The 56,307-nt window shown below is 65.8% G+C and carries 54 protein-coding genes and 3 pseudogenes (1 of these 57 only partly in view); 39 read left to right on the top strand and 18 right to left on the bottom strand.

The window, feature by feature from the left end; all coding sequences use genetic code 11:
- The 7 genes from gltX to ribH form a co-directional block, all read left to right on the top strand.
- On the top strand, positions 1-1,242 hold the 3' portion of the coding sequence (gene gltX, locus IFT55_RS15300) for a glutamate--tRNA ligase (protein ID WP_192093225.1). The gene continues 75 nt to the left of window position 1, outside the view; 1,242 of the gene's 1,317 nt are visible here — the last part of the coding sequence; its start codon lies beyond the left edge, outside the window; it ends in the stop codon at positions 1,240-1,242.
- 80 nt (positions 1,243-1,322) lie between these two features.
- Positions 1,323-2,003: an energy transducer TonB gene (locus IFT55_RS15305; RefSeq protein ID WP_192093226.1), complete on the top strand. Its 681-nt coding sequence runs from the start codon at positions 1,323-1,325 to the stop codon at positions 2,001-2,003.
- Positions 2,004-2,127: 124 nt separating this feature from the next.
- Entirely contained in the window at positions 2,128-2,427 is a 300-nt protein-coding gene (locus IFT55_RS15310; RefSeq protein WP_192093227.1) for a hypothetical protein, read from the top strand.
- A 26-nt stretch (positions 2,428-2,453) separates the two neighbouring features.
- Entirely contained in the window at positions 2,454-3,398 is a 945-nt protein-coding gene (gene ribD / locus IFT55_RS15315) for a bifunctional diaminohydroxyphosphoribosylaminopyrimidine deaminase/5-amino-6-(5-phosphoribosylamino)uracil reductase RibD (protein WP_192093286.1), read from the top strand.
- Between the two features lie 11 nt (positions 3,399-3,409).
- Positions 3,410-4,018 carry a riboflavin synthase gene (locus IFT55_RS15320; protein ID WP_192093228.1) on the top strand — a complete coding sequence of 203 codons (609 nt, stop codon included), beginning with the start codon at positions 3,410-3,412 and terminating at the stop codon, positions 4,016-4,018.
- Positions 3,954-5,138, top strand: coding sequence for a 3,4-dihydroxy-2-butanone-4-phosphate synthase (gene ribB, locus IFT55_RS15325; protein WP_192093229.1), 1,185 nt, complete (start codon positions 3,954-3,956; stop codon positions 5,136-5,138). Before IFT55_RS15320 ends, ribB begins: the two co-directional genes overlap by 65 nt.
- A complete protein-coding gene (gene ribH, locus IFT55_RS15330) occupies positions 5,138-5,560 on the top strand; it encodes a 6,7-dimethyl-8-ribityllumazine synthase (protein WP_192093287.1) in 423 nt (140 codons plus the stop codon). Before ribB ends, ribH begins: the two co-directional genes overlap by 1 nt.
- A gap of 31 nt (positions 5,561-5,591) precedes the next feature.
- Here the strand turns inward: ribH and IFT55_RS15335 are convergent, their stop codons facing one another.
- On the bottom strand, positions 5,592-6,209 hold the full coding sequence (locus tag IFT55_RS15335) for a YbhB/YbcL family Raf kinase inhibitor-like protein (protein WP_192093230.1): 618 nt from the start codon (positions 6,207-6,209) through the stop codon (positions 5,592-5,594).
- A 315-nt stretch (positions 6,210-6,524) separates the two neighbouring features.
- On the opposite strand from IFT55_RS15335, the gene IFT55_RS15340 reads away from it, so the two are divergent.
- Both IFT55_RS15340 and IFT55_RS15345 read left to right on the top strand, forming a co-directional pair.
- The gene (locus IFT55_RS15340; RefSeq protein WP_192093231.1) at positions 6,525-8,624 is read left to right on the top strand and encodes an EAL domain-containing protein; all 2,100 of its coding nucleotides are present in this window, start codon (positions 6,525-6,527) and stop codon (positions 8,622-8,624) included.
- A gap of 60 nt (positions 8,625-8,684) precedes the next feature.
- On the top strand, positions 8,685-9,797 hold the full coding sequence (locus IFT55_RS15345; protein ID WP_192093232.1) for an ATP-binding cassette domain-containing protein: 1,113 nt from the start codon (positions 8,685-8,687) through the stop codon (positions 9,795-9,797).
- On the opposite strand, the gene IFT55_RS15350 is transcribed toward IFT55_RS15345, so the two are convergent.
- The 3 genes from IFT55_RS15350 to IFT55_RS15360 are packed head-to-tail and all read right to left on the bottom strand — an operon-like array spanning position 9,758 to position 12,778.
- Positions 9,758-10,618, bottom strand: coding sequence for a carbohydrate ABC transporter permease (locus IFT55_RS15350; protein ID WP_192093233.1), 861 nt, complete (start codon positions 10,616-10,618; stop codon positions 9,758-9,760). The genes IFT55_RS15345 and IFT55_RS15350 overlap by 40 nt on opposite strands.
- A complete protein-coding gene (locus tag IFT55_RS15355) occupies positions 10,609-11,490 on the bottom strand; it encodes a carbohydrate ABC transporter permease (protein WP_192093234.1) in 882 nt (293 codons plus the stop codon). The genes IFT55_RS15350 and IFT55_RS15355 overlap by 10 nt, the downstream gene beginning before the upstream one ends.
- 19 nt (positions 11,491-11,509) lie before the next feature.
- Positions 11,510-12,778 carry an extracellular solute-binding protein gene (locus IFT55_RS15360; protein ID WP_192093235.1) on the bottom strand — a complete coding sequence of 423 codons (1,269 nt, stop codon included), beginning with the start codon at positions 12,776-12,778 and terminating at the stop codon, positions 11,510-11,512.
- A 100-nt stretch (positions 12,779-12,878) separates the two neighbouring features.
- Here IFT55_RS15360 and IFT55_RS15365 point away from each other — a divergent pair, with 100 nt between their 5' ends.
- From IFT55_RS15365 to IFT55_RS15375, 3 genes are read left to right on the top strand one after another with little or no spacing between them, the layout of a single operon-like run.
- Positions 12,879-15,764, top strand: a complete 2,886-nt coding sequence (locus IFT55_RS15365; protein ID WP_249403865.1) for a TonB-dependent receptor plug domain-containing protein — start codon at positions 12,879-12,881, stop codon at positions 15,762-15,764.
- A 41-nt stretch (positions 15,765-15,805) separates the two neighbouring features.
- Positions 15,806-16,537, top strand: a complete 732-nt coding sequence (locus tag IFT55_RS15370) for a glycosyltransferase family 2 protein (RefSeq protein WP_192093236.1) — start codon at positions 15,806-15,808, stop codon at positions 16,535-16,537.
- 5 nt (positions 16,538-16,542) lie between these two features.
- The gene (locus IFT55_RS15375; RefSeq protein WP_192093237.1) at positions 16,543-17,694 is read left to right on the top strand and encodes a DUF1624 domain-containing protein; all 1,152 of its coding nucleotides are present in this window, start codon (positions 16,543-16,545) and stop codon (positions 17,692-17,694) included.
- A 13-nt stretch (positions 17,695-17,707) separates the two neighbouring features.
- On the opposite strand, the gene IFT55_RS15380 is transcribed toward IFT55_RS15375, so the two are convergent.
- Both IFT55_RS15380 and IFT55_RS15385 read right to left on the bottom strand, forming a co-directional pair.
- Positions 17,708-18,076, bottom strand: coding sequence for an antitoxin Xre/MbcA/ParS toxin-binding domain-containing protein (locus IFT55_RS15380; RefSeq protein WP_192093238.1), 369 nt, complete (start codon positions 18,074-18,076; stop codon positions 17,708-17,710).
- On the bottom strand, positions 18,073-18,243 hold the full coding sequence (locus IFT55_RS15385) for a hypothetical protein (protein WP_192093239.1): 171 nt from the start codon (positions 18,241-18,243) through the stop codon (positions 18,073-18,075). The genes IFT55_RS15380 and IFT55_RS15385 overlap by 4 nt, the downstream gene beginning before the upstream one ends.
- A gap of 255 nt (positions 18,244-18,498) precedes the next feature.
- Between IFT55_RS15385 and IFT55_RS15390 the strand changes: the two genes are divergently transcribed.
- From IFT55_RS15390 to IFT55_RS15410, 5 genes are all read left to right on the top strand, one after another.
- On the top strand, positions 18,499-18,990 hold the full coding sequence (locus IFT55_RS15390; protein ID WP_192093240.1) for a hypothetical protein: 492 nt from the start codon (positions 18,499-18,501) through the stop codon (positions 18,988-18,990).
- A complete protein-coding gene (locus tag IFT55_RS15395) occupies positions 18,987-20,294 on the top strand; it encodes a DNA-packaging protein (protein ID WP_192093241.1) in 1,308 nt (435 codons plus the stop codon). Before IFT55_RS15390 ends, IFT55_RS15395 begins: the two co-directional genes overlap by 4 nt.
- Before the next feature lie 102 nt (positions 20,295-20,396).
- Positions 20,397-20,582, top strand: a complete 186-nt coding sequence (locus tag IFT55_RS15400) for a hypothetical protein (protein ID WP_192093242.1) — start codon at positions 20,397-20,399, stop codon at positions 20,580-20,582.
- Positions 20,575-21,051 (top strand): DUF2335 domain-containing protein, encoded by a 477-nt coding sequence (locus IFT55_RS15405; RefSeq protein WP_192093243.1) that lies wholly within the window; start codon positions 20,575-20,577, stop codon positions 21,049-21,051. The genes IFT55_RS15400 and IFT55_RS15405 overlap by 8 nt, the downstream gene beginning before the upstream one ends.
- Positions 21,052-21,247: 196 nt before the next feature.
- The gene (locus IFT55_RS15410) at positions 21,248-22,351 is read left to right on the top strand and encodes a phage portal protein (protein WP_192093289.1); all 1,104 of its coding nucleotides are present in this window, start codon (positions 21,248-21,250) and stop codon (positions 22,349-22,351) included.
- On the opposite strand, the gene IFT55_RS15415 is transcribed toward IFT55_RS15410, so the two are convergent.
- Positions 22,314-22,490, bottom strand: coding sequence for a hypothetical protein (locus tag IFT55_RS15415; RefSeq protein ID WP_192093244.1), 177 nt, complete (start codon positions 22,488-22,490; stop codon positions 22,314-22,316). The genes IFT55_RS15410 and IFT55_RS15415 overlap by 38 nt on opposite strands.
- Before the next feature lie 38 nt (positions 22,491-22,528).
- Here IFT55_RS15415 and IFT55_RS15420 point away from each other — a divergent pair, with 38 nt between their 5' ends.
- The 15 genes from IFT55_RS15420 to IFT55_RS15495 all read left to right on the top strand — a co-directional run bounded on the left by IFT55_RS15420 (position 22,529) and on the right by IFT55_RS15495 (position 34,229).
- The gene (locus IFT55_RS15420; protein ID WP_192093245.1) at positions 22,529-22,837 is read left to right on the top strand and encodes a DUF6127 family protein; all 309 of its coding nucleotides are present in this window, start codon (positions 22,529-22,531) and stop codon (positions 22,835-22,837) included.
- A complete protein-coding gene (locus IFT55_RS15425) occupies positions 22,825-23,202 on the top strand; it encodes an HK97 family phage prohead protease (protein WP_192093246.1) in 378 nt (125 codons plus the stop codon). Before IFT55_RS15420 ends, IFT55_RS15425 begins: the two co-directional genes overlap by 13 nt.
- Before the next feature lie 87 nt (positions 23,203-23,289).
- Positions 23,290-24,315 carry a phage major capsid protein gene (locus IFT55_RS15430; RefSeq protein WP_192093247.1) on the top strand — a complete coding sequence of 342 codons (1,026 nt, stop codon included), beginning with the start codon at positions 23,290-23,292 and terminating at the stop codon, positions 24,313-24,315.
- Positions 24,316-24,376: 61 nt separating this feature from the next.
- A complete protein-coding gene (locus tag IFT55_RS15435) occupies positions 24,377-24,871 on the top strand; it encodes a hypothetical protein (protein ID WP_192093248.1) in 495 nt (164 codons plus the stop codon).
- The gene (locus IFT55_RS15440) at positions 24,868-25,071 is read left to right on the top strand and encodes a hypothetical protein (RefSeq protein ID WP_192093249.1); all 204 of its coding nucleotides are present in this window, start codon (positions 24,868-24,870) and stop codon (positions 25,069-25,071) included. Before IFT55_RS15435 ends, IFT55_RS15440 begins: the two co-directional genes overlap by 4 nt.
- Positions 25,068-25,451: a DUF3168 domain-containing protein gene (locus IFT55_RS15445; protein WP_192093250.1), complete on the top strand. Its 384-nt coding sequence runs from the start codon at positions 25,068-25,070 to the stop codon at positions 25,449-25,451. Before IFT55_RS15440 ends, IFT55_RS15445 begins: the two co-directional genes overlap by 4 nt.
- Before the next feature lie 21 nt (positions 25,452-25,472).
- Complete coding sequence (locus IFT55_RS15450; RefSeq protein ID WP_192093251.1) at positions 25,473-25,880, top strand: phage tail tube protein; 408 nt, start codon at positions 25,473-25,475, stop codon at positions 25,878-25,880.
- Positions 25,877-26,194, top strand: a complete 318-nt coding sequence (locus tag IFT55_RS15455; RefSeq protein ID WP_192093252.1) for a gene transfer agent family protein — start codon at positions 25,877-25,879, stop codon at positions 26,192-26,194. Before IFT55_RS15450 ends, IFT55_RS15455 begins: the two co-directional genes overlap by 4 nt.
- Entirely contained in the window at positions 26,191-26,382 is a 192-nt protein-coding gene (locus IFT55_RS15460) for a phage tail assembly chaperone (RefSeq protein ID WP_192093253.1), read from the top strand. Before IFT55_RS15455 ends, IFT55_RS15460 begins: the two co-directional genes overlap by 4 nt.
- Positions 26,375-26,935, top strand: coding sequence for a tail tape measure protein (locus IFT55_RS15465; RefSeq protein WP_192093254.1), 561 nt, complete (start codon positions 26,375-26,377; stop codon positions 26,933-26,935). Before IFT55_RS15460 ends, IFT55_RS15465 begins: the two co-directional genes overlap by 8 nt.
- Before the next feature lies 1 nt (position 26,936).
- A complete protein-coding gene (locus tag IFT55_RS15470) occupies positions 26,937-29,222 on the top strand; it encodes a DUF2460 domain-containing protein (RefSeq protein WP_192093255.1) in 2,286 nt (761 codons plus the stop codon).
- Positions 29,219-30,004, top strand: coding sequence for a DUF2163 domain-containing protein (locus IFT55_RS15475; RefSeq protein WP_192093256.1), 786 nt, complete (start codon positions 29,219-29,221; stop codon positions 30,002-30,004). The genes IFT55_RS15470 and IFT55_RS15475 overlap by 4 nt, the downstream gene beginning before the upstream one ends.
- 378 nt (positions 30,005-30,382) lie before the next feature.
- Positions 30,383-32,494 carry a GTA baseplate fiber-binding domain-containing protein gene (locus tag IFT55_RS15485; protein WP_192093257.1) on the top strand — a complete coding sequence of 704 codons (2,112 nt, stop codon included), beginning with the start codon at positions 30,383-30,385 and terminating at the stop codon, positions 32,492-32,494.
- The gene (locus IFT55_RS15490; protein ID WP_192093258.1) at positions 32,491-32,991 is read left to right on the top strand and encodes a DUF2793 domain-containing protein; all 501 of its coding nucleotides are present in this window, start codon (positions 32,491-32,493) and stop codon (positions 32,989-32,991) included. Before IFT55_RS15485 ends, IFT55_RS15490 begins: the two co-directional genes overlap by 4 nt.
- Positions 32,992-33,098: 107 nt before the next feature.
- Positions 33,099-34,229 (top strand): OmpA family protein, encoded by a 1,131-nt coding sequence (locus IFT55_RS15495; protein WP_192093259.1) that lies wholly within the window; start codon positions 33,099-33,101, stop codon positions 34,227-34,229.
- Between the two features lie 309 nt (positions 34,230-34,538).
- On the opposite strand, the pseudogene IFT55_RS17800 reads toward IFT55_RS15495, so the two are convergent.
- Positions 34,539-35,246, bottom strand: a pseudogene (locus IFT55_RS17800) (IS6 family transposase); the annotation flags it as partial.
- A gap of 70 nt (positions 35,247-35,316) precedes the next feature.
- Entirely contained in the window at positions 35,317-36,351 is a 1,035-nt protein-coding gene (locus IFT55_RS15505) for a cellulase family glycosylhydrolase (RefSeq protein ID WP_192093260.1), read from the bottom strand.
- A gap of 390 nt (positions 36,352-36,741) precedes the next feature.
- Here IFT55_RS15505 and IFT55_RS15510 point away from each other — a divergent pair, with 390 nt between their 5' ends.
- Positions 36,742-37,752, top strand: a complete 1,011-nt coding sequence (locus IFT55_RS15510; protein ID WP_192093261.1) for a zinc-binding alcohol dehydrogenase family protein — start codon at positions 36,742-36,744, stop codon at positions 37,750-37,752.
- 210 nt (positions 37,753-37,962) lie between these two features.
- Here IFT55_RS15510 and IFT55_RS15515 read toward each other — a convergent pair whose 3' ends face one another.
- Positions 37,963-41,475, bottom strand: coding sequence for a malectin domain-containing carbohydrate-binding protein (locus IFT55_RS15515; RefSeq protein ID WP_192093262.1), 3,513 nt, complete (start codon positions 41,473-41,475; stop codon positions 37,963-37,965).
- Positions 41,476-41,522: 47 nt separating this feature from the next.
- Here IFT55_RS15515 and IFT55_RS15520 point away from each other — a divergent pair, with 47 nt between their 5' ends.
- A complete protein-coding gene (locus tag IFT55_RS15520; RefSeq protein WP_192093263.1) occupies positions 41,523-43,904 on the top strand; it encodes a glycoside hydrolase family 95 protein in 2,382 nt (793 codons plus the stop codon).
- Positions 43,905-43,924: 20 nt separating this feature from the next.
- Here the strand turns inward: IFT55_RS15520 and IFT55_RS15525 are convergent, their stop codons facing one another.
- Positions 43,925-45,226, bottom strand: coding sequence for an alpha/beta hydrolase family protein (locus IFT55_RS15525; RefSeq protein WP_197976491.1), 1,302 nt, complete (start codon positions 45,224-45,226; stop codon positions 43,925-43,927).
- Between the two features lie 35 nt (positions 45,227-45,261).
- Positions 45,262-47,925: a TonB-dependent receptor gene (locus tag IFT55_RS15530; protein ID WP_192093264.1), complete on the bottom strand. Its 2,664-nt coding sequence runs from the start codon at positions 47,923-47,925 to the stop codon at positions 45,262-45,264.
- Positions 47,926-48,125: 200 nt separating this feature from the next.
- Here IFT55_RS15530 and IFT55_RS15535 point away from each other — a divergent pair.
- Positions 48,126-48,876, top strand: a pseudogene (locus tag IFT55_RS15535) (IS5 family transposase).
- Between the two features lie 174 nt (positions 48,877-49,050).
- Here IFT55_RS15535 and IFT55_RS15540 read toward each other — a convergent pair.
- Entirely contained in the window at positions 49,051-49,947 is an 897-nt protein-coding gene (locus IFT55_RS15540; RefSeq protein ID WP_192093265.1) for an AraC family transcriptional regulator, read from the bottom strand.
- 148 nt (positions 49,948-50,095) lie between these two features.
- Here IFT55_RS15540 and IFT55_RS15545 point away from each other — a divergent pair, with 148 nt between their 5' ends.
- Positions 50,096-50,821: an SDR family oxidoreductase gene (locus IFT55_RS15545; RefSeq protein WP_192093266.1), complete on the top strand. Its 726-nt coding sequence runs from the start codon at positions 50,096-50,098 to the stop codon at positions 50,819-50,821.
- Between the two features lie 45 nt (positions 50,822-50,866).
- Here the strand turns inward: IFT55_RS15545 and IFT55_RS15550 are convergent, their stop codons facing one another.
- The 3 genes from IFT55_RS15550 to IFT55_RS15560 form a co-directional block, all read right to left on the bottom strand.
- The gene (locus IFT55_RS15550; protein WP_192093267.1) at positions 50,867-51,202 is read right to left on the bottom strand and encodes an NmrA family transcriptional regulator; all 336 of its coding nucleotides are present in this window, start codon (positions 51,200-51,202) and stop codon (positions 50,867-50,869) included.
- Positions 51,203-51,222: 20 nt separating this feature from the next.
- Positions 51,223-51,693 carry an SgcJ/EcaC family oxidoreductase gene (locus IFT55_RS15555; protein ID WP_192093268.1) on the bottom strand — a complete coding sequence of 157 codons (471 nt, stop codon included), beginning with the start codon at positions 51,691-51,693 and terminating at the stop codon, positions 51,223-51,225.
- A 112-nt stretch (positions 51,694-51,805) separates the two neighbouring features.
- Positions 51,806-52,600: a helix-turn-helix domain-containing protein gene (locus tag IFT55_RS15560; RefSeq protein WP_192093269.1), complete on the bottom strand. Its 795-nt coding sequence runs from the start codon at positions 52,598-52,600 to the stop codon at positions 51,806-51,808.
- 217 nt (positions 52,601-52,817) lie between these two features.
- Here IFT55_RS15560 and IFT55_RS17490 point away from each other — a divergent pair.
- The 3 genes and pseudogenes from IFT55_RS17490 to IFT55_RS15575 all read left to right on the top strand — a co-directional run.
- Positions 52,818-53,012 (top strand): annotated as a pseudogene (locus IFT55_RS17490) (nitronate monooxygenase); the annotation flags it as partial.
- 167 nt (positions 53,013-53,179) lie between these two features.
- Positions 53,180-53,626: a DUF2231 domain-containing protein gene (locus tag IFT55_RS15570; protein WP_192093271.1), complete on the top strand. Its 447-nt coding sequence runs from the start codon at positions 53,180-53,182 to the stop codon at positions 53,624-53,626.
- Complete coding sequence (locus IFT55_RS15575) at positions 53,623-54,990, top strand: PQQ-dependent sugar dehydrogenase (RefSeq protein ID WP_192093272.1); 1,368 nt, start codon at positions 53,623-53,625, stop codon at positions 54,988-54,990. The genes IFT55_RS15570 and IFT55_RS15575 overlap by 4 nt, the downstream gene beginning before the upstream one ends.
- A 141-nt stretch (positions 54,991-55,131) precedes the next feature.
- Here the strand turns inward: IFT55_RS15575 and IFT55_RS15580 are convergent, their stop codons facing one another.
- On the bottom strand, positions 55,132-55,767 hold the full coding sequence (locus IFT55_RS15580; protein WP_197976492.1) for a metallophosphoesterase family protein: 636 nt from the start codon (positions 55,765-55,767) through the stop codon (positions 55,132-55,134).
- A gap of 154 nt (positions 55,768-55,921) precedes the next feature.
- Complete coding sequence (locus IFT55_RS15585) at positions 55,922-56,122, bottom strand: DUF3606 domain-containing protein (protein WP_192093273.1); 201 nt, start codon at positions 56,120-56,122, stop codon at positions 55,922-55,924.
- Between the last annotated feature and the right edge of the window lie 185 nt (positions 56,123-56,307).

Genomic DNA, 56,307 nt, shown 5'->3' on the forward strand with positions numbered 1-56,307 from the left:
TGGATGTATGCGAAGCGGCATGGCGGACGGTTCCTGCTGCGGATCGACGACACCGATCCTGCACGTAGTGAAGAGCGGTTCGTCGATGCGATCCGCACCGATCTGGCGTGGCTGGGGCTGGTGCCCGACGGCGAGGAGCGGCAGTCGGCGCGGTTCGACCGGTACGAGGCGGTGTTCGCCGAACTGGTCGCCGCCGGGCGGATCTATCCGGCCTATGAGACGCCCGAGGAACTCGACCTGCGCCGCAAGGTGCTGGCGGGGCGAGGGTTGCCGCCGGTCTATGACCGCGCGGCGCTGGCACTGACCGATGCGGATCGCGCGCGGATGGAGGGCGAGGGGCGTACGCCGCACTGGCGCTTCCGGCTGGACCATGCGCCGATCGAATGGGACGACATGGTACGGGGGGCGCAGCGGTTCGACGGGGCTCTGTTGTCCGATCCGGTGGTGCGCCGGGCTGACGGGTCGTGGCTGTACCTGTTGCCGTCGGTGATCGACGACGCCGACATGGCCGTGACGCATGTCGTGCGCGGCGAGGATCATGTTTCGAACACCGCGACCCAGATGCAGATGTTCGCGGCGATGGGCGCAACGCCGCCGACTTTCGCGCACGAGGCGTTGCTGGTCGGCAGCGAAGGCAAGTTGTCGAAGCGGCTGGGGTCGCTCGGCATCGATCATTTCCGGGGCGCCGGGATCGAGCCGGAAGCGGTGGTGGCGTTGCTGGCGCGGCTGGGGACCAGCGATCCGGTGGAGCCGGTGACCGATCGACAGACCCTGATCGACACGTTCGACTTTGCCCGGTTCGGACGCGCGCCGGCCCGGTTCGACGAGGCCGAACTGGCGCAGCTGAACACGCGGATCGTCCATCAGCTTCCGTTCGAACGGGTGGCGGCGACCTTGCCGGCGGACATGGACGCGGCGGCATGGGACGCGGTGCGTGGCAATCTCGACCGGGTAGGCGATGCCGCCGACTGGTGGCGGGTCGTGACGGGGCCGGTCGAGCCGGCCGCGTTCGATGCGGAGGACCGCGCGTTCCTGACGACGGCGGCACGGGTGGCGCGATCGATCGACTGGGATGCGCCATGGGCGGCGCTGACCGGCGCGCTGAAGGCGGAGACGGGACGCAAGGGCAAGGCGCTGTTCCTGCCGCTGCGCCTTGCGCTGACCGGGCGTGCGCATGGGCCGGACATGGCGGCGCTGTTGCCGTTGATCGGACGCGAGCGGGCGTTGACGCGACTGGAGTGATTTACCGCTTTACCCGACATCGGTTATGGTATCTCATCACATTGCCGAATTGGCGTGGGAGAATCGACAGGAGTCGAACGATGGCGGGATATCAGGGACAACGCGGCTGGAACCCGGTGAGTCTGGGCGCGGCGGTAGCGATCAACGGCGGGGTGCTGGCGGTGCTGATGCTGGCGACGGGCGTGACGAAGGGGATTCCCGATCCATTCAAGCCGATCGAGGCGGTCAACATTCCGATCGATCCGCCGCCACCGCCGCCCAAGGATGAGGTGAAGCCGGTGGAGCGTAGCGTGACCGATCCGGCGCCGGTGCCGGACCCGTATGTTCCACCTCCACCCTATCCGGCGCCGGGACCGGTAATCGAATCGACCGAGGTCCTGCCGACGCAGCCGCCGCCTACGCTGCCGATGACGGTGCCTGCAGGGACCGGATCGGGCGGGACCGGGGCGGCGGCGATCCCCGCCCTGCCGGTGCTGGTGTCGGCCAGCGTAGATCCGCGCTACCGCGACGATTTCCAGCCCGATTACCCGCCGGCCGAACGCAACGAAGGCCGCGACGGGGTGGTGACGGTCCGCGTGCTGGTCGGTCGTGACGGGCGCGTTGCCCGGATCGAACCGATACAGGCGACGAGCGATGCGTTCTTTCAGGCGACGAAGCGTCGCGCGCTGTCGAAATGGCGGTTCCGCCCCGCGACGCGCGACGGCGTGCCGACCGAAAGCTGGCGCGAAATGACGGTACGCTTCACGATGGAGGATGCGTGATCGCGGAAAAATGACGCGGATCGCCGCCGCCGCGGGGGCTGGCGGCGATCCCGTGCCGTGCCTATCTTGGCCGGTGATGAGACTGCTTCGCCTGTTTTCGCCGGTTCACGCGATCAAAGACTTCGTGGCCTACGTCCGTGGGCGCGAGAAGCATGAATATTGGTTCCTGTTGCTGTCGATCGGCATCACGATGGTGATCGGATGGGGCTTCGTGCACGATTCGCACTTCGAGCGCGCCTATAAGCGCGAAATCATCTACGTCGAAAGCTGGCCCGCGAACCGCAGCGATGCGGAGATCATCGCGCAGCAGCAGATCGATCTGGCGAAGGAACGCGCGGCCACCGCTGAGTTCGAGCGCGAACGTGCCAAGCGGCAGGCGGAGTGGAAGCGGATCGACAATCAGTTGCGAAGCTGGGGCATCTGACCCACCCCGTCGATGATGCGCGCTGGATGGGCGCGGCGCTGACCTTGTCGGAGCGGACGCGCGGGCGGACCGCGCCCAACCCCAATGTCGGTTGCATGCTGGTTCGCGACGGTCGTGTCGTCGGGCGCGGATGGACCGACGTGGATGGCCGGCCGCATGCGGAGGCGATGGCGCTGGCGGCGGCCGGGGACGACGCAGCAGGCGCGACCGCCTATGTCACGCTGGAACCCTGCGCGCATCGGTCGTCGCGCGGGCCCGCGTGTGCCGACCTGCTGATCGCGGCGGGGGTAGAGCGTGTCGTCGTGGCGACGGGTGATCCCGATCTACGTACCGATGGACAGGGAATCGCGAGGCTTCGTGCCGCCGGGATCGATGTTGTAGCGGGCGTACGGCAGGACGACGCCGAACGCGCGATGGCGGGGTTCCTGACGCGCACCCGGTACGGGCGCCCGTTCGTCACGCTGAAACTGGCCATGTCGCTGGACGGTGCGGTCGCGCGGTTGGATGGGCAAAGCCGGTGGATCACCGGCCCTGCCGCCCGCGCCCACGGCCATCTGGAACGCAGCCGGCACGAGGCGATCGTGGTCGGGCGCGGCACGGCGGAGATCGACCGACCAAAACTGGACGTACGTCTGCCGGGGCTGTCGTCGCGCAGTCCGATGCGTGTCGTGCTGTCGGCCGATTGCGCCGACATGGCCGGGTTCGTGATGCTGCCGTCGATCGCGGCGCTGGGCGACCTGCCGGGCGACCATGTGCTGGTGGAGGGTGGCGCGGCGACGGCGGCGGCGTTCCTGCGCGACGATGCCGTCGACCGGCTGCTGTTGTACCGCGCGCCGATTCTGGTCGGGCATGGCCGGACGTTGCCCGATATCGGTTTGACCGATCTGGAACAGGCGCATGGACGCTGGCGGCTGCACGATGCCCGCATGCTTGGCAGCGACCGGCTGGAAGTCTACGAGCGCGCCAGATAAGGAGCCGCCACGTGTTCACCGGAATAGTCAGCGACGTCGGGCGCATCGAATCGGTCGTAAGGACCGGCGACCTCCGCGTCCGCATCGCGACCGCCTATGATACCGCCACCGTCGATCTGGGCGCGTCGATCGCCTGTTCGGGCGTCTGCCTGACCGTGGTCGAAAAGGGGCCGGGATGGTTCGCGGTGGACGTGTCGGGCGAAACCGTGTCGCGCACCGCGACCGATCAATGGGTCGAAGGGCGCGCGCTGAACCTCGAACGCGCGCTGAAGTTGGGCGACGAACTGGGCGGGCATATCGTCACGGGCCATGTCGACGGCGTGGCGCGGGTCGTTGCGGTCGAACCGGATGGCGATTCGGTTCGGATCGCCTTTGCCGTCGACCGCGCGCTGGCACCGTTCGTCGCGGCAAAGGGATCGGTGACGATCGACGGGGTGTCGCTGACGGTCAACGCGGTCGAGGACGACGCCGATACCGCACGCTTCGCGATCAATCTCATCCCCCATACCCGATCGGTAACGACGCTCGGCACGCTGGCGACCGACCGGACGGTCAATGTCGAGATCGACGTCCTCGCCCGCTATCTCATGCGAATGGAACAGGTTCGTGCACAATCCTGAACTGGCGGGTCTCCGCCACGCCTTTCTTTCCAGCCCCGAAGAAATCATCGATGAGGCGCGCAACGGGCGCATGTTCATCTTGGTCGACGACGAGGACCGAGAGAACGAGGGCGATCTGGTCATCCCGGCGCAGATGGCGACGCCCGACGCGATCAACTTCATGGCGCGGCACGGGCGCGGGCTGATCTGCCTCGCCATGACCAAGGGTCGGATCGAACAGCTCGGTCTCGACCTGATGGCGCGCAACAACGGCACGCGGCATGAAACCGCGTTTACCGTGTCGATCGAAGCGCGCGACGGCGTGACGACCGGCATTTCCGCCGCCGATCGTGCCCGCACCGTCGCGGTCGCGATCGACGCCGCCAAGGAAGCGGCGGAGATCGTGACGCCCGGTCACGTGTTCCCGCTGGTTGCGCGCGAGGGCGGGGTGCTGGTCCGCGCCGGCCATACCGAGGCGGCGGTCGACGTGTCGCGCCTCGCCGGCCTGAATCCGTCGGGCGTGATCTGCGAGATCATGAACGACGACGGCACGATGGCGCGGATGGACGATCTGGTCGCCTTTGCCCAGTTGCACGGACTGCGCATCGGCACGATCCGCGACCTGATCGCGTATCGCCGCCGCCATGATCATCTGGTCGAAAAGCGCGCCGAAACCATGTTCGACAGCGAATGGGGCGGTGAATGGCGCGCCATGTCGTTCTGGAACAAGGCGACGGGCAGCGAGCAGGTCGCGCTGGTCAAGGGACTGATCGATCCGTCGAAGCCGACGCTGGTGCGGATGCACGCGCTGTCGCCGTTCGCCGACCTGTTCGGCGAGGGCGGGATGCGTGGCGGTCTGTTGCGGCAGTCGATGCGGATCATCGCGGAGGAAGGCGCCGGCGTGGTCGTTGTCATCAGCAAGCCGCGCCCCGACACGCTGGCGCTGGCGATCCACGCGCGGACCGGCGCGGTGGTGCCCGACATGGAGGAACTGCGCGATTACGGCGTCGGTGCGATGATCCTGAACGAACTGGGCGTCGAGGATATGATATTGCTGACCAATACCCACCATACGCTGGTCGGGCTGGACGGCTATGGTTTGAAGATCGTCGGCGAACGGCCGATCACGGAGACTGAATGATGGCGCATGTCCTGATCGTCGAGGCGCGTTTCTACGACCATCTGAACGACCTGTTGCTCGACGGTGCGCGGGCGGCGATCGAGGCGGCGGGGCATAGTCATGAAACGGTGACGGTGCCCGGCGCGCTGGAAGTGCCCGGCGCGATCGCGCTGGCCGATGCGAGCGAACGGTTCGATGCGTTCGTCGCGCTGGGTGTCATCATCCGTGGCGAAACCTATCATTTCGAAGTCGTGTCGAACGAAAGCGCGCGGGGGCTGATGAACCTGTCGCTCGAAGGCGTGGCTGTAGGCAACGGCATCCTGACCGTCGAGGACGAGGCGCAGGCCCTGACGCGGGCGAAGCGGACGGAGAAGGACAAGGGCGGCGAGGCAGCGAAGGCGGCGTTGGCGATGCTGGCGTTGCGCGACCGGTTCACGGAATAGGCTTTCGCCCGCGCCGCCACGCCGCCCGCGATCAGGCGGGGGCGGCTGCGCCGACCGGGCCGATGTCGGCCGGTTCGCCGCGCGAATAGGTTCCGGTCAGGATACCCGCCGCCAGCACGCGGCCGGCCATCGCTTCGACCACCGCGCTGCGGCCGGGGCTGTGGTCGACATCCGGGCCGATCGACAGCGCGAACAGCTGAAACGCATAGCGGTGTTCGCCATGGCCGTTCGGGGGATCGGGCGGCAGCCAGCCTTCGCGTAGATAGCTGTTGCGGCCGACATCCCCATGTTCGTCGTCGCCATCGCCATCGGGGGCGATGGCCCCTTCGGCAAGCTGGCCGTCCTGCGCGGGCAGGCCCCAGACGATCGCGTGGACTAGCGGTTGCGGCGACGGCGCGTCGGGATCCTCGACCACCAGCACCAGCGTCGTGGCGTTTTCGGGCACGCCACGCCAGTGGAGCGGCGGGGACACGCCCGCGCCATCGGCGGTGAACCGTTCGGGCAGACGCTGTCCGTCGGCGAAGGCGAGGCTGGACAGTTCGAGGCTGTCGAACTGGCCCAGCACCGGATCGACGATGGTCAGTTTCGACGCGCCCGCCCGGACGCCGCGCAATACGACCCCCAGCCATGCCGGTACATGTTCGAGCATCCGCGATCCTTTCGTTTCGGTCCTGAAGGATAACCGGTGGGAACGCGGAGAGGTCCATCACGAGCAGGACTTCATCGGAAACCGTAGCCGCGCGGCTCGGCCAGACTCTTGCCGATCGGCTGCATCGGTCGCTTGGTGCAGCGCATGCCGCTGGATATATCCCCGTCCGAACGGAATGGTGCGGACGAGGCCAGGCCTCGTGGGGCTGGCCGTCGGTCTGGTCACGGCGTTCACGATAGGTGACGGCAGGGGATACCGCGATCCAAACGCGATGGTAACCTTATGGCGTTAACCGCTTGCCCGAAGGAGACCGGCGTGCGGAACTCGATCGCCAAGAAAGCCACTGCTGCCTGTATCGCCATGCTGGTTCTGACCATGTTGCTAGTGGGTTATGGCGTTCGGGTTAGTGCGCGGGTTCAGGCGGCGAATGAACACATTCACCTGTTCAGCAGCATGCTGCGCCAGCAGGACGAGGAAGACCGGATGCAGCGACAGCTGCGGCTGGCGCTGGGCGATATCACGCGGCAGGCGGAACAGGGACGGCCGGTGTCGGCGGTAAGCCTTGGCGAACTGACGGCATCGCTGCGCCGGTTTTCGGCGCTGTCGGCATCGTCGTCGCGCGAGCGGCAGTCCGGCGTTCCGCCGCAGATCCGCCGGTCGCAAGTCACGACGTACGCAGCGACGCAGGGCTTCGTGCACAGCGGGGAACGGTTGCTGGTCGTGTCGCAGCGCGAGCCCGCCGCGATCAAGAAGGAGATGCCGCGCTTCCTCGACGCACTCAAACGGCTGGAAGGCGAACGCACCGACCTGCGCCAGAAACTGGGACAGCGGATCGGGTTGATCGCGGATGACACGATCGCGTTCAACCGGCGCAGCGCGCTATGGCTGAGTGCGGGCGGGGCGGCGGCGATCCTGATCCTGTTCGCGCTGGCGCTGTGGCTGCGGCTGCGCGTGGTCGTGCCGCTGGTGGCGATCGCGCGGCGGCTGCGCCAGCTGGCCGACGACGACATCGCGATCGAAGCGGTGCCGGGCGGCGGACGCGACGACGAGATCGGCGAACTGGCCCGCGGCCTGTCCGAGTATCGCGACGCGGTGGCGCAACGCACCGCCGCCCAGCGCAAGGTCGATTTCCTTGCGCATCACGACGTGCTGACCGGATTGCCCAACCGGCTGCTGTTCGAGAACCGGCTGGCGCACGAACTGCTGCGCTGTCGCCGCAGCGGGGAACAGGTCGCCCTGTTCGCGATCGACATGGACGGGTTCAAGGAGATCAACGACCGCCACGGCCATGCCGGCGGCGACAATGCGCTGCGCCACGCCGCGCGACTGCTGCGCGAGTGCGTGCGCGCCGACGATCTGGTCGCGCGGATCGGCGGCGACGAATTCGCGATCGTCCAGGTCGCCGGACCGCAACCGGCAGCGGCGGAATCGTTGCTGGCGCGCCTGTCCGACGCCACCGCCGCGACGATTCAGCACGAAATGCCGATCCGCATGAGCATCGGCGTAGCGATTTCGGGGACCGGACAGGATGCCGAATCGCTGTACGATTCGGCCGATCTGGCATTGTACCGCGCCAAGTCCGACGGACGGAACACCGCGCGTTTCTTCGATATCGAGATGCAGGAAGAGGTTCGGTTGCGGCGTCGGCTGGCCCGCGATCTGGAAACCGCGATCGACGGGGGCGAGTTGTACGTCGTGTTCCAGCCGATCGCGACCGTGACGCGGCGGACCGTAGGGTTCGAGGCTCTGTTGCGGTGGGCGCATCCCGAGCTGGGCGAGATCGCGCCATCGACCTTCATCGCGATCGCGGAGGCGACCGGCCAGATCGCGCGGATCGGCAAATGGATGGCGCAACAGGCGATGCACGTCGCGGCGCAGTGGCCCGATACCATCGATCTGTCGCTCAACCTGTCGCCGCTGGAGTTCCGCGAGGCGGGGCTGGCGGGCGAGTTGCTGGCGCTGGCCGCGCACCACGGCGTCGCGCCCGTGCGGCTGAAGTTCGAGGTGACGGAGAGCGTCACGTTGCTGGGTCACAACCGCGACGCCGTGCTGGCGACGCTGCGCGAATTGCAGGGTGCCGGTGCCCGGATCGCCATGGACGATTTCGGCACCGGCCATTCCTCGCTGAGCAACCTGAAGGATTTCGAGTTCGACCAGTTGAAGATCGACCGCAGCTTCGTCGCAGCGATGCTGTCGCACCGCCCGTCCGCGTCGATCGTCAAGGCGACGATCGGGCTGGGCCGCAGCCTGGGCCTCTCGATCGTCGCCGAAGGCGTCGAGACGCGCGAACAGCTGGACCAGCTACGCGCATGGGGCTGCGAGCTGGTGCAAGGCTATTATCTGGGTCGCCCCGCGCGCTGGGGCGAGGACGCGGCGACGCTGTCGGCAAGGGACGGTACGGTCGTGACGGTTTAGGCGCGCGCCTTGCACGCCCACCGCCGCCATGGGAAAGCGCGGCAGCAGGGAGAGTAGCGCGTGGCGAGTGTCGAAATATCCGGCCTTGGCAAAAGGTTCGGAACGAGCGTCGCGCTGGAGCCGACCGACCTTTCGATCGCGGACGGCGAATTCGTGGTCATCGTAGGGCCGTCGGGATGCGGCAAGTCGACGCTGTTGCGCCTGATCGCCGGGCTGGAGGAACCCAGTTCGGGCAGCATCCATGTCGGCGGCCGCGACGTCACCCACGCCGCGCCGGCCGATCGCGGACTGGCGATGGTGTTCCAGTCCTATGCGCTCTATCCCCATCTGACCGTCGCGGAGAACATCGCCTTTCCCCTGCGCGTCGCGGGCGTGCCGGCGGCGGAGCGACGTGCGCGGGTGGCGGCGGTGGCAGAATCGCTGGACCTGACGCCCTATCTGTCGCGCCGGCCTGCCGCGCTGTCGGGCGGGCAGCGCCAGCGGGTGTCGATCGCGCGCGCGATCGTGCGTACGCCGCAGGTGCTGTTGCTCGACGAGCCGTTGTCGAACCTCGACACCGAATTGCGCGTGCGGATGCGGCACGAGTTCGCGCGGCTACACGCACAACTGGCCGCGACGATGATCTATGTCACGCACGACCAACTGGAAGCGATGACGTTAGCCAATCGAATCATCGTGATGGGTGCCGGACGGGTGGAGCAGGTGGGTGCGCCGATCGATTTGTATGACGCGCCTGCGACGCTGGCGGTGGCGCGCGCGATCGGGTCGCCGGGCATGAATTTGATGCCCGCCACGATCGTCGCTGCCGATGCCGACGGCGTGACCATCGCCGTGTCCGACGGGAACCGGTTGCGCGCGACGGTGCGCGGCGTGGCGGGGAGCGCAGTGACGCTGGGTGTGCGGCCCGAGCATCTGGTGGCGGGCGCGGCGGGGCCGTTCACCGGCACGGTCGAACTGTTCGAGCGGCTTGGGCCGTTGTCGTTCGCGCATCTGGGCGGGCGGGGCGCGACCGCGACGGTGGTGGCGCAGCTGCCCGGCGATCGGCGGGTTACGCTGGGCGAGACGCTGGCGTTCGGCATCGCGCCGGACCGGGTCCACCTGTTCGACGCGGACGGACAGGCGCTGGCTCGGACCTACCCCTTCACGCTGCCGCCGAGCAGCCCGCGCATGTAGAAGCGTTGCAGCGCGACGAACAGCGCCAGCACGGGCAGCGTCGTGACCACCGCCGCCGCCATCATCAGTTCGCCGTCCGCCGCATGTTCGCGCACGATCGCCGCGACCGCGACGGGCAGCGTATATTTATGCTGGTCCGTCAGCACGATCAGCGGCCACAGGAAATCGTTCCAGCTTCCCAGAAACAGGAACAGCGCGAGCGTGACCGTGATCGGGGCCAGCAGCGGCAGCACGATCGAGACGAAGATGCGCCCTTCGCTGGCCCCGTCCAGCCGCGCGGCGTCGATCATCTCGTCCGGGATGCGCAATGCCGCCTGTCGTACGAACAGAACCGCGAAGATTCCCGCCAGCCCCGGCAGGATCACGCCGGCATAGCTGTTCACCAGCCCGAGTTCGCGGAACATCAGGAACAGCGGCAGCATCGCGACCTGACCCGGCACGACCAGCGCCGCGATCAGCATCCGCAACAGCCGTTCGCGCCCGGTGAAGCGCAGCTTGGCGAAGGCATAGCCGGCGGGCACCGTCAGCAGCAGCCCGAGCAGCGTCGCGAGCGTCGCGACGAACAGGCTGTTCCACAATGCAGGCAGGACGCGGTAATCGAACCACGCGCCGTCGATCAGCCGGCGGACGAGCAGTTCGTGATAATTCTCCAGCGACCAGCGCGACGGCCAGAAGGGCGGGGGAAACCGCCCCGATTCACCGCGCGGCATGAACGACACCGTCACCATCCAGACCAGCGGCAGCAGCGTCACCGCCGTCAGCAGCGCGACCGCGCCGTTGGCAAGGACCGTGCGGACCGCGAGGCGGCGGTTCACAGCCATTCGTAGCGCCGGCCGAGCCGCGTCTGGACGATCGTGATACCGAGGATCAGCACGAACAGGATCAGCGCCACCGCCGACGCGCGGCCCAGATTCCACCATTTGAAGCCTTCGTCGAACATGAAGTACAGCACCGTCACCGTGCTTTGCGCCGGTCCGCCCATCGTCATGACATAGGGTTCGGCGAACAGTTGCAGGAACCCCGCGACGCTCATCACCGCCGCCAGCAGCAGCGTCGGCCCGATCGCGGGCAGGGTGACGTGACGGAACCGGCCCCAGCGCGATGCGCCGTCCAGCCGTGCGGCTTCCATCAGATCCTGCGGCACCGCCGACAGCGCGGCGGTGAACACGATCATGTTGTAGCCGAAAATCTTCCACGTCACGAACAGGAGGATCGCGGGGATCGACGCGCGCGGATCGCCCAGCCAGTCGATCGGGGCGATACCGACCCGGTCGAGCGCGAGGTTGATAAGGCCGAAGCGGGTGTTGAGCAGGAACCGCCACACGATTGCGGTTGCCACCACGCTGGTGACATAGGGCGCGAACAGGGCGACGCGCCACAGCGGTTTCCACCGCACCGTTGTGTCGTGCAGCAGCAGCGCGGCGGCGAGCGACGCGCCGATCGCCATCGGCACCCCCAGCGCCGCGAACAGCGCGGTGTTGCCCAGCGCCCGCCAGAATAGCGGGGTGGCGAGCAGATCGGTGAAATTGCCCAAGCCCACGAAATCGAGATTCGACCAGTCGGCCAGCGCATAAAGGCTGTAATCGGTGACGCTGAGCGCCAGTGCGAGCAGCGTCGGCAGCACGAATACCAGTGCCACGACGACCAGCACCGGCGCGGAAAACAGCCATGCGGCGCGTTCCTGCCGCGTCATGCGATGCAATCCTGCGGCATCATGCGATGCGTCCCGCATCGACCAGCGCCCGGCGTTTGGCGAGAATGCGGTCGACCCGCGTGTCGATCGCCGCCAGTCCGGCGTCGATCGTGAGCAGGCCGCGCACGATGCGTTCGGCGATCAACTGCACCTCGATCTGGATGCGTTCCCATTCGGGTACGGCGGGAATGGGCGCGGGTTCGCGCATCTGCGCCGCGAAGGGGGCGAGGATGGGGGAGGCGAGTTGCGGCGATCGCCACGCGCTCTGCCGGGCGGGCAGCGTGCCGATCAGCCGCTGGAACCGCAGTTCGTTCTCCGCCGACGTCAGATGGCGGACCAGCGCCCACGCGTCGGCGGGGCGGGCGGTGGCGGCGGATACGCACAGCGTCGCATCGACGCTGAACCCCGGACCGGGACCGGCGGGACCGGCAAGCCGCGCGGTGCCCCAGCGATCGGGCGCAATCTCCGCGCGGCGGCGATGCAGGTCGAGCAGCGTCGTCGGGCCGCTGGGCCAGATCGCATAGAATCCCTGCGCAAAGGCGGCGAACGGGTCCTGCACCTCGGTCGACAGGGCGCGGGGGGCCAGCCCCTCGACAAATAGTGACGCATAGAAGGCGAAGGCGGCGCGCACCGCGTCCGACCGGAAATTGCCGCGCGTATCGTCGTCGCGCAGCAGCGCCGCGCCGCACTGGGCCAGCATGGTGAATAACGCGCCCGGCCAGTTGAGCAGCATCAGGAACACGAAGTCGTCGGGCCGTCGACGTTTCAGCAGGCGCGCCATGTTACGCCAGCCGTTCCAGTCGAGCGGGGGCGTGGCGAAACCGGCGGCGGCCAGCAGGTCGCGGCGGAAATACTGGACCTGCGGCGCGACCGACCATGGGACGGCATAGCCGCGCCCTTCATAGCGCGTCGGCGGAAGGACGCCGGGCACCATATCATCGACCAGCGCCGGAGCGGGCACGGGAGCGATCGCGCCGATCATCGCAAATTCGCCGATCCAGCCGGCGGGCAGCATCAGCACATCGGGCAGCGCGCCGCCGGCCTGCGCGGTCAGCAGCTTTTCATGCGCGGCGGTCCACGGCACCGACTGGACATCCACGGGGATGCCGGTCGCGCGGGTGAAGGCGGGCATCAGGTGCGGCGAATAATCGCCCTCATAGCTCATCGCCCAGAATCGCAGCCCCCGTGGGTCGCGCCCGCGCGCGCAGGCGGCGACGGCGAACGCCCCCGGTCCGGCCAGCACGGTGCGACGGGTCAGCCCGGATGGCGGGGCGGGCGTGGCGTTCATGATTCTCCGGGCCACGCAACCATTTACGCGATCGGCACTTTAAGCATACGATTTAGATCAATAACAGCGCCGGTCCAAATCGGCCCAAAGGGGAAGTCTGATGAGGTTGCCGGCTTTGTCGCGTGCCGCGTTGTTCGCGGGCGCTGCGTTCGTCGTGTCCGCCGCGCCTGCGATGGCGCAGGATGCCACGCCGGCCCCGACCGAAGACGTGGCGGAGACCAGCGAGATCGTCGTCACCGGATCGCGTATCCGTCGCCCCGATTTCGAAGCGCCCAACCCGATCATCTCGCTGGACAGTGCGGCGATCGAACGGTCGGGCAGCACCAACATCACCACGTTCCTGCAACGCGTGCCCGCACTGACCAATTCGCGCGATGCGACGCGGACGGCGGGTGCGTCGCAGGGCGATGGCGCGATCGGGCAGGTCGGCCTGAACCTGCTCGACCTGCGCGGTCTGGGACCGGCGCGGACGCTGGTGCTGGTCAACGGTCGCCGCCATGTCGCGGGCCAGCCGGACAGTGCGGCGGTGGATATCAACGCGATCCCGACCGACCTGATCGAACGGGTCGACGTGCTGACCGGCGGGGCGTCTGCGGTGTACGGCGCGGACGGCGTGTCGGGCGTGGTCAATTTCGTGCTGAAGCGCGATTTCGACGGGCTGGCGGCGCGCGGACAGGTGGGCATTTCCGAACGGGGCGATGCGGGCAACCGGTTCGTGTCGGTCATTGCCGGGCGCAATTTCGCGCAGGATCGCGGCAATGTGACGCTGGCGTACGAATATAACGCCGACGACCCGCTGGCGAACGACGACCGTGATTACCTTGCGCTGGCGCAGCGGCAGTTCTTCGTCAACGCCGACGACTACGATCCGGCGCGGCCGGGCAGCTACCAGCAGGTGCCGGTGCGCGACCTGCGCTATCCGTACGGATCGAACCAGGGCTATGTCGTCATCGGCGACCAGATCTTTCGCGGCGACGGCGCGGTCTATACGCCGGGGCAGTTGCTGAAGAACGATGGTTATTCGATCGGTGGCGACGATACGCCGGTCGCGGGGTATATCGGCGATATCTTTCCCCGGACCGAGCGCCATGCCGTCAACCTGCTGACCCATTTTGATGCGTCGGATGCGTTCCGGGTCAGCATGGAGGGCAAGTTCGTCCAGACCGAGGTGACGACGTTCAGCGGATATGGCGGCAACTATCCGGCGACGATCGCGCTCGACAATCCGTTCATTCCGGCCAGCATCCTGAACGCGGCGCGCGCGGCGGGGCTGACGTCGGTCGATATCAGCCGCAACAATTTCGACATTCCGCGCCGGGGCGAAACCGACCGGCGGCGAACGTGGCGCGGCGTGGTGGATGTCGCGGGGCGGATCAGCGACCATGCGCAGTACGACGTGTCGTACACCTATGGCCGGACCGACGTCCGCGCGACCAAGCTGAACGACCGGCTGAACGACCGTTTCCTCGCCGCGCTGGACGCGGTGCGCGATCCGGCGACGGGCCAGATCGTGTGCCGGTCGCGGGCGGCGGGATGCGTGCCGGTCAACATTTTCGGCGGACGGACGGTCGATCCGGCATCGTTCGATTATTTTCTGAGCAACCCGGCCAGCGACGCGCGGATCACGCAGCACGTGGTCAACGCATCGCTGACCGGCGATTTCGGCCAGTTCCTCACCCTACCCGGCGGGCCGGTCCAGTTCGCGGCGGGCGGCGAGTATCGCAGCGAGAACAGCCGGTTCCGCCCCGCGCAGGCGCTGCTCGACAACGCATTCTATCAATTCGACGAATATATCATCCCGACCCCGTCGGACGGCGGGTTCGACGTATGGGAAGCGTTCGGCGAGGTGAACGTCCCGATCCTGAAGGACGCGCCGTTCGCGCATATCCTGTCGCTGGGCGCGGCGGGGCGGTATTCGGACTATTCCACGATCGGCGCGACGCGGGCGTGGCAGTTCAACGGCATCTGGGCGCCGGTTCGCGACATCAGTTTCCGTGGCAGTTACGGCCAATCGGTACGCGCGCCCAATATCGGTGAGATCTTCCGGCCGCAGACCGGCACCAGCAACTTCTTTTCCGACCCGTGCTATGTCGGCAATCGCGGCAACGGCACCGAATTCCGCGCGGCGAATTGCCAAGCGCTGATTACCGGGCTGGGCGGCAATCCGGCGACGTTCATCGCCGCGAACAACCCCAATGCGACGATCTTCATTCCCGGCACGGTGCAGGGCAATCCCGACCTGCGCGCCGAAACCGCGCGGACATGGACGGCGGGCGTGGTGCTGCGCCCTGGTTTCCTGCCGAACCTGAGCATCGCGCTCGATTGGTACGATATCCGGTTGCGCGATGCGATCAACCAGCCCGACGCCAATGTCATCGCGCAGCTGTGCGTCGACCAGCCGACGCTGGAGAACGTGTATTGCAACGCGATCGGGCGGCAACAGGGGACGGGGTTCATCGACGGCTTCGTCGTGCAGCCGCAGAACGTCGCGGCGTTCCGTACCGCCGGGCTGGAACTCAACGCGACCTATCGCATCGATGCAGGCGCGGCGGGGCGGTTCGACCTGCGGCTGGTCGGCGGGTATCTCGACACGCTGGAACAGGTGGCGACGCCGGGAGCCACGACCGAGAACAATGTCGACGCGTTGTTCCGGCCGCGCTTCAACCTCGCCTTTTCGCCGACGTGGAGCGTCGATGCGCTGACGTTGAGCTATAATCTGCGCTGGCAGAACGGAGTGCGGCGGTTCAGCCGGTTTTCGACCGACGACAATCCCACCTTCGTCGATCCGCGCTATTTCCGGTACAAGGAATTGTGGCAGCACGACGTGCAGGTGCAGATCGAGGCGACCGACGCGTTCGCCTTCTATGCCGGGGTCAATAATCTGGCAGACCAGAAGCCCGATATCGGGTTCGAGACCAACGTGCCGATCTCGCCGGTCGGACGCTATGTCTATGCGGGGGCGAAGGTGAATTTCGGACGGCGGTAACGCGCTTGCGGGATGGCGCGGTGGCGGACATAGCGCTGTCCATGCACGCTTTCCCGATCGACCTGCCGCTGCCCGACTATGATGTCGTCATTCCGTGCCACGACCGTGCGCATGTAGTGGCGGATGCGGTGGCAAGCGTGCTGGCGCAGGACCCTGCGCCGGCGCGGGTCGTGGTGGTCGACGACGGATCGCACGACGACAGTGCCGCCGCGATCCGCGCGGTGGCGCAGGCGCATCCCGGCCGGGTGGAGGCGGCGATCCTGCCGCGCAACGGCGGCGCGTCGAATGCGCGCAATGTCGGGGCCAGCCTGTGCCACGCGCCGTGGATCGCGTTTCTGGACAGCGACGATGTGTGGCTGCCGGGTGCGGCGCGCGCGTTGCTGGGCCGGGCGACGTTGCGTGATGTCGATGTGATCGTGGGGCATTTCGCGCGGGTCGAGGGTGACGGCGCGCCGGGCGAGGCAGAATGCGGCTGGGACGGCGGCGACATCCGCGCCGCGCTGTCCACCGGCGGGGTGATCGGGCCGTCCTGGTCGATCGTGCGCCGCGCGGCGGTGTTCGCGGTCGACGGGTTCGATCCCAGTTTCCGCAACTGCAACGACTGGGACTTCTATACCCGCGTGGCGGCGGGCGGCGGCCGTTTCGCCCGGATCGCGGCGGCGGTGGCACTGTACCGCACGGTGGCGGGGGCGCGGCTGGTCGACGATCTGGTCGCGGGCGACCACAATGCGCGCCGGGTGCTGGCGCATCCGTATCTGGCGACGGCCGGCTGACGGCGATGACGGACACGGGTCGGACGGGCGCAACGGCGCGGCTGTCGAGCATCGACGCGCTGCGTGGGCTGATGATGGCGATCATGCTGATCGATCATCTGCGCGAGACGTGGTTCCTGCACTGGCAGGTCGGCGATCCGGTCGACGTGCGCGCCGTGGCGCCCGCGCTGTTCTTCACGCGGTTCGTCAGCACGATTTGCGCGCCGGTGTTCGTCGCGCTGACCGGCCTGTCGGCATGGCTGTACGGGCAACGGCACGGCACCGCGCAGGCATCGGTGTTCCTGCTGAAACGCGGTGCGTTCCTGATGCTGCTGGAGATCAGTTTCGTCAGCTTCGCATGGTCCGCGAAGTTTCCGCCCGCCACGCTGTGGTTGCAAGTGATCTGGGCGATCGGGCTGTGCATGGTCGTGCTGGCGGCGCTGATCCACCTGCCGCGCGCCGTCCTGATCGCGCTGGGCATTGCGATCGTCGCCGGGCACAACCTGCTGGACGGCGTTAGGCCGGCCTCCGGCGATGCGTTCCATATCCCGTGGGCCATGCTGCACCAGCGCGATGCGTTCGACGTCGCGGGCGTGACGATCAAGACCAGCTATCCGGTGCTGGCGTGGATCGGGGTGATCGTGCTGGGTCACGCGATCGGCCCGTGGTTCGCCGAACCGGCGACGGTGCGGCGGCGTAGATTGATGACGGCGGGCGCGGCAATGCTGGTGGCGTTCGTGGTGCTGCGGATGCTGGACGTCTATGGCGACCGGCCATGGGCGGTGGTGGAGGATGCGCCGTTGCGCAGCGTGATGGCGTTCCTGTCGCTCACCAAATATCCGCCGTCACTGCTGTTCCTGCTGCTGACGCTGGGCGTCGGCGCGATCCTGCTGGCGCAGTTCGAGCGGATCGGACGCGGCCGGGTGTTCGGATGGCTGACCGTGCTCGGTGGGGCACCGATGTTCTTCTACCTGCTGCACCTGTACGTGCTGAAGGCGACGTACCTGATCGCGATAGCGATCTGGGGACCGAACAAGGGCGAGGTGTTCGGGATCGATCATCTCGGATGGCTATACGCGTGGTATGCCGTGCTGATCGTTCCGCTGTATATCCCGACGCGCTGGTTCGCGGCGCTGAAGCAGCGGCGTCGGGATATCGGCTGGCTGAAATATCTGTAACGGCCCGAAGGCGTTACGCCGTGCGGGCCGCCATGCTAGCTTCGACGGTCGCCAGACCTTCGGCACTGGCGATGGCGAGGTCGAGCGGGCGACCGCCCAGATCGTCGTCATGCGCGTTCAGGAACGCCACCGCCGCGTCGCGTTCGCCGAACAGGCGGAACGCGGTGGTCGCGACCTGTCCCTGCCGGGCCGCCTGTTCGGGCGTCAGGCGGACGGTCGTGAACTTGCGGCGAAAGCGCATCGATTGCGGCTTGCGCGTATCATCCGCCACCGCGGCATCGGCCGGAGGTGCGTCCGCCACGCCATCGTCGGGCGTATCGACCGAATCGGCGGGCGCATCGATCGCGGCTTCGTCGCGCGTATCGTCGTCGAGCGCGCTCATGCCGCCACCATCCGGCCGGCGGCGCCGAGCAGGTCGCGTGCGTTGAGGATACGGCGTTCATAGCCGCGCGCCATACCGGCATGCGAACAGGCGGCTTCGGGCGAGGCGGCACGATCGGCACGCATCAGCGCGACCTGGTGACGATGCAGAAGATAATTGAGGTCCATCAGCGACGCTCCAACAGCGTAAGCGAAAGCGCGCACGTCTTCCGGTCGCTGGCGCTTACGGACCATCTGCCAACGATGCTTCTTATATGGGAACGTTTGGTCGTTTCGCCAGTGCAGCGACAAAACGAACCAGATGGGAACATTCGTCTTGACATCGTCACGTTGATCTGGCACAAAACGGGAACGATGAGGAATTGCGGGTCGGGGCCGGGCACAATGGTGCTTCCGGCCCCGACGCATGTCGGGGGACGGGCGATGGATGACGATGTCGTGCTGAGGGCCGGGCGCAACCGGGTGTTGCAGAAACGGCGCATTCCCGGCGGATGGACGAAAGCGCGGCGCATCCGGTTTCTGGATCACCTCGCCGCGACGTGCAACGTCCGGGCGGCGGTCGAGACGGTAGGCCTGTCGATGTCGAGCCTGTATGCGATGCGCCGACGCGACGACGCGTTTGCCGAGGAATGGCGGATGGCGCTGCTGGCGGGGTACGACCGGCTGGAAGGCGAATTGCTGCGCAAGGCGATCGCCGTGCTGAACGACGACGCGATCGGCGATCCCGACCATGTCGTCACCGGCCCGGTCAGCGTCGAACAGGCGATCAAGCTGCTCGACCGGCATCATGCGATGCGCAAGAAGGAAGGCGCGCCCGACCGGCATCAAAGCTTTCGCGCGACGCAGGCCGAAACCGACGCGATGCTGATGAAGCGTATCCGGGCGCTCCGCCTTCAGCGAGAGGCGACGGCATGAGGACGCTCGATCCGATGGTCGAGGCGCTCGTGACGATGAGCGAGGCGCAATTACAACGCGTGATGAAACGGATGACGCAACATCGCCGCCGCGAACTGGCGACGCGGTGGGGATTATGGGCGCATGCCGGACAGTCGATCGCCGACGACGACTGGATGGTGTGGATGATCCAGGCCGGGCGCGGGTTCGGCAAGACTCGCGCCGGTTCGGAATGGGTATGCCGTCATGCCGCCGAACGCGGCGACCTGCGCGTGGCGCTGGTCGGTGCGACGCGGCGCGATGTCGAGACCGTGATGGTCGGGGGCGAGAGCGGCCTGCTGGCGGTCGGGCGGCATTATGGCCCTGTGCGCTGGCGCCCGACGGCGGGCGTCGTCGAATTCGGCAGCGGCGCGCGCGCCTATGCCTATAGCGCGGAGGTGCCCGACACGCTGCGCGGGCCGCAGCATCATCTGGCATGGTGCGACGAGCTCACCAAATGGCGGCGCGCCGATGCGACGTGGGACAATCTGATGATGGGCCTGCGGCTGGGCGAACATCCTCAGGCGCTGGTGACGACGACGCCGCGTGCGGTGCCGCTGCTGCGGCGTATCCGCAAACTGCCGGGGGTGCGCATCACCACCGGGCGGACGCACGACAATATCCACCTTGCCGACAGCTATGTCGAGGCGATCGAGGCGAACTATTCCGGTACGCGGCTGGGGCGACAGGAACTGGACGGCGAGCTGATCGACGACATTGCCGGTGCCTTGTGGTCGCGCGCGACGATCGAGGCATGCCGGGTCGACGCCGCGCCCGAACTGGTGCGGGTGGTGGTCGGGGTCGACCCGCCCGCCGGGACCGATGGCGATGCGTGCGGCATCGTCGCGGTCGGGCGCGGGCGCGACGGTCATGGCTATGTCCTTGAGGATGCGAGCGTCGCGGGTGCATCGCCCGAAGGCTGGGCCCGCGCGGTCGCGGGCTGTGCCGGGCGGCATCGCGCCGACCGGGTGGTCGCGGAATCGAACCAGGGCGGGGCGATGGTGGCAAGCGTGCTGCGCGCTGCCGACGCCGCGCTGCCGCTGTCGCTGGTCCATGCGTCGAAGGGCAAGGCGGCGCGCGCCGAGCCGGTATCGCTGTTGTACGAGACGCGACGGGCGTTCCACGCCGGACGCTTCCCGGAACTGGAGGACGAGTTGTGCGGGCTGGTCGGCGGCGGCGGCTATGAGGGGCCGGGCCGATCGCCCGACCGCGCCGACGCGCTGGTATGGGCGATGAGCGAATTGATGCTGGGCGCGCGGGGAGAGGCGATGGTGCGGGTGTTGTAGGGTGGGCGGCCGAAGGTATCGACACGATATAATTGACAGCGCGATGTACCGGTATCACGTAGCAGAAGGATCATCGCATCACGGCAAAGGGCAGGGACGATCATGAAGTACCGGTCTGCACGCACCGGCAAATTCCTGTTGGACGGCGCGGCGCGCATCGTTGCGGTCCCTGGTATGGACCGGACGTGGCGTTCGATCAATGCCGGATCGATCGTGTCGGACTGGACGATGGTCGGCAACGATCTTCGCCGGTCGATGGGTCGCAAGGCGGAACGTATCGTTGGTTGACGAGGCCGGCAGCGCCAGCGACCGCGAAGAGGCTGCGGTCGAGCAAGTCGAAGCTATTCTCGAACCATTCGAGCCGCGAGTGCAGCGGGAAATCATCGAGCAGACGCAGACGATGTTTCATCTGGGGCCGTTGCCCCCGGCCGAGCTGTTGCGGGATCACGACCGGGTGGTGCCGGGACTGGCGCGGGAGATCGCCGATAGTGCGGCGGCGGAACGGCGTTTTCGCCACGACATGACCCGGCGCACCGGTACGCAGGAGTTTGTGCTGAATCTAGCAGGACTTGGCGCGATCCTGATCGCCTTGCTGATGATGTTGGGGATCGTGGCCTACATGGTCGCTTCGGGTGCGCCGCTTGCCGGTTCTGCGTTCGGCGGTGCGATCATCGTCGGTGTCACGGTTGCGCTTTCGAACTATCGAAAGTCGCAGACGACCGAAATGGGCCCTGCCGAACGCCCGACACCGGAATAGGGACTACGCCACGCACATACCGGTTTGCGCTCCGTCCGAGCGCGGACCTTTTTTCGCGTGCCCCTTCGACATCGGTTGGGGTCGAGACTGACGTCCCGCGCCCTCGATAAGGGTGATCTTCACGCCGACCGGTCGGCGACGATCTTCGGATGGCCGGTCCTCGGCCGACGGTTTCATGTTTTCAGGGAGAGCGATGATGCACTGGTTCGGACGCAGGTCCGGGCGCGACGGGTCGCGTCCGATGTTGATGCGTGGCAGCACGGGAATGGCGGCGGGGTCGGCATGGCCGGTGACGTACGAGGCGCAGGTGCGCGAGGCGTATCTGGGCAATCCCATCGCGCAGCGGGCGGTGCGGGTGGTGGCGGAGGGGGTCGCGTCCGCGCCGCTGGCAGGGACGGCGGCGGCGGTCGCGCTGGTCCAGGCGCGGTCGTCGGGGCAGGAGTTGGTCGAGACGGCGGCAGCGCATCTGTTGCTGCACGGCAATAGCTATATCCAGATCATCGCCGACGGGGCGGGGGGCGTGGGCGAACTGTTCGCGTTGCGGCCCGAGCGCGTGTCGATCGAGGCGGACGCGAGCGGGTGGCCGGTGGCGTATCGATACCGCGTCGGCGCGAACGTGACGCGGATCGCCGCGCAGGATGCTGGCGGGCGACCCGCGCTGATCCACATCCGCGCCTTTCACCCGACCGACGATCATTACGGGCTGGGCTGCATGGGCGCGGCGGCGGGGGCGGTGGCGATCCACAATGCCGCCGCGCGGTGGAACAAGGCGCTGCTGGACAATGCGGCGCGTCCTTCGGGGGCGCTGGTCCATGATCCGGGCGATGGCGGCGTGCTGTCGGCGGACCAGTTCGCGCGGTTGCGCGCCGAGATGGACGATGCGTTCGCCGGGGCGGCCAATGCCGGGCGGCCGATGCTGCTGGACGGCGCGCTGAAATGGCAGGCGATGAGCATGACCCCGGCGGACATGGATTTCGCGGGCCTGAAGGCACAGGCGGCGCGCGAGATCGCGCTGGCGTTCGGAGTGCCGCCGATGCTGCTGGGGCTGCCCGGCGACAATACGTTCGCCAATTACCGCGAGGCGAACCGCGCGTTGTGGCGACAGGCGATCGTGCCGATGGGGAACCGCATCCTGACCGGCATCCAGCAGGGGCTGACGCCATGGCTGGGCGAGGTCGCGCTGGCGATCGATCAGGACGGGGTGCCGGCGCTGGGCGAGGATCGCGAGCGGCTGTGGGCGCGCATCGGCGCGGCGGACTTTCTCAGCGTGGAGGAGAAGCGGGCGATGCTGGGGGTGTGACCGTGCAGGTCAGCGTCGCGCGGTCGAACTGGCCGCCGGCATCCGCGCAGGCATCGCCCTTCAGAAACGGGAACGCGAACGCGAAGGCGACGAGCGCCGTCACGAAGGCGGCAAGGACGAGGCGCAGGCGGGATCTCACGGGGTCGCGCTATCGCCGGAACGGACGGGAGACAAGCGATGGGCAACGACATGCTGCTGGCGCGGCTGATCGGACAGGCGGTCGAGGACGGCGCCGAACTGGAGACGCTGCGCGCGATCGCCGAGGCAGCGGGCGAGGCGGGTGCGAGCCGGGCGATGGCCCGGATCGGGCTGTCCGATGCGGCGGCCGAAACCGACATGAAGGAGTTGCGCGAATTGTTGCGGGCGTGGCGCGATGCCAAGCGGTCGGCGGTGCGCGCGACGCTGGCATGGGTGATGCAGATGCTGCTGGCAATGGTGCTGGTCGGCATCGCGTTCCGCACCGGGATGCCCGAATGGGCGCGGTGAGGTTCGCGGGCTATGCCGCGATCTTCGGTCATGCCGATCGCGGCGGCGACGTTGTGCTGCCCGGCGCGCTGGTCGCAGGGAGCGGCGTGCCGTTGCTGTGGCAGCATCGCGGGCGACCGATCGGGGTGATCGAGACGATCGGCGAGGATGCGCGCGGGCTGCGCGTGGTCGGGCGGATCGATGCGGACGCGCCGGCACGGCTGGTGGCGGCGGGCGCGATCACCGGGCTGTCGTTCGGCTATCGCGTCACCACGGCGCGCAGCGGGCGGTATCGGGTCATCGCCGCCGCCGAACTGATCGAGGTCAGCGTGGTCGCGCAGCCGATGCAGCCGCTGGCGCGCATCCATGCGGTGGCACCGGGTTAGCCGGGCCGCCGGCAAGAGGGGTTTTTCCGAAAGGGCGTCGCGATTGCGGCGCCCTTTTTCTTTGGGAGCGAGCGAATGGAGACGAACATGGATATGCTGGAAGCAGGCTTTTCGGGTGTGGCCGCGCCGGGGAACCGGCCGTTGCTGTCGGGCGGTACGGCGGCGAGCGGGTTCGGGGCGTTCGTGCGCAGCGGGGCGGCGGTCGAGACCAAGGCGATGAGCGGCGTGAGCGATGCGGCGGGCGGCTATGCGGTGCCGCGCGAGATCGACGCGATGATCGACGCCACGCTCAAGGGCAGCAGCCCGATCCGGTCGATCGCCAACGTCGTGACGGTCGGATCGGCGGGGTATCGCAAGCTGGTGACCAGCGGGGGCACGCCGTCGGGATGGGCGGCGGAAACGGCGGGACGGCCCGAAACCGCGTCGCCGGTGTTCAACGAGATCGCGCCGCCGATGGGTGAGCTGTACGCCAATCCGGCGGCGAGCCAGGCGATGCTGGACGATGCCGCGTTCGACGTCGAGGAATGGCTGGCGGGCGAGATCGCGACCGAGTTCGCCCGGGCGGAGGGGCAGGCGTTCGTCAGCGGCACAGGGGTGAACCAGCCGCGCGGGTTCCTGAAATCGCCGGTCGCGACCACCGGCGACGCGGTGCGCGCGTTCGGGACGATCCAGTATCTGCCGAGCGGGGCGGCGGGCGATTTCGGCAGTGAGCCGGAAAACCGGCTGATCGACCTGGTCCATACGCTGCGCCGGCCGTACCGGCAGGGGGCGACGTGGGTGATGAACGCGCAGACGGCGGCGCGCATCCGCAAGTTCAAGACGGCGGAAGGCGCGTTCCTGTGGGCGCCGGGGCTGGTGGCGGGGCAGCCCGACACGCTGCTGGGCTATCCGGTGCTGGAGGCGGAGGACATGCCCGACATCGCCGCCAACGCGCTGGCGATCGCGTTCGGCAATTTCCGCGCGGGCTATCTGATCGCCGAACGGGCGGAAACGCAGGTGCTGCGCGATCCGTATTCGAACAAGCCGTTCGTCCACTTCTACGCCACCAAGCGTGTCGGCGGGGCGGTGATGAACGCCGAGGCGATCAAGCTGATGCGGTTCGCGGCGGCATGATCGCGCGGCGCGGGCGGACGATCCGGTCCGCCCGCGCCTTTCCAATCGGGGGGAGAAAGACATGACGGCAGCGCCCTTTCCGGCGGCGACGATCGCAGCGGCGCGCGACGCGGCGCGCGAACAGCTTCGTATCGCCGGCCACGCCGAGGATGCGTTGATCGATCGGCTGTGCACGACCGCGATGACGCTGGCCGAGGCGTTCACCGGCACCGCGCTGATCGCGCGCGATCACGTAGCGACGATGGGCGTGGCGGCGGAGTGGCGGGCGCTGCCGACCTGTCCGGTCCGCGCGATCACGGCGGGTGCGGACGTGGCGGCGATCGATATCGACGCCGACGGCACCGGATGGGTGCGGATGACGGCGGCGGGCGAGGTGCGCTTCGTCGCGGGGATGGCCGACGACTGGACGGCGCTGCCCCCGCCGATCGCGCATGGTGTGATCGTGCTGGTCGCGCATCTGTTCGACACGCGCGAACGCGACGCCGCGCCGCCGGCGGCGGTGGGGGCGTTGTGGCGGCCGTGGCGGCGGATGCGGTTGGGCGAGGTGCGACGATGATCGCGCTGGCGAGGCGCGGCGTCGCGCTGGGGGAAGCACGGGCGCGCGACGCGGTGGAGCGGGTGGCGGCGGAGGTTGCCGCCGTGCCGGGCGTGACGGTCGAGATCGTCGCTGACGGCGTCGTGTTGTCGGGGCGGGGACTGGCGCGGCGGGCGGTGAGCGACGCACGGCTGCGCGACCTGGCGGGGTGGATGCGATGATCGCGGCGACGCTGGTGCAGGCGATGCTGGTCGAGCGGCTGCGCGATGCATTGCCCGACGCGGCGGTGTTCGACGCGCCGCCGGTGCGCGGCGCGCGACCCTATGCCGTGGTTGAGACGCCGGTGCTGACCGATTGGGGCACCAAGGATGCCGCCGGGCGCGAGGGGCGGGTCAGCGTGCTGCTGTACGATGCCGGCGAGCGGCCGGTGCGGCTGCGCGACCTTGCGGCGCGGGCGGAGGCGGCGGTGCTGGACGCGCCGCGCGCGCTGACCGGATGGCGGATTGCGAACATCGTGTTCCTGCGCGGGCGGGTGGTGCGCGAGGGCGAGGGACGGTGGATCGCAGCGATCGAGTTTCGCGTGCGGATGCTGGCGGATTGAGGTTTTTCGGGGAGAGCGAACATGGCGGCGGAAAAGGGCAGTGCGTTCCTGTTGAAGGTCGGGAACGGGGCGGTGCCGGTGGTCTATGCGACCGTCGCCGGCCTGCGCACGACGCAGTTGAGCGTGAACGGCGAGGCGGTGGCGATCACCAGCAAGGATTCGGGCGGGTGGCGCGAATTGCTGTCGGGCGCGGGGGTGCGGTCGGTCAGCGTGTCGGGTGCGGGGGTGTTCACCGGATCGGCGGCGGAACTGCGGATGCGGAGCCACGCGCTGGCGGGCACGATCGACGACTATCGGCTGACGTTCGAGAGCGGCGAAACGATGACCGGCCGGTTCCTGATCACGCGGCTGGACTATGCCGGGGATTATAACGGCGAGCGCAGCTACACGGTCGCGCTGGAAAGCTCCGGCGTGGTGGTGTCGGCATGAGCGGGACGCAGGATGCCAATCCGGCGCGCGGCGAGGCGGCGGTGCGCGTCGCTGGCGAGATGCTGGTGCTGCGGCCGAGCTTCGCGGCACTGGTGGCGGCGGAACAGGAACTGGGATCGCTGTTCGCGTTGGTCGAGCGGGCGGCGGCGGGGCGGCTGGGGATCGGCGAACTGGTCGCGCTGCTGTGGCATTGCCTGCGCGATCCGTCGCCGATGACGCGCGAGGCGTTCGGCGAGGCGGTGACGGCGGGCGGGCTGGCGGCGGTGACGCCCGCGCTGAAGATCCTGATCGGTCAGATACTGGGCGGACGGTGACGTTCGCGGACGGCGCCGCGCGTGCCGCCGGGCTGGCCGGGGTGGCGTTCGGGTGGACGCCCGCCGCCTTCTGGGCCGCGACGCCCGCCGAACTGGAGGCGCTGGTGCGCGCGCTGCGGGGCGACACCGCCGTGCCGTGCGATGCGGCGGCGATCGCCGAACTGAAGGAGCGTTTTCCCGATGGATGAGGAAATCGAACGGCTGATCGTGCGCGTGCGCGCCGACACCGCCGGGTTCGCCACCGACGTGGCGGCGATGCAGGCCAGTCTGGACGGGCCGTTCGCGGCGGGGGTCGACCGGGCGGGACGCGCGATCGAGACGACGATCGCGCGGGCGATCCGCACCGGCACGCTGAGCTTCGACGAATTGCGCGACGTGGCGCTGAACGTGCTGGGCGAGATCGCGGCGGCGGCGATCATCGACCTGACGTTGCCGGGGGGCGGTGGCGGGAGCGGCGGCGGCGGGCTGGCCGGGATGCTGGCCGCGCTGATCGGCGGGGCACCGGGGCGGGCGACGGGCGGGCCGGTCAGCCCCGCGCGACCCTATTGGGTCGGTGAGCGCGGGCCGGAACTGTTCGTGCCGACGAGCAGCGGACAGGTGGTGCCGGCGGGCAGCGGCGGCGGGCGCGAGGTGCGGGTGGCGATCACGGTCAACGCACCGGCGGGCGAGACACCCCGCGCATTGCAGCAATCGGGCCGGCAGGTCGCACGCGCGGTGCGTGCGGCGTTGATGGAGGCATAGCATGGGGCATTGGCTGGCGAGTGAACGCACCGTGCAGGACGCGCGCGTGCTGACGCGGTTCGACCCGATGTACTGGACGGTCGATTTTCCGCGCCCGATGATGGCGTCGGTGGTGACGACCGCGCCGGACGCGCTGCGCGTGGATTGCGTGTTCTATCGGCGCGACGATCTGGCGGGGTTGATCTGGGCGGCGGAGGACCGGCACGATCATCCATTGCTGCGCTATGCCACCGACCGCGATTTTCGCGGGTGCCGACTGGCGTTCCGCTGGCGATCGGCCGGGGTGTGCACGCTGGACGCGGTGCATGGCCCGGTGCTGACGATCGAGGGGCGCGATGCAGGCGGTCAGCCGCGGGCATGGTATGTGCGGTTGTGGAATTACGCGACCGGTACGCCGCAGGACGCGCGGATCGCGATCGATTTCGCATCGGTCGACGGCGGGTTCCTGTTGCCGGGCGAGGCCGATCCGGTGTGGGCGGGCGATATCGACCGGATGTTCGTGTCGATGGTGCCGCCGGAGTATGATGCGGGCGACGGACCGCTTGCCGCGCCGGTCGAAGGATGGGTCGAACTGACCGACCTGCGGTGCGACGGGCCGGGATCGGTGCTGACGATCGGCGACGTGGTGGTGCCCGAACACGGGCTGCGCATCGCGAGCGGATATGACGACAGCTATCACCTGACGCCCGCGCGGCTGCTGCACAATGCCCTGCGCCTCGGTTATCGCGGCAGCATCGTCCATTATGTCGGGATGAGCCATTATTTCCGGCTCGAACGACAGGGCGACCAATGGGTCGTGGCGGCGGACGGTGCGGTGCTGAACGCGGCATGCGTGCGCTGGCATCGGGACTTTGCCGAACGGGCGCGGGCGCTGGGCTATTCGATCATCTGGTCGCTCAGTTACGAATTGTTCGACGCGCATTGCCCGGACCACTGGAAACAGCGGGCGGCGGACGGATCGCCCGCGCTGACCGGATGGGTGCCGCCATCGACGTTGCTGTCGCCCGCGCATGGCGGGGCGATGGCGTATCTACGCGCGGTGGCGCAGGCGTTCGTCGCGATCGCGACGGCGGCGGGGCTGGTGGCGCGGTTTCAGGTGGGCGAACCATGGTGGTGGGTGACGCCCGACGGGCGACCCTGCCTGTACGACGATGCCGCGCGCGCGGCATTCGGCGGCGATCCGCCGGTGATCGACCAGGTGCGCGCGCCGATGGACGCGGCGCGGATCGCCCTGCTCGACCGGGCCGGGGAATTGCTGGCTGCGTCGACCGCCGCACTGGTCGCGGCGGCGAAGGCGGCGGGGGCGGTCGAGACGCTGCTGCTCGCCTATCTGCCGTCGATCCTCGATCCGCTGGCCCCCGAACTGAAGCGCGCGAACCTGCCGGTCGGGTGGGCTCGGCCCGCGTTCGACGTGTTGCAGTTGGAGGATTACGACTGGGCGGCGACCGGCAATGCCGGGGCGACCGCGCGCGGGCTTTCGGCGGCGGAAGCGCGGCTGGGCTATCGGCCGGACGAACAGCATTATTTCGCGGGCTTCGTGCTGCGGCCCGAGGATCGGGCGCAGTGGCGCGAGATCGCGGCGGCGGCGGATGCGGCGCGCGGGCGCGGCGTGGAGACGTTCGTCTGGGCGCTGCCACAGGTGCTGCGCGACGGGTTCGTGCAATTCGACGGGGAGGATGACGTGCAGCCATTCGATGACGTGCGCTTTCCGCTGGCGCTGGGGCGCGAGGCGGAAGTGATGCCCGAGACGTCGACGATGATCGCGACCGGCGGGGGCGGCGCGGAGGCGCGCAACATCGACTGGGCCGAACCGCGCACGCGATACGATGTCGGGCCGGGGGTGCGGTCCGATGGCGATATCGCGCTGTTGCTCGACTTCTTCCGCGCGCGGATGGGGGCGGCGCGCGCGTTCCGGTTGCAGGACCCGTTCGATCACGCGACCGGCGATCCGGTACGCGCCGACGACGTGCTGCTGGGCATGGGCGACGGAGCGCAGGTGCGGTTTGCGCTGGTCCGGCGCTATGGCGACATGGTGCGGCGGATCACGCGGCCGGTGGCCGGCAGCGTGCGCGTGGCGGTGAACGGCGTCGCGACGCAGGGCTGTACGGTCGCGGCGGGGGGACAGGTAACGCTGGACCAGCCGCCGCCGCCCGGCGCGCGGGTGACGGCGGGGTTCGCGTTCGACGTGCCGGTGCGCTTTGCCGAGGACCGGTTGCGCGTGGCGCGCACGACGCATGGCGCGGGGGAGGCACCGTCGGTGCCGCTGATCGAGGTGCGCGAGGCATGAACGCGTTGACGAGCCTGTGCTGGTGCTGGCGGATCGAGCGCCGCGACGGGGTGACGATCGCGCTGACCGCGCATGACCGCGATCTGGTGGTCGACGGGCTGGTGTATTGCGCGTCGCCGGGGATGACGCCGTCCGCCATCGTGCGCGACGATACGCTGGACGCGCCCGCGCTGGAGGTCGGCGGGCCGTTGAGCCACGCCGCGATCGGTGAGCGCGACCTGTTGGCGGGGCGGTTCGACGGTGCGCGGGTGGCGGTGTTCGCGGTCGACTGGACGGATCCGGCAGTGCCGGTGCCGTTGGCCGAAGGACGGATCGGGGCGGTGGAGGCGGGCCGTGGCGGCTATACCGCCGAACTGTTGGGCGGACAGGCGCGGCTGGACGAACCGGTTGTCGAGGCGACGTCGCCGGGGTGTCGTGCGACGCTGGGCGACCGGCGGTGCCGGGTGGCGATGGCGGGGCGGCGGCGGATCGCGACGGTGACGGCGCAGGACGGTGCGGTGCTGCGGATTGGCGGCGGTGGCGAAGGGTGCGCGCGGGGACGGTTACGCTGGATCGGCGGGGCCAATGGCGGGCTGTCTGACGACATCGCGGGCGGCGATGCCGACGGGGTGACGCTGGTCCGGCCACCCCGGTTCGACGGCACCGGCGCGCTGGTCGAAATCGAACAGGGGTGCGACGGGACATTGGCGACATGCCGCGACCGGTTCGACAACGTCGCCAATTTCCGGGGGGAACCGTATCTGCCGGGGATCGACCTGCTGACGCGTTATCCCGGCGGATGAGCGCGGTGGTGGCGCGCGCGCGGGCGGTAGTGGGATGCCGGTTCCGGGCGCAGGGGCGCGATCCGGCGGGCGGGCTCGATTGTATCGGGCTGGTCGGCTGGGCGCTGGGGGTGGCGGTGCCGGCGGGCTATCCGCTGCGATGCGACGATGCGGGGCGGATGGCGGCGGGGCTGCTCGCGGCGGGGTTGTGGCCGGTGGCGGTCGTTCGGCCGGGCGACGTGCTGGTGCTGCATAGTGCGCCGGGGCAGCTTCATCTGGCGATCGGGACCGGCGACGGGATCGTCCACGCCGATGCGGTGGCGCGGCGGGTGGTCGAGCGGCCGGGGACGCCGCCATGGCCGGTGGCGGGCATCTGGCGATCAACGGGGGAGGGCGAGGATGGCGACGATCGTGCTGACGGCAGTGGGGGGCGCGCTGGGCGGGCCGATCGGGGCGGCGATCGGTGCGATGGCGGGGCAGGCGGTGGACAATGCGCTGTTCGGATCGCGCGGGGCGGAAGGGCCGCGGCTGAGCGACCTTCAGGTACAGACGTCGAGCTATGGCACCGCGATCCCGAAACTGTTCGGGACGATCCGGGTGGCGGGGACGGTCATCTGGGCGACTGACCTGAAGGAAACGGGCGGCAGCGGCGGCAAGGGGCAGCCGACGCAGTACAGCTATTCCGCATCGTTCGCGGTCGCGCTGTCGGGACGGCCGATCCGGGGGGTGAAGCGGATCTGGGCGGAGGGCAAGCTGTTGCGCGGGGCGGCGGGCGACTGGAAGACCCGCACCCGGTTCCGGCTGTATCGCGGCGATGAGGCGCAGGCACCCGACCCGCTGATCGCCAGCATCGTCGGGATCGGCAATGCGCCCGCGCATCGCGGCGTCGCCTATGCCGTGTTCGAGGATCTGGCGCTGGCCGACTTCGGCAATCGTATCCCGTCGCTGACGTTCGAGGTTGAGGCGGACGATGTGGCGGTGACGATGGGCATGGTGGTGGAAACGCTGGGCGAGGGGGCGGTGCGGGCGGAGGCGGGCGGGCTAGTGCTGCACGGCTTCGCCGCGACCGGTGCGTCGGTGCGCGATGCCGTCGACGCGCTGACCGGCCCGACGGGCGGGTGGTATGCCGCCGATGGGGGTGGCGTCTTGGTGCGACGCGGACCGGGGCCGGTGCGGGTCGTGCGCGACGACGGCACGGCGGCGACGTGGCGCCGGGCGCGGATGGTGCCGGCGGATGTCACTATCGCCTATCACGATGTCGATCGCGATTATCAGATCGGAATGCAGCAGGTGCTGCGCCCGGGCGGGGCCGGGCGGACGGTGCGGATCGATCTGCCCGCCGCGATGCGCGCGGCGGACGCGGCGGGGATCGCGGGCGATGCCGCCGCCCGGATGCTGCTGGCGGGCGAGGTGCGGACGGTGACGCTGGGCTGGGATGCGCTGGACGTGGCGGCGGGCGACCGGATCGCCATCGCGGGCGAAACCGGGTCGTGGCGCGCGCGGCGGGTACGGGTCGAGGCGCTGACGGTGGTGGTCGAACTGGTGCGGATCGCCGGTGCGACGCTGCCCCCCGCTGCCCTGACGGGCGTGCCGGTGCTGGCGGCGGACGTGCCGGCGGGGACGACGCGGTTGCAACTGGTGGAGCTTCCACCGGGCGAGGCGCTGTCGGACGCGCCGGCGGTCGCAGCGGTAACGGCGGGAAGTGCGGCGGGGTGGCGGCGGGCGGCGCTGATGGCGCAGGACGGGGGTGGCTGGCGCGATGTCGGCACCAGTGCTGCGGCGGGGGTGATCGGCCGGGTCGCGGCGGCGATGCGCGACGGGCCGGCGACGATCGAGGACCGGGCGACGGTGGTGGAAGTCGCGCTGCTGCATGACGGCATGACGCTGGGCGATGCCGATGCGGACATGCTGGACCATGGCGCCAATGCGGCGGCGATCGGCGACGAGATCGTCCAGTTCGGCCGGGCCGAGCGAGTCGGGCCGGCGCGGTGGCGGCTGTCGCGATTGTGGCGCGGGCGGCGCGGGACCGAATGGGCGAGCGGCGGCCATGGTGCGGACGAGGCGTTCGTGTTGCTCGATCCGGCGACCCTCCGAATGGTCGACGATCCGGCACCGGCGATCGCGCGGTCGCTGACGGTAATGGCGACGGGTATCGCCGACGAAGACGTCGTGCAGGCGATGATCGTGCCGGACGGACGGGGGATCGTGCCGCCCACCCCGGTTCATGTGACACTGCACCACGACGGCGCGGCGCTGCACATCGCATGGGTGCGGCGTGCGCGCAGCGGATGGTGGTGGCACGATGCGATCGACGTGCCGCTAGGCGAGGAGCGCGAGGCGTACCGGGTCGTGCTGGTCGAGGGCGATGTCATGCTCACGATCGACGTGGCCGGACCGACGGCCACCCTGCCGCTACCCGCCGGACCGGCGACCATCGAGATCATCCAGATCGGCACGTACGGCGCATCGCGTCCGGCACGTGCCGTCTATCGACCGGAGACGAACCGATGACCGACGATACCACCCGACTGTCGCTGCCGCTGCTGCACGTTGCGCAGGCGCAAAAGGAAATGACGCATAACGAGGCGCTGACCCGTATCGACCTGTTGCTGCACGGTTGCGTAACAGGCGTCGCGGAAGACACGCCCCCTGCCGCACCGGATGTCGGGCAATGCTGGATCGTGGGCGACGCACCTACCGGAGCATGGACCGGGCGCACGGGGCAGGTGGCGGGGTGGACGGCCGGTGGTTGGCGGTTCGTCGTTCCCCGCGACGGGATGACATTGTGGTGGGCCGGTGGCGAAACGACCGCGACGTTCCGCGGCACACGCTGGCATCCAGGCGAAGTCCGCGCGACGCGGCTGGTGATCGGCGGCACGGCGGTGGTCGGGGCGCAACAGCCGGAAATCATTGGACCTGCCGGCGGAAATAGTGTTGATTCCGAATGCCGGGCCGTGCTCGAACGGGTATTGGTCGCGCTACGAGGTCATGGTCTGATCGCCGGTTGAAACCGTGTCGTTTGCGCAACACCACGATTTTTGTGCGCTTGCGTGGAAACTAACGCCCCGGTACTTGGTTTGCCGTGTCCGTAGGACAACTTTGAAAGGGGACTAGAATGCGGAAGCTTGCCGTCACATTGGCGCTCGCGACCACCGCGCTTGCAACTCCCGCCCTCGCCCGCGACAACGCGTGGTATGTGGGTGTGGAAGGCGGCGCGATGATCGTCGAAGACATCGACTATGATCTCACCACTCCGGCCGGCGGCGTCACCACCGTCGACAGCGACTATGGCTACGACGTCGGTGGCCTGATCGGCTACGACTTCGGTGCGCTCCGCATCGAAGCCGAAGTCAGCTATCGCAGCGCGACCGTCGACGAACTTCGTACGACCGGCGCGATCGCGACCGGCCCGACCACGGCGGTCGGCGCAGGCACCTACAGCGGCGGTGGCCGTACCTCGGCGCTGAGCTTCATGGGCAACGCCCTGCTCGACTTCGGTGACGACGACGCCATCAGCGGCTTCGTCGGCGGCGGTGCCGGTATCGCACGCGTCAAGGCGAGCGACTATCGCGTCAGCAACAGCTTCACCGCGCTGGACGATTCCGACACGGTATTCGCATGGCAGGCGATTGCGGGTATCCGCGCCCCGCTGAGCGAGAACGTCGACGTTTCGCTGAAGTATCGCTTCTTCAACGCTGAAGACGTGAAGATCCAGAACGTGCGCGGCGTCGGCTATGACGGCCGGTTCCGTTCGCACAGCCTGCTGGGTGGCGTGACCTTCAACTTCGGCGCACCGGCAGAAGTGCCGCCGCCGCTGCCGCCTGAGCCTGTTGCTCCGCCGCCGCCGCAGCCGGTCGATACGCCGCCGCCGCCGATAACGGTCTGCACGCCGGGACCGTACATCGTGTTCTTCGAGTGGGACAAGTCGGACATCACGCCGGAAGCGGCCGGGATTCTCGACAACGCCATTTCGAACTATCAGAACTGCAGCAATTCGCAGGTCATGATTGCCGGACACGCGGATCGTTCGGGTTCGGCATCGTACAACGTCGGCCTTTCGCAGCGTCGTGCGGACTCGGTCCGTGCGTATCTCGAAGGTCGCGGCATCGGCGGTTCGTCGATCTCGACCGAAGCGTTCGGCGAAGGCCGCCCGCGCGTCGAGACGCAGGACGGCGTCCGCGAGCTCCAGAACCGTCGCGTGGAAATCACGTACGGTCCGGGTGCGGGTGCAGGCGCAGCCATGTAATCACCGGTTCTTCGGAATCAGTGTTTCGGAAGGGAGGTCGGGCAACCGGCCTCCCTTTTCGTTTATGTGGCGGACTGGCGGACTGGCGGATCGTCGGCCGGTTTGGCTGGTTTCGGGCGAGGTTGCTCGTCCTCTTTCCGTCAGGCTGTCTGTCCAATGGACGGTTGGTGTGATGATCGATCGCGCACTTCGATTGCGTCGATATCGCGCCGATTTTGTTCGGACGACCGACGGGGTGCTGTCAGTCTAACGCGAACCGCTCTCTGCACGATGCAGGTCGGTCTTTGAAGACAGGATGCTAGCTCGCAATGGCATGCCACTTTGCCAGGCGGCAGAGCGTCGTTCCTTGTAGGTCTGTGGGTCGACGAGATGGCGTTCGAGGTTGAAGTGATTGTGGACGTTGGCGTGCACCGAAGCGAACTTCCGTAAGGAGCTTATTCGCCTGGAACCGGAGCATGGCCCGGTTCCTTCGTCGGAATGGCAGATGACTGTTCTCCACCCGATTGTTTGCCCAGCGACCCACCTCCTGCTTCTCGGGGTTACCCAGATCCTTCATCGCGGCCCGGTAGGAGCGCAGGCTATCAGTGGTGATCGCTGCGGGTGAGCCATGACGCTTGGGCGCTTTCCTCGTGAAGGTGAGCGCTGCGTCCTTGTCGCGTGTTTTAGTGATGTAGCTCTCGAGGATCTCGCCCTGGTGGTCGACGGCTCGCCACAGGTAGACCATCTGACCGTTGAGCTTCACGTACATCTCGTCGAGGTGCCAGCCACTTGCGAAAGCCGCGCCTGCGCGACACCCGCTGACGCCTGATGTAACCGGCGAACATCGGGCCAACCTGTTCCGCCACATCCGCACCGTCTCGTGACAGATGTCGATGCCACGCTCGAACAGCAGGTCCTCACGTTCCGCAGCGACAGCGGGAACCGTACGTACATCATCACCACCAGCCGGATGACTTCAGGCGACGAACTGAACCGGCGGAACGGGCTGGGTCGTTTGGCTCTTGATGTTCGGTTCATGTCCGCCCGTTGTTCTAGGCCGAACGGTCGTGCCACCTTGGTCTGACAGAGTCCAATGTGTCATTTGCCATCAGGAGTGGCGGGGTCGCTTCGGCCGGACGCAGCCCACGCCGGCATTACCGATCGAGCACGGCCTGCGCGACGTGTTGCGGATGCTGGCCGGGTCGGAGATCATCATCGCCTCCCCAGATTCCGATTTCCATGCGCCGAACTGCCCTCCGTCCGTCACGTCGTACCGGTTCTCCTCCCGACAATCGCCATTCGGCACCATTCCCCAGGACCAGGTCAACCAGCCGATCTCCGCGCGCTGCAACTCACCCATCGCCCAGCGATAAGGGGAGGGTTTGCAGTCCCAACCTGCGGCGGTCGGTCCCTCGCCGAGCAGGAAAGGAATGCCTTCCCGGGTCACGCGGGCAATGATTTCGCGATACGGTGTCTTTCGCTCCTCCTCCGTACCAACCCAGTAGCTATGAGCGGAAACGATGATGGCATGGCGGGGATCGCCTGCATTAAGCGGAGCCCAGCTATCCAGTAGCATCCGGTACTCCTTGCCCCAATCGGACCCGTCGATCACGAGCGGAACTTGAATGCCGACCGAACGGATACGCGCGATCGCGTCCCGGTACCCGGCAAGAAAGTCGCGTTGCGACACTTCCTTGCCCGCCTCGTTTGCAATGTTCACCAACACCCAGCGCTGATGGCGACGTATCACTGCGGCAATGTCAGGCCGGATCCAATACTCGACACAGTCGCCCAGCTTTTCCCATTTGCCCGTAGCGGCATGGCATTCGACGATCGGGATCATCCCGTTCGTAATGCTGTTGCGGATGATCGCGTCGAGACTGGCTGCGGGGTAGCGCGGCTGCGTCATGATGCGGACGGCATTGGCACCCGTTTTGGCGATCTCCGGCAATGTACGCACACCTGTCGGATCGGGTGATGAAGAGAACATCTCATTGACACCGCGCAACACTACACGCTCGCCCGCCGCTGTATGGAGGAACCGTCCGCGAACTGTCATGGTGTCAGTCTTGGCCGGAGCCGCAAACGCGTTCGAGAATAACGGTGATGCGCATAAAATCGCGACGAACAGCGCTTTATTCAAATCACGTTACTCCTATCAAGTTAGCCAGTTGTTTGTGAGTTGCGTCCTGCCCCGAGCCGAACGGCTGCCTGTTGGATCCATAGGGCATTGTCAGACCTACGGGGAAGCTCGAAACCAGCATCGTTCCCTGCAGCAAATCGGCCTTAGTGTCCGCCAGGCGTTCTGCATCCGAATCTGCTTCGCTCTTTCAGGGGAAAGGAAGCGCGGCTGCCGTGAAACTGCAATAGGGGTAAACGGGCTAGGCCGTGGGTAGTTTGACAGTTTCCCGCTGCGCGGCTTAGCTTGCGATCGTCTGTTCATCCTTGCCTATGATCGTGGATCAAGGGGCTACGTCACGTTAGTGCGGCAAGGCCCGATCAACGGGCGCCAGTTGAAAAAGGAGATGAGGCGTTGAAGGCAGTCGTATGTGAGCAGCCATTCGAGTTGCAGATTGTCGATCGACCCCGCCCCGAACTCGGCCTGGGCCAAGTCCGGGTCCGCATCCGCCGTGTCGGCCTATGCGGTACCGACTATCATATCTTTGCCGGCAATCAGCCGTTCGCGAGCTATCCGCGTGTTCTGGGGCATGAACTGGCAGGGGAGGTGTTGGAGGTCCCGGAAGATTCGAAATTGAGCCGTGGCCAGTTGGTGACGATCATCCCGTATCTGTCATGCGGTACCTGCGTTGCGTGTCGCAAAGGAAAGCCGAACTGTTGCAACCAGATTCTGGTGCTTGGCGTCCACACCGACGGCGGCATGTGCGACGAGATCGTGGTGCCTCAAACCGCAGTTATTGACGCTACGGGACTAAGTTTGGACCAGGCGGCAATGGTCGAATTCCTCGCCATCGGCGCGCATGCGGTCGCCCGAGCCGCGCTTTGTCCCGGCGAGCGCGTTCTGGTTGTCGGCGCGGGCCCGATCGGTGTTGCAGTCGCATTGTTTGCAAGGGCGGACGGCGCACGTGTGACCCTGCTGGACACCCGGCAATCGCGGCTGGATTATGCTCGCGATCAGCTTGGCTTTGATGATGGGATCCATGCAGATGAGAAGGCGGGTGACCGTCTTTCCGATTCGACCGCTGGCGACTTCTACGACGCAGTTTTCGACGCTACCGGCAACATTCATGCGATGCGCGCGGGGCTGAATTATGTCGCACATGGCGGCCGCTACATCCTTGTGGGCGTCGCGACCGACGATCTTGTTTTCCCGGATCCTGAGTTCCACAAGCGTGAGGCTATGCTGATTGCGAGTCGCAACGCGCTCGGCGTCGACTTCGCGCGGGTCATTGCAGCGCTCCGAGACAAAACAATTCCGGCGGAAGCGCTTCACACGCATAGCGTCGACGCGGACGATTTGCCGAAAAGCGTTCCCGAACTGATCGCCGACGCTGATCATGTGCTGAAAGCGATCGTTACCTTTTGAGCAAGCTGCCTGTGCCCGGCAACTTTTTGTTCATTCGCCGGGCATCGCTTAACGCCTCTGAGATTACTGCCGGTGTGATGGCCGGCAAGAACATGGAACACGAGGCTGACCTGTAGTCATGGTCATTTCGTCACCGGCCCCGTGCCCCTTGCCGGTAGAAAACTCGATGCGGAAAGCAGAACGATGCTTGTTCTTTCGATAGGCATCTGTTCATTCGAAACGCAGCGAGTCTACAGCAACGACGGACCCTGCCGGTAGCTGCAACACCAGGCGATATGTCCCGGCGTTCACGAAGCCGGGGGTCTCGATCGATATGTCGCTCCAATCGCCGGCGGCCGGAAAACGCACCGGCATCCGTACAACGGCGATGCCGCTTACGTCGACCAGAACCAGCTCGCCGTTGCGAAGGGTGCCTGCCTGATAACGGATCGTTGCTTTACGGCGAGCCGCCGCACCGGTCTCGACCGTCCAGCTAACCTCGCCCGCCGCTTTGCCATCCAATTGAACATAGCCGGGTCCCGAATGCCCCCGAAGTGCATTGGCCACCTGGCCGCCGCGGATTGCAACGCCTTCAGCTTCGGCTTCGAACAGCGTCCGGTCCTTGGCAAAGCTGAAGTTACCGGGGGCGTACGGGGATGACAGTGCGCTCCGGACCAATACTGGCAGGTCCGACGAGAACGTTATTTGCTGGCCCGCCTTTAGCTGGCGTTCGACGAAGCTCACTGGCGTGAGCACGCCGGTGGCCGGCAAGATCATGCCCGCTCGGTAGTCGGTTGGTTGCCATCCGGCTGGCACCGAATCGCCGGTACGTGCCTGGTACAGTCGAACGTCGACGCGAGGCGTGAGCGTCACTGCGCCGCTCGACCCCGTTCGCCGGATCGCATCGCTGTCGAGCAGCATATAAGGCAACCGCGTCCAGCGTGCTTCTCCCATCGCCTTCCGGCCATTGTCAACGAACCGGTCGAGCGCGACGTCTGGTCCGTCGAGTTGCGCTACGAGGTCGCTGGTCAGCGCCTGTTCCGGGAATTCGGCCCCCTTACGGCCGCCTATGGGTACGATGGCGATACCGGCAACAATTGCCTGTCCGGCTTTCACCTCGGGAAAGCCGATACGGATCGTGCCGTCCGTCACTTCGGCAGTCACCGACCGCACCAACGCCTTGCCGAACCCTGCCTCTGCGAAAATGTCGAGATCGTCGACGACGGTTCGGTCGTTGATGGCCACGTCGAACACGCGCCAGCCCCGCGCATCGATATCGGCGCGGCCGTACCATGGCTCGACGAAATGAAGCTCCACGCGGTATCTGCCATTTGGCACCGCGAACCGATACGCGAGCGCCTGGCGACCGTAACGAAATCCCGCGTAGAGGTCCGCTGATTGCGTTCCCCCGACCTGATCATACACCGGCCTGCGGCTACCGAGCATTGGATCGAGGCCGGAATACGCCCCGGCCCAGCTCTCCCAACCCCAAGCGCGGCCAGGCATCCACATTCGATCCGCCTGCCACACCCGGCCTTCTGCATCCACGATCCGGTCGCCGCCCGTATTCACGCGGACTAACGCTGTATCGCGACCGCGGGCTTGTCCGGCTGGCTCCGCCGTCTCGGTTCCTGGCGGCGACGGAAGGTTGTTCAGTCGCAGCCGATCCTGTGCAGCAATTCGCCCGCCGACGATGCAATCGGCGCGCAGGCGATCATAACGGATGGGCACATTGTCCCATACGAACCGCTGCTCCGCGTTCCGACCTCGTTGTCCGAGAGGCACCTTCCCGGCGTCGTCGTTGTAAAGCGCGACCGTGTCGCAATTCGAATAGACTTCAATACCGGATCGCGTGCCCGCACCCTGCCACCGGTCCGGCCAGGTATGGGACACGATATACGCCATCGCCTCGCGGCTCGCGGGTATATTGCGGGCGCGGTACATATAGAAGGCGTCGGTCGGTTCGCCCCAAAGGGTCATCAACCCCTTGTTGTTGGCAGGACCAATATGGTCGAGCGCGCGAACGCCGTCCCAAATCTGGGTTCCGTCGGCGCGCATCGGCCGCCCCGGATTTTCATGGGTGGCCAGCAGCCATTGGAAATGGCCGATTGCCCGATCCGACACGCTATCCGCCAAGCGTGCCTTCGTCTGCATAAGATTTGCGAAATGTTCCTCGGAGGTCGGCGGGGTGGCGGCGTGCGGGAGTTCGTCGTGCAGACCCAATGAGCGCCAGCCGCCATATTCCCCGACCAGTCCCTGCGTGGCGAGTTCGGTATCGAACTTCCCGGGATCTCCTCCATACGTTCCCGACCAGTTTTGCGGTACGTTCCAATCGGTCCCGGATCCGCCATTACACGTAACCACCAGCCGTGAGACCGAAGCCATCGGATCTATCTCGCGAATCAACGCGACCATTTCTTCGGCGAACGCCTTGGGAAGTCGACTTTCGTTTTGAAGGCCCCACAGGAAGACCGCTGGGTTGTTACGTCGTTCTCGTACCCAATCTGCCAAACGAGCTCGAAAGTTTGCCCGGAAAGCTGGATTGTCGAACCAGATATGGGCGCTGAACTGAGGCCACCACATGATTCCCGCCTCGGCAATCGCTTCGCCGTAACGCAGATTATGTGGGTAATGCGCGTCGCGCCACGCGTTCATCCCGGCGGCCGCTGCCTGCCTGACGCGGGCGCGCACCTGCTCGTCCGAAAAAGCATGGCTACCACCGAGCAGATGCTCGTATTCCGCGATGCCGTGCAGGAACACCGGCTTGCCGTTAACAAGCAACCGTTTGTGCCCGGAGGTATCTTCTACGGTTCGTACGTCACGAATGCCAAAGCTGGTCGATGTTTCGTCGATAAGCTTGCCGCGATAGCGGATGCGCGTACGCAGATTGTGCAGATAGGGGTCGGCAGGCGACCACAGATGCGGGCGAGCAATCGCTGGCAGAGCGCGATCGGTGCTCAATTCCTCTGCTGGCCTCAATCGCTGCGCAAAGATCAGGCTCGTTACGGCCCGGCCGCTCCCGTCGAGCAGTGCTACCTCGACATCTACCATTCGTGTTTCGGCCGAGCGGTTCTCCAACTCAACTCGCGCGGTTAGGTGCGCCATTCGGGCGTCGATCTGTCCCTGCGGACCCCACGCATAGACCCCGAAGGGCCGCACCCGCACCGCAGACGATCGTTCGAGATGGACCGGGCGAAAAATTCCGAACGGCTGCGATCCTTCGGCAAAACCATTCTCTGGCTGATCGTCGCCCGATACCCAGGGAAGATCGGTGATGCCGGCCGGATTGTCGACACGCACCGCTATCTGGTTGCGCCCCCGCTTCACCGCAGCCGTAATTTCTACTTCGAAACTCGTAAGCCCGCCTGCGTGCCGTCCGACTTGTCGGCCGTTCACCCACACGGTCGCGTAGCTATTTACTCCTTCGAATCGAAGTGCGATCCGCTCATCCGCCGCCGGCAACGCGAGTTCGATGGACTTTCGATACCACGCTACCCCATGTCGCGCACCGACGCGGAGTTGCCTGTTGTAGGAATAACCCTGCCAGTTGTGTGGAAGAGCGATCGATTGCCAGCCGCGCGTGTTCACAGCGTCGCCCGAAAAGTCGGGCGACGATCCATCCTCCACGAGGGTCGAGGACCATTCATTCTCCAGTCGGACGGTTTCCCGCGCGATGGCGGGTTGAGCACAGGCTAACAGGATCAACAACAGCGCGCGTGCCCAACGCCAACCGCTTCGCGCCATTCCGTTACTCCCAAGCCGGTCAGTTGTCAGTCGTATGATAACTTGGCATGATTGCGGTAACCAAGGAAGAGAACGAAATGCGGTTAGGGCGAAGAAATCTGCTGAAGGCCGGGATACCGCTTTTCGCAGGAGCCAACCTGTCGCCGATGCGCAGTGCCGCCGCGCAGGAACGAAGCGCGGCGCCATTGATGACATCGCTGCTGTGGTACACCGATACCGCACGCATATGGGAGGAAGCGCTGCCGATCGGCAACGGTCGCCTAGGCGCGATGGTGTATGGCGGGATCAAACGTGAGCGCCTTCAGCTGAATGAAGACACGCTTTGGTCGGGCGGACCTTACGAAGCGATCAATTCGCGTGCCAAGGCGAGCTTGGACGAAGTACGTAAGTTGATATTCAGTGGAAAATATAAGGATGCAGAGACACTTGCTGCGCAGGATTTACAGTCGAACCCGATGCGGCAGATGTCGTATCAAGCACTTGGCGATCTGCTGATAGATCTGATTGACCTGAACGAAACCGATGTCGAAGGATATCGTCGTTCGCTCGATCTCGATACGGCTATTACGGAAACGCGTTTCCAGGCAGGCGGAAAGACCATTCGCCGCGAAGCCTTCGCTAGCGAGCCCGATCAGGTGCTTGCGGTTCACGTGACGAGCGATGTCGCAGTTGATCTTTCCGTTGCGCTCGATACCGGGCAGCGCGCAAGAACCCGAATTGAGGACGGGGTGCTTGTCCTTTCGGGATACAACAACTCCGATCGGGGTGTCGAAGGCCGACTACGCTTCGATGTCCGGGTTGCGATCGTAAGCGACGGCGCTGCGCTGGAACTGGTCGACGACAAACTCCATGTCCATGGGGCGAAGCAAGTTACGGTGCTTCTGGCAGCATCGACCAATTTCCGCTCGCCGACCGACCTGTCCGGGGATCCGGCACGCGATACTGCCGAGGCGATCGCCCGCACCAGACGTTTCTCCTACGCCGATTTGCGCGACCGGCACGTTCAGGCACATCAGAAGCTGTTCCGTCGGGTGTCGATCGATCTGGGTGGGGCGGCGCAGGCAACCCGTCCGACCGACCAGCGCATCCGGCGTAGCGGCGGCACTCTGGATCCTGCGCTGGCTGCGCTCTACTTCCAGTTCGGCCGCTACCTGATGATATCGAGCTCACGACCGGGAACCCAGCCGGCCAACCTTCAAGGTATCTGGAACGACCGCAACCGGCCGCCGTGGGGATCCAAGTACACGCTGAACATCAACGCAGAGATGAATTACTGGCCGGCGGACAGTGCGAACCTGTCCAAATGCTTCGAACCGTTCGTTCGCATGGTCGAGGAGCTTGCAGTATCCGGCCGTCGTACGGCCGATGCGATGTACGGCGCACGCGGCTGGGTCGCACACCACAACACCGACTTGTGGCGTACTTCAACGCCGGTCGATCATGCGCGCACTGGGATCTGGCCGTGCGGTGCCGCTTGGCTCGCCTGCCAGCTTTGGGACCATTGGGAATACCATCCTGACGACGCGCTGCTTACGCGTATTTATCCTATCTTGCGTGATGCAGCGCTATTTCATGTCGATACGCTTCAGCGCGATCCGCAGACAAAGTATCTCGTCACGAACCCATCCAATTCACCAGAGAACGAGCATCCATATGGCTCGACCCTGTGCGCCGGTCCCGCGATCGACTCACAGCTTCTGCGCGATCTGTTCGATCGTGCCGCCGACGCTGCACGACGACTCAAGCGGGACGCAGGACTTCAGGCAGAATTTGCCCGCATCCGCGCGCAACTCCCGCCCGATCGCGTCGGTGCCGCTGGACAGTTGCAAGAGTGGCAGCACGATTGGGACGGGGCGGCCCCGGATATTCACCACCGCCACGTCTCCCATCTCTATGGGCTTTATCCGAGCCAGCAAATCGACGTCGACAATACGCCGCGCCTCGCCCACGCAGCACGACGCTCTCTCGAAGTTCGTGGCGACGACGCTACCGGCTGGGGGCTGGGCTGGCGGCTGAACCTTTGGGCGCGGCTACGCGATGGAGGACGTGCGCATCGCATTCTCACGAGGCTACTGTCCCCCGAACGGACCTATCCCAACCTGTTCGACGCGCATCCGCCGTTCCAGATCGATGGAAACTTCGGTGGGGTCGCGGGTATCATCGAAATGCTGATCCAAACGCGCGGCGAAATGCTTCGCTTGCTGCCGGCGCTGCCGGGCGAGTGGCCGAGCGGTTCGATCCACGGCATTCTTCAGCGCGGTGGCTGTCGTATCGATCTTAGCTGGAAGAACGGCGAAGTCGATGTCCTGACGATTACTGCCAGCCGATCCATTCGCCGCAGGATCGTCGCACCGAACGGAGCTGCCGACATCCAACTTCGGGCTGGCGCGACGCAAACGCTACGATCCGACGCTTTCAAGCGCAGTTGACCCCGATCTGATCGGCGCCGTCAATTGCCGGGTCGTAAATGACGATCCGCAAAGGCGATGAACTGTCCCCAATCATACGGCGTGATAGCATGCGGGCCGCGGCGGAGATGATAACCGATCCTGCTATGTATGGGAGTGTTCGGAAGCGGCATGACTGTGGCGTCCAATCCGTCCCCGCCCAGCAATCGGTAAACGGGATCCGCCCCCTTTGCGGCAGCGAATTCACCGCGCGGATCTGCCCAAAGGTCCTCACTCGCGCTGGCGATGTAAACCGGGCGAGGCGCGACTAGTGCAATCAACTCGTGTTGATCGACCGGAAGTTCCGCTTCCCGCCCCGCGAATGTTTTGTACCGTGGCGCGAACCAGTAATTGTTCATGACGCGGATCGTCTCGCCGTAATTCCTGCGGAACAGCTTCGCGCCGCCACCACCGGAATCATTTGCGACCACCATTGCAAAGCGCTGGTCGCGTGCGCCAGCCCATAGCGCCGCTTTACCGTAGCGGGAATGGCCGAACACGATCACGCGTTTCGCGTCCACCTGTGGGTCCCGCGCAAGATAGTCGTACACGCGACCAAGGCCCCATGCCCACGTAGCGATCGCTCCCCAATGCTGCGGATCGGATGGGCTTGTCCGGTAATACGGGTGGATGCTTTCAGCGATCTTGTCGTCGCTGTCGGGGTACAGGTCGCCCGGAAAATAGGTCGCGATGCCGTAGCCCGCTTTCAAAATCTGTTCGAGGGGCCATTCGGCGGCGTCGATACCGCGGGAGGCCGCCGTCGCTCTGTTTTTGCGAATCCCTTCGCCCGGAACGACCCAGCTGTGCGCAATGGCGACCGCCGGATCAAACGTGATTGCCTGATTCCCGTGAAAGTTCAGTCCCACGAAGATGGGCGCTCTGCGCTTCCCCGCGCCGTTCGGCAGGTAGAGCAGCACCGACGTCTGCGGGCCATCTGTCTTCCCATCGAGGTACAAGGTGACCTGCTTACGGGTGGCAAGGCCACCCAAAGCGTTGCGCTCGACGTCAGTGACCCGAAATCGTAAGTTGCCGGATGCCGGACTGACTCCATAGATGTTCGCTTCGAACATCCCGAGAAGTTCTGGCCGTCGTTCCCTGTGCCACATGGCACTGTCCCTGACACGACGTCCGTCCGCCATTATCAATGCGTCGGGCAGAGCATAGGGCGCGACTTTTGTTTCGTCGAAATTCCCGTCGAGTTGACCGGCTGCAGGTGATGCCAATACCAACGTAATCGTAGTAACGGCGGCGCTTATGCGAAGCGTCGCCGCCGGCAACCTGTGCAAGATTTTTATGGTCTTCATTCACGGGTCTCGATGAATCTACCGCTCTCGACTGATCATAAGCGGAAGCTGACACCGGCCTGAACCGTTTGATCCAGCTGATTGAACAGATTCGGGCGCAACGGATCGCCGTAATATTGTTCCTGCGCTGTGTAGAGCAGGTTCACCACATCCAGCCGGAAAGAGACATTCTCATTCACTGCATAGCTGAGGGCGAAGTCGAGGCTTTTCAGCGGTGCGACATTGACCGGCCGCTGTGCGGGGTCACCCGACGTACGCTGTGATATATACTCCGACCGCCAGTTGTACGACGCATTCATCGACAACGGACCCTTTTCGTAGATGCCGGTCAGACTGTAGCTGTGCTTCGACAAGCCAGTGGCCGGAAGCAATTGCGAATTGCCGAGCACCGGGATCGCGCTGTCGAGATAGGTGTAATAGCCGCGAAAGCCCAGGCCGTTCAAAAGGCCCGGCAGGAAATCGAAAAAGTGTTGATAGCTGACCTCGATGCCCTGCGTCTTTCCGACGCCCGGCGAGTTGCGCGGTCGCGTGACCAGATATTCGATGCCGTTGTAGGTCTCTGACTCCGCAAAGGTCTGTACGAAGCCGGTGATGTCCTTCCGAAATCCGGCGAGCGCGATGTAGTTCGCCCGACCGAAGTAATATTCCAGCGACACGTCATATTGGTCGGCCTGGACCGGCTGAAGGTCAGGGTTGTTACCGCTGCCGGTGGCGGGACCACCGCCGGTGATCGGGTTGAGAATCAGTGCCGGCGACAGCTGATTATACTGCGGCCGGTTGATGCCCTTGGAAAAGGCGAGACGAAGAAAGAAGTTCGGGGTGAACTTCGCACGCAGGTTCACGCTGGGTAGATAGTTTGTGTAAGAGCTGTCGCCGGTCACTGCTTCCGGTCCGGCTGGCGACCGCTGGAACACTTGCTGGGTTCCCTCGGTTTTGACCGCGCGCAGGCCAAGATTGCCGTCGATGGGCAGGCCAAGTTCGAAGTCGAAGTTCGCCTGGACGTATCCCGCGTACACCTTCTCCGTATAATCGTAGAAGCTGTATGGATCGAAGGCGAGATCAACGAGCGGGACGCCGACCAGCGCACGGGTCAGGCCCCGATTCTTGACGTAATCGCGATCGATCGCCAGCCACTGGTTGAGCGAGCTGTCACGACCGTGGAACAGATTGTCGTCGGTGAGCTGACTGACGCCGGCAAGTGGCCGAATAAGTCCGCTATTGCTGGCATTGTAACTGCGGCTGATCGTGTTCTGGATCGCTTTGTGATCCGAATACCGGATTCCCGCCTGTACCGAGCGCAGCGGGCTATCGTCGAACGAGTAGGTCAGATCCGCGCGGAACGCCGGTTCCTTGCCCAACGAGTCCTGCACCAGATCGAACAGGCCGATATAGCTGTAAGCAGCGGGGTTGGTCGCATCGAGCCCGGCGAGGCTCGCATCTGCCTTGTTCTTCGTCAGATCGATGGTCGCGCCAGGCGCCCGCGCCTGAAGCGTCAGGTCTCGCTGGCGGAACGGGCCGGCACTTTCCGTATAGGTGAATTCGCCGCTCAACATCAGCGAGCCGGCATCGTATTTGCCTCCGACCGCGAAGTGATAGTTGCGGTAGGGGTTCTCGCTCGCCCCCGTAACGGACTGGACCGAGGCGTTGCGATAGGTTGCCACCCCGGGCACGTTGGACCCGTCTTTGAACTCGAACGGCCCTGCCGCGCTCGCGCCATCCGCCGCCGCGGTTCGTACGGTCAGCGACTGGGTGTTCGAAAATCCGCCGGAAAAGGTGTAGAACCCATCCATATAAAAGGTCAGATCGGGGTTCGGCCGCCACTGTGCGGAGGCATAGAAGGATGCGCGGATGCGCTCGCCCTGCTCGTAGCGTGAGCGGATCTGTGTCGGCGCACTAATGATGTCGCCGCTGTCCCCCGGGAACACCCCGTCACCGTCATAATCGTACAGGTCCTGGCGGTTCGAGTAGATGTTGGCGTTGGTCTGGTGCCCGCCCGAATTGACCTGTTCCCATTGCCCACCGACCAGAAGGCCGAACTCACCGATCGCAGTCGTCCAGCGATTGCTGGCGATGCCCGACAGGCGGGGCGTGATCGAAGTGTGCATGTCGCTGTAGATGCCGGAGACCGAGCCCGCGACACGAGGACCGTTGAAATCGAGTGGACGCGCCGTGCGCAAGTTGACGATGCCCCCCAAACCACCTTCAAGCTGGTCGGCGGTTGCCGTCTTGTAGACGTCAAGACCGTTCAGGATGTCAGAGGAGAAGTCGAGTAATGTGGCCGCACGATTGGTAACGCTGAAAAGCTGGCGTCCATTCACCGTGGTAAGGATCTGCTGAACGCCGAAGCCGCGGATCGTGTACTGGTTACCCTCACCACGCGTATTACGCGCGACCTGAACGCCCGGAATGCGCTGCAGCGTTTCTGCAACGTTGGTATCCGGCAGCTTGCCAATATCCTCAGCGACGATTGAGTCGACTACTTGGGCAGAGTCGCGCTTGATGCGCGCGGCGTTCTCAAGAGTTGATCGGATACCTGTAACGACAATTTCCGTTTCTGCTGCATCCTGGGTTCCGCTTTGGTCCGTAACAGCCGCCTCAGCTGTACCGGCCTGGCGCGGCGGCGTTTCCTGCGCCTCTGCGACGCAAGGAACGAACAACATCGTCACCCCGACGAGCAAGCCGACTTCATGTGACATCATGTCCTCTCCAACCAGTATGACGCTTCGGTCAAATCTGGTCACAAGCGTCGGTCGTATGATGACCCGAGTCAATAAAATTCATACGATGAATGATGTTTGATTCTCGATGAGTTAACGCAAGGTAGGGCTGTCGCGCTTAGGGTCAGGACCCATCGATGTGAGAGGCGCGGTCTGATTCAGGCTCCGTAAGGAGACCGTGGATGAGCGACCTGTACTGGCTTACGAATGAGCAGATGGCGCGCCTGCAGCCGTACTTCCCCAAGAGCCATGGCAAGTCTCGGGTCGATGACCGGCGGGCGTTGAGTGGCATCGTCTTCGTCAATCGCAACGGACTCCGCTGGTGTGATGCACCGAGCGCGTATGGTCCGCACAAGACGCTGTACAACCGGTGGAAGCGCTGGGGTGAACGGGGCGTTCTCCTCCGTATGATGGAGGGTATTGCAGCAGCGGAGGCCGTGCTGAAGGCAGCCATGATCGACGCGACCTACCTGAAGGCACACCGCACGGCATCGAGCCTGCGGGTTAAAAAGGGGATCTCGGTCGCCTGATCGGCCGCACGAAAGGCGGCATGAACACTAAACTGCACGCCGTCAGCGATGCGGATGGGCGGCCCTTGAGCTTCTTCATGACCGCTGGGCAGGTCAGCGACTACAGCGCCGCGGCAGCCTTGCTCGACGATCTGCCGAAAGCACAGTGGCTGCTTGGCGACCGTGGTTATGACGCCGACTGGTTCAGGGACGCCCTGGAAGCCAAGGGCATCCAGCCCTGCACCCTAGGGCGCAGATCGCGCAACGAGCCGGTCCGGTACGACAAGCGCCGCTACCGGCGCCGCAGCCGCATCGAGATCATGTTCGGCCGCCTGAAGACTGGCGTCGCATCGCCACCCGCTACGACCGATGCCCCACGGTCTTCTTCTCCGCCATCGTCCTCGCTGCCACCGTCATCTTTTGACTATGGCCAATGAGTCCTGACCCTAGCTGGGCCCGCCCAAGCGGTCGGTCCGCTCACCTGAACAAGCGGCAGGTTTTGGTCATCGGAAGGGGCCGTGTGATGGCCGGGATTGGGTCTTTGCGTTAGCGTCGGGCGATCCCAAATCTCATAGGATCACTACGTTTCAGACCGTCGTCAGAGCGCCATAGCCGCCGTGGGCGCGGCGTGGAGCCTTTCGATATCGGTCCGCGGCGGTGCGCCGAATAGCCGGCGGTATTCGCGGCTGAATTGCGACGGGCTCTCATACCCGACCGCGAAGCCTGCCGTGCTCGCCGTGGCGCCCCCCATCAGCATCAGGCGCCTGGCCTCCTGCAACCGCAACTGCTTCTGATATCCGAGCGGCGTCATGCGCGTGATCGCCTTGAAGTGCGCGTGGAGCGAGGAGGGGCTCATGCCGGCCTCGGCCGCGACGTCGTCAATGCAGATCGGCGCATCGAAACGGCGGCGGATCGCGGCGATCGCGCGGCTGACCTGATTGAGATGGCTGCCAACGGTCGCGACGTGGCGCAGCATCGGCCCGTGCGGACCGGTGAGCAGACGGTACAGGATCTCGCGCTCGATCAGCGGCGCCAGCGCGCGGATCGTCTCGGGCCGGTCGAGCAGTCCGACCAGCCGGCACGCTGCGTCGATCAGGTCGGGATCGCTTGGGTAGACGCCGAGCACCGGCAGGTCGGTGCGGGGCACCGCGCCGCCCTCGCTGACCATGAGGTCGGCCAGCATCGCGGGATCGAGATCGATCTTGCAACAGAGATAGGGCCGCTCGGGGCTGGCATCGATGACATGGCCGACGAGCGGCAGGTCGACCGAGACCAGAAGATAATGGGCGGCATCATAGACGACGCTGTGCTCGCCGATCGACACGCGCTTCGATCCCTGGGCGATCAGGCAAAGCGAGGCCTCGTAGACGGCAGGCGTGGGGGTGCTCGGCGCGTCGGCCCGGATCAGCGACACATGCGGCATTGCCGTAGTGCATATGCCTGTGCCTGCGACATGCCGATCGATGACGGTGGCGAGTTCTGCGATCCGGTCCATGCCCAGCATCCTTCCGCAGCCGAGCGCTGCAGGCAAGCGTGCGGCTTCGATTCTGGAGGATCGTGCAAGGCATTCGGACGATCGCTCTACCGTCCGGCGGGGCCGTGGGAGCATCTGTCTGCCGTCACTGCAACGAAAGGACTGCATCATGGCTGGAAGCATCGACAAGGTTGTCCTCATCACCGGCGCCTCGAGCGGGATCGGGGATGCAACCGCACGCGAACTGGCCAAGGCCGGTGCCCGGCTTTTCATCGGCGCGCGCCGCGGAGAGCGTTTGAAGGCGCTGGCGGAAGAATTGGGCGAGACCGTCGCCTGGCGAGAACTCGACGTCACCGATGGCGCCGACTTCGACGCGTTCGTCGAGGCCGCCGAAGCGCGGTTCGGGCGCGTCGACGTGCTGGTCAACAATGCGGGTGTGATGCCGCTGTCACCGCTCGCGGCGCTCAAGCGCGACGAGTGGAAGCGGATGGTCGACGTCAACATCCACGGTGTCCTCAACGGCATCGCGGCGGTCCTGCCGCGGCTCGTGGCGCAGCAGGGCGGCCATGTCGTCAACGTCGCCTCGGTCGCCGCGCACATGGTCATGCCCACCGCTGCCGTCTATTGCGGCACCAAGCATGCGGTGCGCGCGATCACCGAGGGGTTGCGGCAGGAGCATGACGAGATCCGCTCGACGCTGATCTCGCCGGGCGTGGTCGCCACCGAATTGGGACACGACATCACCGATCCCGACGTGGCGGCGGCGTTGACGGGATGGCGGAAGAAGGCATTGACGCCGGACGCGATCGCGCGGGCCGTCCGCTATGCGCTGGAGCAGCCCGAGGGCGTCGACATCAACGAGATCATCGTCCGTCCGACCGCGGCGGATATGTGAGGGCAGGGGCGTGCCGGTGGTGTAGCCGGCACGCTCCTGTAGCGGTCATGCCGTCCGTCCGACCGCGGCTTCGCGCTTGCGATGCAGCAAGCGACCGGACATCGTGGCGAGCCGCTCGCGATCGCCATCGTCGCAGATCATGCCGTCGCTGATATAGCGTTCCGCCATCAGTCGCATCTCGTAGGCGGTCCAGCGCGGCATGATCGTCGCCATATTCTGCTCGAACCCGCTCGGGTCGTCGCCGCCATAGACGATTGAGCGGCCGAGGATAAGGGTCGGGCTTGAGGACGGCATAGCGCCCGTCACCGATGATGGGCGACCATGACGTATCCCGACCCGTGCATTCACCCTGTGAATCGCTAGATAATCCGCCGCAGCCATTTTTCGCTTCCGATTAAACCTCAGCTATCGCGCTTTTGTCCGATCGGGTCAGAGCGTTGCGCTAACTCGTTGATCTGAACGTTCGAGCCATGTGCTATCACGAGTCCGTCGCCCTTCGGGACGAGGACGAGTGACATGCGGTCGCGGCTTGGCGGCATCTGCTCGCCAAAGGGGGTTTTGAACGCCCCTACTGACCACCGAATGACGGCCACCACGGTGTCTTCGGAAAGTACAACAACGGACTCAACGGTTTCGAGCGTCAAAGGCACGCCCCTGAACATGATGTCGAAGTAGGCGCGATGCGCACGGTCGACCTGCGCCTTGCCCTGCCAGTGCATGCCAACGATGTTCACCCAATGCACATCTTCAACGTACAGTTTGGCCATCGCGTCCATGTCTGAGGCGTTCCAGGCAGCGGCGTATCGATCTACCAATTGCCGCACCCTGTCGGAGTTACTACTCTGCATCGCTGCATTCGCCTCACTGCTCATCAATGGTCCTACCGCAAGAAGCCCCAATATCGTATGTCGCCGGTCCATGTCGCTTCCTCGATCGCCGCGACCGGGTTAGCTACGGTGCGATGGCGGCGATTGAACAAAAGCGTCATCGCCCCTGTAACCATTCCGCGAAGAAACTGGCCGGAGCGTTTCCGGCTAATGCGCGGCAATCACGCACGAAATGGGCCTGATCGGCGTAGCCTGCTTGATGGACCAATTCCGTCCAGGTTTTAAATGGAAGGCGAACCTTTGCTTCGAGCACGGCATTGAGGCGTACGGTTCGCGCGAACAGCTTCGGCGTCAGGCCGACCTGCTGTTCGAACCTGCGGGTGAACTGTCGATCGCTGAGTTCGGCCCGGCGAGCCAGAGCACGAATGCTCAACTGTCCCCCTGCACGCTGCAACGCCGCAGCGGAATGCGCTATCAGATCGACGGGCGACGACAGGTCAAGTTTGCGTATCAACCAATGTTCTGCAGCTCTTACGCGCCCGTCAAAATCGCTCGCCAGCATGACCCCGTCGCGGAGCCCGGTGGCGGCTTCGCCGATCACGTCTTCGATCGCGACGCCTTCATTGACCAACGTGGTCATCGGAATGCCAAAAAGGGCGTTGAAGCCGCCAGGCTGAAACCGGATCGTGAAAACGTGAAGGTTGCCGGACAGGATAAGACGAGTTCGCCGATAGCTCTGAGGGCCGACAACCACGACAGGAGGTGCCGCTGACGGCGCGCCATCATCGTGGGATACCCAGTACCGGTTCTGCAGATAGAATTCGATGAACTGATCTGGTCTCGCCGGTAACGGCGACGTCACAACGTCTGCGCCAAGCTGCGCATGCCGCTCCGCAAAGGAGCGTACGATGCGCCTTAGACTCGCGTTTGCTCGGCGTTGATCGACCACCATGCCGCATCATTGCGCAACCCACGCGCGCGTCAACGCCCCGCGTATTTTGATGAGCGGACGTCCGCTAACCGGAAAGCGTGAGCTGAATGGAATGACCGCTTCTGGGTCGAAGCGGTTGGAGGGTACGGTATCTGCGTCCGGCCAACTGGCGTCATTCATTTAATGCGCTGGCGTAGTCATAAGCGGACAATCGATCACGACGGGATCCCGCAAAAGTATGTCTCTCATCGATCGGCTCGAACTCTCGGTGCCCCTGATCCAGGCGCCGATGGCAGGCGTCGCCACACCTCCGCTGGCGGCAGCGGTATCCGGGTCGGGAGGCTTGGGATCGATCGGAGTGGGCGCGACCGACGCGGCCGGCGCACGAGCGATGTTCGAGAAGGTGCGCACTTGTCGTTCCCGTCCGACGAACCGGCAAACCTGCCAGCCGGACGTGCGGCGCGCCTGTGCCCGAACTGCGCATCGCACGTCAGCCCACAAAGTATGTTAGCATGCTAACATATTAAGGTCAGCCCGTTCCCGGAACTGTCGTCATCACCGCTCGTACTTCGGGGAACGGTACGGTGAGGGACGCAGATAATGGCCAAGAGCGTTAATCCGGCCCCGATCAGACTGGTCGGGCACAGGGCGCATCCGCTGTATCCGGCACTTTTGCCAGTTCCGATCGTCTGCTTCGTCGGCGCGTTGATTACCGACCTCGCCTACATTGCCAGCGCCGAGATGATGTGGCTCGACTTCTCGTCGTGGCTCCTCCTCGCCGGCCTGATCGGGGGCGGGGTCGCGGGCGTGTTGCTGATCGTCGAACTGGTCCGTGCGAAGGATCGGCGCGCGCTCTTGCCACACTTCCTCCTGCTGCTCGCGGCATGGGTAGTCGAGGTCTTCAACTCGTTCATCCATGCACGCGACGGGTGGACCGCCGTGGTGCCGGCGGGGCTGTCGCTTTCCATCGTCGCGTCGGTGCTGGGGTTGTTGGCCGGATGGGCATGGCAATCCGCGTATCGCCGTTCGATGGAGATCGTATCATGAGCCGCACCTTGGTCGCGACCGTCTGCCTGCTGTCGCTTGCTGCTTGCGGCAGCGATCAGGCGATCGATCCGAACAGCCAATATGGAGCCGATCCAGTACTGCCCCCGCCGCACGAGCAACTCGTGGCCGATGTCGGCGTGTTCGAGACAGTCGGCTGGCAGCCTGGCGAGACGCCGACGGTCCCTGCCGGGTTCCGGATCGCCGCGGTCGCACAGGGATTGTCCAATCCGCGGAACGTGCTGGCGCTGCCCAATGGCGACATTCTGATCGTCGAGTCCCGCAACGAGGGTGGTGAACCGGTGCAACGGCCCAAGGATCCGATCCGGGACTGGATCATGTCGCGGGCGCATTCGCAGACCGAGAGCGGGCAGGCACCGTCGGCCAGCAACCGCATCACGCTGATCCGGGACGCGAACGGCGACGGGCGGCCCGAACTCCGATCCGTGCTGGTCGACAAACTGAACGCGCCGTTCGGGATAGCCGTGCTCGATGGCTATCTGTTCGTTGCGAATACCGACGCGATCGTCCGGTATCCGTTCACGCCGGGCGATACGCGGATAACCGCATCGGGCGTAAAGCTGGTCGACCTGCCCGCCGGCTCGATCAACCATCACTGGACCAAGAGCCTGACGGCAAGCCCGGACGGGTCGCGGTTTTTCGTCAGCGTCGGTTCGAACAGCAATGCGATGGAACGCGGGTCCGATGCCGAACGCGACCGGGCGGCGATCCACGAAGTGGACCCGCGAACCGGCCTGATGAAGACGTTCGCGACCGGCCTGCGCAACCCCAACGGCCTTACCTTCTACCCGGGATCGAATACCTTGTGGACGGTGGTCAACGAGCGTGACGAGCTTGGCCCCGATCTCGTCCCCGATTACATGACGTCGGTTCGGCCGGGCGGCTTCTATGGCTGGCCCTACAGCTATTATGGTCAGCATGTGGACCCGCGTGTGCGGCCACAGCATCCCGAACTAGTCGCCCGCGCAATCCGGCCCGACTATGCACTGGGTTCGCACGTCGCGGCACTTGGGCTGACCTTCTATACGGGTGCGAGCTTCCCGGATCGTTTTCGCGGCGGCGCGTTCGTCGGCGAGCACGGCAGTTGGAACCGCACCGATCCGCATGGCTACAAGGTCGCGTTCATCGCGTTCCGCGGTGGGCGCCCCACCGGCATTCCGCAGGACTTCGTGACGGGCTTCCTCAAGGACGGAAAGGCGCACGGCCGCCCCGTCGGGGTAACGGTCGACCGGACCGGCGCGTTGCTGGTCGCGGACGACGTGGGCAACACTGTCTGGCGCGTGAGCCATACCGGCAATCAGGTGGCGTCGCGATCACCGGCAACGTCTACACCGGAACGGCGCTAACCGATCGGGGGTGTCGTGACCGGCGCGATCGCGAAGTCGATCATTGCCTCGCGACGACCGGTCGGGCTGTCGCTGGCAGTATCGTCATTCGACCGGTCCTGAGTCCTGTCCGGCTGCCTTGCGATCTTCGGAGAATGTCCATCACGACGATTCGAACAGGTTTTCCAGCAGGACCGGCGAAAAGTTGTGAACGTCCACGCCCACGTCGAACTGGCGCGGCATCGGTTTGAGCCTGCCATGGCTATGGCCGTGCAGGTTCAGGGCGCCGCGATGCTGCCCATTCCAGCTTCGGAAGGGGTAGTGGCACAGGACAAGGCGTCGGTCGTCCACCTCGACCTCCGCGTAATCTCCGGTGCTGGCCCAGCCGTCCGCAGCGAGCGTCGCATCCGGGTCGTTATTCCCGCGCAGAAGGTGCTTGGTGCCGTTCAGCCGCGCGAGCAACCCGGCCACGTCGGCAGGTCGGCGCGCCACGTCGCCAAGGTGCCACACCGTGTCGCCGATGCCAACGACGGCATTCCAGCGCTCGACCAATTCCTCATCCATGGCGGCGGCGTTGGCAAATGGCCGCCGCGCGATGTTGATGGTGCGGTGATCGCCGAAATGCGTATCGGCGGTGAAAAACACGCTCACGAACGGAATGATGTCAGCATTCGGATCATCGGCACTCAACCATAACTGGTGACAAAGGTTCGCCTTGATCTTGTCGACGCGACGCGGACGACCGCGTGCTTCCAAGAAACCAGCCAAGCCATCGTAAATGCCGCCTTCGGGGTCCATCCGAATCCGGTACGCGCCGCGACCATCGCTGCGGGAAGGTCGCGAAATCCGCGATCACCGCATCGTCGTAGAACGTGTTCGAACCATCATCGTCGTAGAACGTGTTCGAACCATCCTGCCCGGACGCTTACGGCCCAAAGCCGATCGCTACGCTCTATCGGGCGTTCTTCTTGCCGGTTTGCTGTTCCGCTGCTTCGTCCAACTTGGCGCGATCATTGCCGACGCGGGCAATCAGTTCACGCGCCTGCTCCTGTGTGATCCCGTGCTTCTGAGCGAAATACGCAACCTCGTACGGCTCGCCGCCGGCAACTCGGCTGCGATCCTGTTGACCTTGCTTTGTTTTATCGTCGACCATGATAATCTCCTGCGATCAAGCCGGAACGTGTTGTTGCCGCGATTGCTCCCTCGGAACCTGCCATTCGGCAGAAGCGGTTCAAAGGGGTTGATCGATGTTATTGAAGCAGTCGACTGGCCGCATGAACCAGTATTCGGAACGTGTGAAGCAAGTTTGGCGGTCGGGCGTCCGTGAAAGCTTCGGAC

Origin of the sequence: Sphingomonas sp. CFBP 13720 (assembly GCF_014842075.1) — a bacterium.
In the GTDB taxonomy this organism is placed as follows: Bacteria; Pseudomonadota; Alphaproteobacteria; order Sphingomonadales; family Sphingomonadaceae; genus Sphingomonas.

Bases quoted from the DNA above. Each gene is read 5' to 3' on its own strand.
- IFT55_RS15305 (WP_192093226.1), top strand. From the start codon at position 1,323: ATGGCGGGATATCAGGGACAACGCGGCTGGAACCCGGTGAGTCTGGGC.
- ribD (WP_192093286.1), top strand. From the start codon at position 2,454: ATGGGCGCGGCGCTGACCTTGTCGGAGCGGACGCGCGGGCGGACCGCG.
- ribB (WP_192093229.1), top strand. From the start codon at position 3,954: ATGTCGAGATCGACGTCCTCGCCCGCTATCTCATGCGAATGGAACAGG.
- ribH (WP_192093287.1), top strand. From the start codon at position 5,138: ATGGCGCATGTCCTGATCGTCGAGGCGCGTTTCTACGACCATCTGAAC.
- IFT55_RS15335 (WP_192093230.1), bottom strand. From the start codon at position 6,209: ATGCTCGAACATGTACCGGCATGGCTGGGGGTCGTATTGCGCGGCGTC.
- IFT55_RS15350 (WP_192093233.1), bottom strand. From the start codon at position 10,618: ATGGCTGTGAACCGCCGCCTCGCGGTCCGCACGGTCCTTGCCAACGGC.
- IFT55_RS15355 (WP_192093234.1), bottom strand. From the start codon at position 11,490: ATGACGCGGCAGGAACGCGCCGCATGGCTGTTTTCCGCGCCGGTGCTG.
- IFT55_RS15360 (WP_192093235.1), bottom strand. From the start codon at position 12,778: ATGAACGCCACGCCCGCCCCGCCATCCGGGCTGACCCGTCGCACCGTG.
- IFT55_RS15365 (WP_249403865.1), top strand. From the start codon at position 12,879: ATGAGGTTGCCGGCTTTGTCGCGTGCCGCGTTGTTCGCGGGCGCTGCG.
- IFT55_RS15370 (WP_192093236.1), top strand. From the start codon at position 15,806: ATGCACGCTTTCCCGATCGACCTGCCGCTGCCCGACTATGATGTCGTC.
- IFT55_RS15375 (WP_192093237.1), top strand. From the start codon at position 16,543: ATGACGGACACGGGTCGGACGGGCGCAACGGCGCGGCTGTCGAGCATC.
- IFT55_RS15380 (WP_192093238.1), bottom strand. From the start codon at position 18,076: ATGAGCGCGCTCGACGACGATACGCGCGACGAAGCCGCGATCGATGCG.
- IFT55_RS15385 (WP_192093239.1), bottom strand. From the start codon at position 18,243: ATGGACCTCAATTATCTTCTGCATCGTCACCAGGTCGCGCTGATGCGT.
- IFT55_RS15390 (WP_192093240.1), top strand. From the start codon at position 18,499: ATGGATGACGATGTCGTGCTGAGGGCCGGGCGCAACCGGGTGTTGCAG.
- IFT55_RS15395 (WP_192093241.1), top strand. From the start codon at position 18,987: ATGAGGACGCTCGATCCGATGGTCGAGGCGCTCGTGACGATGAGCGAG.
- IFT55_RS15400 (WP_192093242.1), top strand. From the start codon at position 20,397: ATGAAGTACCGGTCTGCACGCACCGGCAAATTCCTGTTGGACGGCGCG.
- IFT55_RS15410 (WP_192093289.1), top strand. From the start codon at position 21,248: ATGCACTGGTTCGGACGCAGGTCCGGGCGCGACGGGTCGCGTCCGATG.
- IFT55_RS15420 (WP_192093245.1), top strand. From the start codon at position 22,529: ATGGGCAACGACATGCTGCTGGCGCGGCTGATCGGACAGGCGGTCGAG.
- IFT55_RS15425 (WP_192093246.1), top strand. From the start codon at position 22,825: ATGGGCGCGGTGAGGTTCGCGGGCTATGCCGCGATCTTCGGTCATGCC.
- IFT55_RS15430 (WP_192093247.1), top strand. From the start codon at position 23,290: ATGGATATGCTGGAAGCAGGCTTTTCGGGTGTGGCCGCGCCGGGGAAC.
- IFT55_RS15435 (WP_192093248.1), top strand. From the start codon at position 24,377: ATGACGGCAGCGCCCTTTCCGGCGGCGACGATCGCAGCGGCGCGCGAC.
- IFT55_RS15440 (WP_192093249.1), top strand. From the start codon at position 24,868: ATGATCGCGCTGGCGAGGCGCGGCGTCGCGCTGGGGGAAGCACGGGCG.
- IFT55_RS15445 (WP_192093250.1), top strand. From the start codon at position 25,068: ATGATCGCGGCGACGCTGGTGCAGGCGATGCTGGTCGAGCGGCTGCGC.
- IFT55_RS15450 (WP_192093251.1), top strand. From the start codon at position 25,473: ATGGCGGCGGAAAAGGGCAGTGCGTTCCTGTTGAAGGTCGGGAACGGG.
- IFT55_RS15455 (WP_192093252.1), top strand. From the start codon at position 25,877: ATGAGCGGGACGCAGGATGCCAATCCGGCGCGCGGCGAGGCGGCGGTG.
- IFT55_RS15465 (WP_192093254.1), top strand. From the start codon at position 26,375: ATGGATGAGGAAATCGAACGGCTGATCGTGCGCGTGCGCGCCGACACC.
- IFT55_RS15470 (WP_192093255.1), top strand. From the start codon at position 26,937: ATGGGGCATTGGCTGGCGAGTGAACGCACCGTGCAGGACGCGCGCGTG.
- IFT55_RS15475 (WP_192093256.1), top strand. From the start codon at position 29,219: ATGAACGCGTTGACGAGCCTGTGCTGGTGCTGGCGGATCGAGCGCCGC.
- IFT55_RS15485 (WP_192093257.1), top strand. From the start codon at position 30,383: ATGGCGACGATCGTGCTGACGGCAGTGGGGGGCGCGCTGGGCGGGCCG.
- IFT55_RS15490 (WP_192093258.1), top strand. From the start codon at position 32,491: ATGACCGACGATACCACCCGACTGTCGCTGCCGCTGCTGCACGTTGCG.
- IFT55_RS15495 (WP_192093259.1), top strand. From the start codon at position 33,099: ATGCGGAAGCTTGCCGTCACATTGGCGCTCGCGACCACCGCGCTTGCA.
- IFT55_RS15515 (WP_192093262.1), bottom strand. From the start codon at position 41,475: ATGGCGCGAAGCGGTTGGCGTTGGGCACGCGCGCTGTTGTTGATCCTG.
- IFT55_RS15520 (WP_192093263.1), top strand. From the start codon at position 41,523: ATGATTGCGGTAACCAAGGAAGAGAACGAAATGCGGTTAGGGCGAAGA.
- IFT55_RS15525 (WP_197976491.1), bottom strand. From the start codon at position 45,226: ATGAAGACCATAAAAATCTTGCACAGGTTGCCGGCGGCGACGCTTCGC.
- IFT55_RS15530 (WP_192093264.1), bottom strand. From the start codon at position 47,925: ATGATGTCACATGAAGTCGGCTTGCTCGTCGGGGTGACGATGTTGTTC.
- IFT55_RS15540 (WP_192093265.1), bottom strand. From the start codon at position 49,947: ATGGACCGGATCGCAGAACTCGCCACCGTCATCGATCGGCATGTCGCA.
- IFT55_RS15545 (WP_192093266.1), top strand. From the start codon at position 50,096: ATGGCTGGAAGCATCGACAAGGTTGTCCTCATCACCGGCGCCTCGAGC.
- IFT55_RS15550 (WP_192093267.1), bottom strand. From the start codon at position 51,202: ATGGCTGCGGCGGATTATCTAGCGATTCACAGGGTGAATGCACGGGTC.
- IFT55_RS15555 (WP_192093268.1), bottom strand. From the start codon at position 51,693: ATGAGCAGTGAGGCGAATGCAGCGATGCAGAGTAGTAACTCCGACAGG.
- IFT55_RS15560 (WP_192093269.1), bottom strand. From the start codon at position 52,600: ATGGTGGTCGATCAACGCCGAGCAAACGCGAGTCTAAGGCGCATCGTA.
- IFT55_RS15570 (WP_192093271.1), top strand. From the start codon at position 53,180: ATGGCCAAGAGCGTTAATCCGGCCCCGATCAGACTGGTCGGGCACAGG.
- IFT55_RS15575 (WP_192093272.1), top strand. From the start codon at position 53,623: ATGAGCCGCACCTTGGTCGCGACCGTCTGCCTGCTGTCGCTTGCTGCT.
- IFT55_RS15580 (WP_197976492.1), bottom strand. From the start codon at position 55,767: ATGGACCCCGAAGGCGGCATTTACGATGGCTTGGCTGGTTTCTTGGAA.
- IFT55_RS15585 (WP_192093273.1), bottom strand. From the start codon at position 56,122: ATGGTCGACGATAAAACAAAGCAAGGTCAACAGGATCGCAGCCGAGTT.